Annotated in this window: 43 protein-coding genes, 2 tRNA genes and 1 other annotated feature (1 of these 46 running past the window's edge); of the genes, 18 read left to right on the top strand and 27 right to left on the bottom strand. The window is 51.1% G+C overall.

Translation table 11 applies throughout. The features are described 5' to 3' along the window. The 4 genes from IMQ56_RS22950 to IMQ56_RS11630 form a co-directional block, all read left to right on the top strand. Positions 1 to 183, top strand: a 183-nt coding sequence (locus IMQ56_RS22950) for a hypothetical protein (RefSeq protein WP_207116401.1), incomplete at its 5' end; no start/stop codon positions are given. Positions 184 to 473: 290 nt separating this feature from the next. Further along, positions 474 to 1,559 carry an efflux RND transporter periplasmic adaptor subunit gene (locus IMQ56_RS11640; protein WP_032104796.1) on the top strand — a complete coding sequence of 362 codons (1,086 nt, stop codon included), beginning with the start codon at positions 474 to 476 and terminating at the stop codon, positions 1,557 to 1,559. After that, entirely contained in the window at positions 1,559 to 4,621 is a 3,063-nt protein-coding gene (locus IMQ56_RS11635) for an efflux RND transporter permease subunit (RefSeq protein WP_196063834.1), read from the top strand. The genes IMQ56_RS11640 and IMQ56_RS11635 overlap by 1 nt, the downstream gene beginning before the upstream one ends. Positions 4,622 to 4,659: 38 nt before the next feature. Continuing rightward, complete coding sequence (locus IMQ56_RS11630; RefSeq protein ID WP_026080612.1) at positions 4,660 to 5,583, top strand: acyltransferase family protein; 924 nt, start codon at positions 4,660 to 4,662, stop codon at positions 5,581 to 5,583. Here IMQ56_RS11630 and pagP read toward each other — a convergent pair. Beyond that, the gene (gene pagP, locus IMQ56_RS11625) at positions 5,580 to 6,155 is read right to left on the bottom strand and encodes a lipid IV(A) palmitoyltransferase PagP (RefSeq protein ID WP_196063833.1); all 576 of its coding nucleotides are present in this window, start codon (positions 6,153 to 6,155) and stop codon (positions 5,580 to 5,582) included. The two genes, IMQ56_RS11630 and pagP, sit on opposite strands and share 4 nt — an antisense overlap. A gap of 256 nt (positions 6,156 to 6,411) precedes the next feature. On the opposite strand from pagP, the gene shiA reads away from it, so the two are divergent. After that, positions 6,412 to 7,728: a shikimate transporter gene (gene shiA / locus IMQ56_RS11620; RefSeq protein ID WP_196063832.1), complete on the top strand. Its 1,317-nt coding sequence runs from the start codon at positions 6,412 to 6,414 to the stop codon at positions 7,726 to 7,728. A gap of 76 nt (positions 7,729 to 7,804) precedes the next feature. Then, a complete protein-coding gene (locus tag IMQ56_RS11615; RefSeq protein ID WP_015572404.1) occupies positions 7,805 to 9,259 on the top strand; it encodes an AMP nucleosidase in 1,455 nt (484 codons plus the stop codon). A gap of 119 nt (positions 9,260 to 9,378) precedes the next feature. On the opposite strand, the gene IMQ56_RS11610 is transcribed toward IMQ56_RS11615, so the two are convergent. Both IMQ56_RS11610 and emmdR read right to left on the bottom strand, forming a co-directional pair. Beyond that, positions 9,379 to 9,454: transfer RNA gene (locus IMQ56_RS11610), tRNA-Asn, on the bottom strand. 103 nt (positions 9,455 to 9,557) lie between these two features. Continuing rightward, positions 9,558 to 10,976 (bottom strand): multidrug efflux MATE transporter EmmdR, encoded by a 1,419-nt coding sequence (gene emmdR, locus IMQ56_RS11605; RefSeq protein WP_023294986.1) that lies wholly within the window; start codon positions 10,974 to 10,976, stop codon positions 9,558 to 9,560. 226 nt (positions 10,977 to 11,202) lie between these two features. Here emmdR and IMQ56_RS11600 point away from each other — a divergent pair. Next, positions 11,203 to 11,278: transfer RNA gene (locus tag IMQ56_RS11600), tRNA-Asn, on the top strand. 146 nt (positions 11,279 to 11,424) lie between these two features. On the opposite strand, the gene IMQ56_RS11595 is transcribed toward IMQ56_RS11600, so the two are convergent. From IMQ56_RS11595 to dacD, 4 genes are all read right to left on the bottom strand, one after another. Then, positions 11,425 to 11,760 carry a DUF496 family protein gene (locus IMQ56_RS11595; RefSeq protein WP_000450410.1) on the bottom strand — a complete coding sequence of 112 codons (336 nt, stop codon included), beginning with the start codon at positions 11,758 to 11,760 and terminating at the stop codon, positions 11,425 to 11,427. A gap of 147 nt (positions 11,761 to 11,907) precedes the next feature. Then, complete coding sequence (locus IMQ56_RS11590) at positions 11,908 to 12,966, bottom strand: FUSC family protein (RefSeq protein ID WP_017693112.1); 1,059 nt, start codon at positions 12,964 to 12,966, stop codon at positions 11,908 to 11,910. Positions 12,967 to 13,057: 91 nt separating this feature from the next. Further along, positions 13,058 to 13,531: a DNA gyrase inhibitor SbmC gene (sbmC, locus tag IMQ56_RS11585; RefSeq protein WP_196063831.1), complete on the bottom strand. Its 474-nt coding sequence runs from the start codon at positions 13,529 to 13,531 to the stop codon at positions 13,058 to 13,060. 118 nt (positions 13,532 to 13,649) lie between these two features. Next, complete coding sequence (gene dacD / locus IMQ56_RS11580) at positions 13,650 to 14,822, bottom strand: serine-type D-Ala-D-Ala carboxypeptidase DacD (protein ID WP_196063835.1); 1,173 nt, start codon at positions 14,820 to 14,822, stop codon at positions 13,650 to 13,652. A 200-nt stretch (positions 14,823 to 15,022) separates the two neighbouring features. Between dacD and sbcB the strand changes: the two genes are divergently transcribed. Beyond that, a complete protein-coding gene (gene sbcB, locus IMQ56_RS11575; protein WP_169804637.1) occupies positions 15,023 to 16,450 on the top strand; it encodes an exodeoxyribonuclease I in 1,428 nt (475 codons plus the stop codon). Positions 16,451 to 16,571: 121 nt separating this feature from the next. Here sbcB and IMQ56_RS11570 read toward each other — a convergent pair whose 3' ends face one another. From IMQ56_RS11570 to IMQ56_RS11555, 4 genes are all read right to left on the bottom strand, one after another. Then, on the bottom strand, positions 16,572 to 17,930 hold the full coding sequence (locus IMQ56_RS11570) for an APC family permease (protein ID WP_006811203.1): 1,359 nt from the start codon (positions 17,928 to 17,930) through the stop codon (positions 16,572 to 16,574). Further along, positions 17,920 to 17,982, bottom strand: a complete 63-nt coding sequence (yoeI, locus tag IMQ56_RS11565; protein ID WP_099458931.1) for a membrane protein YoeI — start codon at positions 17,980 to 17,982, stop codon at positions 17,920 to 17,922. The genes IMQ56_RS11570 and yoeI overlap by 11 nt, the downstream gene beginning before the upstream one ends. Positions 17,983 to 18,201: 219 nt before the next feature. Further along, positions 18,202 to 19,131, bottom strand: coding sequence for a LysR substrate-binding domain-containing protein (locus IMQ56_RS11560; RefSeq protein ID WP_015572401.1), 930 nt, complete (start codon positions 19,129 to 19,131; stop codon positions 18,202 to 18,204). Between the two features lie 41 nt (positions 19,132 to 19,172). Then, positions 19,173 to 19,997, bottom strand: a complete 825-nt coding sequence (locus IMQ56_RS11555) for an SDR family oxidoreductase (protein WP_017383300.1) — start codon at positions 19,995 to 19,997, stop codon at positions 19,173 to 19,175. A gap of 172 nt (positions 19,998 to 20,169) precedes the next feature. Here IMQ56_RS11555 and hisL point away from each other — a divergent pair, with 172 nt between their 5' ends. The 9 genes from hisL (at position 20,170) to hisIE (ending at position 27,386) form a co-directional block, all read left to right on the top strand. Beyond that, on the top strand, positions 20,170 to 20,220 hold the full coding sequence (hisL, locus tag IMQ56_RS11550) for a his operon leader peptide (protein ID WP_099516347.1): 51 nt from the start codon (positions 20,170 to 20,172) through the stop codon (positions 20,218 to 20,220). After that, positions 20,196 to 20,319, top strand: a sequence feature (His leader region). Its footprint overlaps the gene before it by 25 nt. A 45-nt stretch (positions 20,320 to 20,364) precedes the next feature. Beyond that, positions 20,365 to 21,264 (top strand): ATP phosphoribosyltransferase, encoded by a 900-nt coding sequence (gene hisG, locus IMQ56_RS11545; protein WP_000886595.1) that lies wholly within the window; start codon positions 20,365 to 20,367, stop codon positions 21,262 to 21,264. Positions 21,265 to 21,269: 5 nt separating this feature from the next. Continuing rightward, on the top strand, positions 21,270 to 22,574 hold the full coding sequence (hisD, locus tag IMQ56_RS11540) for a histidinol dehydrogenase (protein ID WP_017693108.1): 1,305 nt from the start codon (positions 21,270 to 21,272) through the stop codon (positions 22,572 to 22,574). Continuing rightward, the gene (gene hisC / locus IMQ56_RS11535; RefSeq protein WP_196063830.1) at positions 22,571 to 23,632 is read left to right on the top strand and encodes a histidinol-phosphate transaminase; all 1,062 of its coding nucleotides are present in this window, start codon (positions 22,571 to 22,573) and stop codon (positions 23,630 to 23,632) included. Before hisD ends, hisC begins: the two co-directional genes overlap by 4 nt. Continuing rightward, the gene (gene hisB, locus IMQ56_RS11530) at positions 23,629 to 24,696 is read left to right on the top strand and encodes a bifunctional histidinol-phosphatase/imidazoleglycerol-phosphate dehydratase HisB (RefSeq protein ID WP_062938710.1); all 1,068 of its coding nucleotides are present in this window, start codon (positions 23,629 to 23,631) and stop codon (positions 24,694 to 24,696) included. Before hisC ends, hisB begins: the two co-directional genes overlap by 4 nt. After that, complete coding sequence (gene hisH / locus IMQ56_RS11525; RefSeq protein ID WP_015572396.1) at positions 24,696 to 25,286, top strand: imidazole glycerol phosphate synthase subunit HisH; 591 nt, start codon at positions 24,696 to 24,698, stop codon at positions 25,284 to 25,286. The genes hisB and hisH overlap by 1 nt, the downstream gene beginning before the upstream one ends. After that, complete coding sequence (hisA, locus tag IMQ56_RS11520) at positions 25,286 to 26,023, top strand: 1-(5-phosphoribosyl)-5-[(5-phosphoribosylamino)methylideneamino]imidazole-4-carboxamide isomerase (RefSeq protein WP_015572395.1); 738 nt, start codon at positions 25,286 to 25,288, stop codon at positions 26,021 to 26,023. Before hisH ends, hisA begins: the two co-directional genes overlap by 1 nt. After that, complete coding sequence (gene hisF, locus IMQ56_RS11515) at positions 26,005 to 26,781, top strand: imidazole glycerol phosphate synthase subunit HisF (RefSeq protein ID WP_003859481.1); 777 nt, start codon at positions 26,005 to 26,007, stop codon at positions 26,779 to 26,781. Before hisA ends, hisF begins: the two co-directional genes overlap by 19 nt. Then, the gene (gene hisIE, locus IMQ56_RS11510) at positions 26,775 to 27,386 is read left to right on the top strand and encodes a bifunctional phosphoribosyl-AMP cyclohydrolase/phosphoribosyl-ATP diphosphatase HisIE (protein WP_047716646.1); all 612 of its coding nucleotides are present in this window, start codon (positions 26,775 to 26,777) and stop codon (positions 27,384 to 27,386) included. The genes hisF and hisIE overlap by 7 nt, the downstream gene beginning before the upstream one ends. Before the next feature lie 39 nt (positions 27,387 to 27,425). On the opposite strand, the gene wzzB is transcribed toward hisIE, so the two are convergent. Next, positions 27,426 to 28,406: an LPS O-antigen chain length determinant protein WzzB gene (wzzB, locus tag IMQ56_RS11505; RefSeq protein WP_165730024.1), complete on the bottom strand. Its 981-nt coding sequence runs from the start codon at positions 28,404 to 28,406 to the stop codon at positions 27,426 to 27,428. A gap of 192 nt (positions 28,407 to 28,598) precedes the next feature. On the opposite strand from wzzB, the gene IMQ56_RS11500 reads away from it, so the two are divergent. Beyond that, positions 28,599 to 29,603 carry an NAD-dependent epimerase gene (locus IMQ56_RS11500; protein ID WP_033487306.1) on the top strand — a complete coding sequence of 335 codons (1,005 nt, stop codon included), beginning with the start codon at positions 28,599 to 28,601 and terminating at the stop codon, positions 29,601 to 29,603. A 49-nt stretch (positions 29,604 to 29,652) separates the two neighbouring features. On the opposite strand, the gene ugd is transcribed toward IMQ56_RS11500, so the two are convergent. The 15 genes from ugd to wcaL all read right to left on the bottom strand — a co-directional run. Then, on the bottom strand, positions 29,653 to 30,819 hold the full coding sequence (gene ugd, locus IMQ56_RS11495) for a UDP-glucose 6-dehydrogenase (RefSeq protein ID WP_017693100.1): 1,167 nt from the start codon (positions 30,817 to 30,819) through the stop codon (positions 29,653 to 29,655). Between the two features lie 239 nt (positions 30,820 to 31,058). Further along, positions 31,059 to 31,940: a glucose-1-phosphate thymidylyltransferase RfbA gene (rfbA, locus tag IMQ56_RS11490; protein WP_017693099.1), complete on the bottom strand. Its 882-nt coding sequence runs from the start codon at positions 31,938 to 31,940 to the stop codon at positions 31,059 to 31,061. Continuing rightward, entirely contained in the window at positions 31,941 to 33,026 is a 1,086-nt protein-coding gene (gene rfbB / locus IMQ56_RS11485) for a dTDP-glucose 4,6-dehydratase (RefSeq protein WP_023303972.1), read from the bottom strand. It lies immediately after the preceding gene. 89 nt (positions 33,027 to 33,115) lie between these two features. After that, the gene (gene gndA, locus IMQ56_RS11480; RefSeq protein ID WP_047716650.1) at positions 33,116 to 34,522 is read right to left on the bottom strand and encodes an NADP-dependent phosphogluconate dehydrogenase; all 1,407 of its coding nucleotides are present in this window, start codon (positions 34,520 to 34,522) and stop codon (positions 33,116 to 33,118) included. A 164-nt stretch (positions 34,523 to 34,686) separates the two neighbouring features. Then, entirely contained in the window at positions 34,687 to 36,057 is a 1,371-nt protein-coding gene (gene cpsG / locus IMQ56_RS11475) for a colanic acid biosynthesis phosphomannomutase CpsG (protein WP_100160496.1), read from the bottom strand. 14 nt (positions 36,058 to 36,071) lie between these two features. After that, entirely contained in the window at positions 36,072 to 37,469 is a 1,398-nt protein-coding gene (locus IMQ56_RS11470; protein ID WP_047716338.1) for a mannose-1-phosphate guanylyltransferase/mannose-6-phosphate isomerase, read from the bottom strand. Between the two features lie 8 nt (positions 37,470 to 37,477). After that, a complete protein-coding gene (locus IMQ56_RS11465; RefSeq protein ID WP_047716326.1) occupies positions 37,478 to 38,554 on the bottom strand; it encodes a glycosyltransferase family 4 protein in 1,077 nt (358 codons plus the stop codon). Next, positions 38,555 to 39,097, bottom strand: coding sequence for a hypothetical protein (locus IMQ56_RS11460; protein ID WP_047716328.1), 543 nt, complete (start codon positions 39,095 to 39,097; stop codon positions 38,555 to 38,557). Continuing rightward, on the bottom strand, positions 39,085 to 40,098 hold the full coding sequence (locus IMQ56_RS11455) for a hypothetical protein (protein WP_047716329.1): 1,014 nt from the start codon (positions 40,096 to 40,098) through the stop codon (positions 39,085 to 39,087). The genes IMQ56_RS11460 and IMQ56_RS11455 overlap by 13 nt, the downstream gene beginning before the upstream one ends. Positions 40,099 to 40,101: 3 nt before the next feature. Then, positions 40,102 to 41,517, bottom strand: a complete 1,416-nt coding sequence (locus IMQ56_RS11450; protein ID WP_047716331.1) for a hypothetical protein — start codon at positions 41,515 to 41,517, stop codon at positions 40,102 to 40,104. A gap of 128 nt (positions 41,518 to 41,645) precedes the next feature. Further along, a complete protein-coding gene (locus tag IMQ56_RS11445) occupies positions 41,646 to 42,845 on the bottom strand; it encodes an oligosaccharide flippase family protein (protein WP_072058570.1) in 1,200 nt (399 codons plus the stop codon). Between the two features lie 10 nt (positions 42,846 to 42,855). Then, the gene (locus IMQ56_RS11440) at positions 42,856 to 43,620 is read right to left on the bottom strand and encodes a glycosyltransferase family 2 protein (protein WP_196063829.1); all 765 of its coding nucleotides are present in this window, start codon (positions 43,618 to 43,620) and stop codon (positions 42,856 to 42,858) included. Positions 43,621 to 43,959: 339 nt separating this feature from the next. Then, positions 43,960 to 44,856 (bottom strand): GalU regulator GalF, encoded by an 897-nt coding sequence (gene galF, locus IMQ56_RS11435; RefSeq protein WP_017383282.1) that lies wholly within the window; start codon positions 44,854 to 44,856, stop codon positions 43,960 to 43,962. 174 nt (positions 44,857 to 45,030) lie between these two features. Then, the gene (gene wcaM, locus IMQ56_RS11430; protein ID WP_032654200.1) at positions 45,031 to 46,422 is read right to left on the bottom strand and encodes a colanic acid biosynthesis protein WcaM; all 1,392 of its coding nucleotides are present in this window, start codon (positions 46,420 to 46,422) and stop codon (positions 45,031 to 45,033) included. Positions 46,423 to 46,434: 12 nt separating this feature from the next. Then, positions 46,435 to 47,206, bottom strand: partial view of a colanic acid biosynthesis glycosyltransferase WcaL gene (gene wcaL, locus IMQ56_RS11425; protein ID WP_017383280.1) — the 3' portion only. Its footprint extends 449 nt past the window's final position; the window shows 772 of its 1,221 coding nt (coding positions 450-1,221); its start codon lies beyond the right edge, outside the window — the gene reads right to left on this strand; it ends in the stop codon at positions 46,435 to 46,437.

Genomic DNA, 47,206 nt, shown 5'->3' with positions numbered 1-47,206 from the left:
ATCAAGCATCCTTTTTATAACCAACACAACAGTGAGGGAATCAGGAGAGATCGCATCAACCCCATGGGTACAGGCGTGAATGCCTTTTACGGAAAAAAAGGAATGGATGCTATTAAACGTAGCACAGGAATATCAGGATGTTATTCAAAGGAGATACGCTATCGTAACGCTTGTTTCGCCTGAGTATGTCACGCCACTAATAATGGTTATTTAACATTTATTTATTCACCGACTATGCTCATAGTCAGGCATGCAACACGTTCATTCTCTTTATCCCGCGCCACCTTCAACCTCATGGAGGAATGCATGTACGGTTTAAGCCTGATTCGCCTTGGTTTGTTTATTGCGCTCGCCATTATCGCCAGCACAGCAATCGGTTTATTTACCTATGTGGTCGTCTCGGCCCTGGCAGAATAGCGCCACCCCAGCATTGATGACGAAATAAATAAAACAATTATTATCAGGGGAATACTGTGAAGCGCTACCTCTCTCTTCTGCCTGCTGTTTTATTGCTGCTGACGGCGTGCGATCCGAAACCCGACCGCGCCGCGCCCCTGCCGAAAATGGTAAAAGTCGCAGAGGTGGTCAAGGCCGGCAACGCGCAGCAGCGCGTGTTTCCCGCCCGTATTGAATCCGGCGACGCCACGGATCTCGCGTTCAAACGAGCCGGGCAGATTGAGACCCTGGACATTCGCCAGGGTGCCGTTGTCAAACAGGGGCAACGGCTCGCCAGCCTCAACGCCCGTGAAGCCCGGCAGCGCCTGAACGACAGGCAAACGGCGGCGACCCTGGCTCAGCGGCAATTCGACCGCTTCCAGACCCTGGCGGGACGCCAGGCCGTGTCGAAAGCCGAGATGGATGTCCAGCGCGCCAACCGCGATTCAGCAAACGCCGCGCTACAGATTGCGCGCGAAGAATTAAGCCAGATGACGCTCGTCGCCCCCTTTAGCGGGACAGCGGCCAGCGTCCATGTGCGAAATCATCAGGTCGTCTCCGCCGGCCAGCCCGTCGTCACTTTGACCCGTACCGATCTGCTGGACGTGGTGTTCAGCCTTCCAGAGAACCTGTTTAACACCTTCGATATTCGCAATGCGCAGTACAAACCGGTAGTGAGGATCAACGCCCTGCCCGGTCGCGAGTTTACCGCTGTGTACAAAGAGCACTCAGGCAGTAGCGACAGCAACACATTGACCTGGCAGGTGATTTTAACCATGCCCCGCCCGGATGATTTTCCCGTCGTGGGCGGCGTCAGCGGAACGGTCACCATCAATTTAACCAACCTTCCGGCGGGCGTGGGCAGTGAGGCGCTGGTAGTGCCGGTTGAAGCGGTCTTTAACCCGGATAACCGCCCGCGCAATGAGCCACATGTCTGGGTGGTGACGGGCGAAGGCGATACGTTGCACCTTGAAGATCGTAAGGTCAGCGTGGGGCAAGTCAGCGCTGAGGGGGTCGTCATCGTCGGTGGGCTTAAGGCCGGTGAACGCGTGGTGGCCGCAGGCGTTGGGGAGCTACATCCCAACCAGCCGGTACGTATCTGGACGCGTGAACGGGGACTGTAATGGATATCTCTCGTCAGTTTATCTGCAACCCGGTTCGCGTCTGGCTGACTATTTTGCTGCTGGGCGTAGGCGGCATTATTGCCCTGTTGAACATTGGCAGACTGGAAGATCCGGCGTTTACCATCAAAACGGCGGTGGTGATCACCCATTATCCGGGCGCGTCGGCGCAGCAGGTTGAGGAAGAGGTCACCCTGCCGCTGGAAAATGCGCTTCAGCAGTTACCTTATCTGGATAACGTCAGCTCCATCTCCTCCAGCGGCCTGTCGCAGATCACGGTCAATATAGCCTCGCGCTACCACTCAAATGCACTGCCGCAAATCTGGGATGAACTGCGTCGCCGGGTGGGAGATGCCGCCAGACAGTTTCCACCCGGCGTAGTGACCCCGTTTGTGAATGACGATTTTGGCGATGTGTTCGGCTTTTTCTTTGCCATTTCCGGAGATGAATTCAGCAATCCGGAACTGGTCCGGTATGCCGAGCAGCTGCGCCGGGAGTTGGTCCTCGTGCCAGGCGTGGGCAAAGTGGCCATCGGCGGAGCCCTCACTCAGCAGATTAACGTGGACATTTCTCTGAGCAAAATGGCCGCGCGCGGGATAACGCTGAACCAGCTTTCTGCCCAGCTCAGCAGGCTGAACGTGGTCTCCAGCGCGGGAGAGATCCCCTCCGGTACCGAGTCAATTCGTCTGCATCCTACCGGTGAATTCGAAAGTATTGACGAGTTGGCCGATCTCATCGTGACCCCGCCCGGCGTTGGGGCGGCTACCCGCTTACGGGATATTGCCACCCTGTCACGCGGGCTGGATGCGTCCCCTGCCAGCATCTACCATGCCAACGGCAGAAAAGCCGTCACCATGGGCGTCTCCTTTATCCCCGGCGTTAACGTGATCGACGTGGGACATGCCCTGGAGGCGAAGCTAGAGCAGATGTCAGCCGAGAAACCGGCAGGTATCCATATCGACCTGTTTTACGATCAGGCGGCGGAGGTCGGGCATTCCGTTAACGGATTTATCATTAACTTCCTGATGGCGCTGGCAATTGTCATCGGCGTGTTGTTGATCTTTATGGGCTTACGCAGCGGGATCATTATCGCCTTTTCCCTCGCCCTCAACGTGCTGGGCACGCTGCTGATCATGTATCTCTGGGGTATTGAACTACAGCGCATTTCACTGGGCGCGCTGATCATCGCCCTCAGCATGCTGGTCGACAATGCCATTGTTATTGTCGAAGGGGTACTGGTAGCCCGGCAGCAGGGCTCGTCCCTGATGAACGCCATTAGCGACATTATTCGCCGTTCTGCGCTGCCGCTGCTGGGTGCAACGGTCATCGCCATCCTGGCCTTTGCGCCCGTCGGGCTGTCACAGGATTCCACCGGCGAATACTGTAAGTCGCTGTTTCAGGTCCTGCTGATTTCGCTCATGCTGAGCTGGTTCTCAGCCCTCACCATTACGCCAGTGCTGATTAAGTGGTGGCTGTTTAAACGAGATGCTGCACCGCCAAAGGCCGACGAAACGGATCCCTATGACAAACGCATCTATCGGATCTATCAGGGTGTGCTCAACGCGCTGTTACGGCGTAAAGCGCCAACGCTGGTAGTGATGGCCGCACTGCTGGCCGCCGCCATCTGGGGCTTTGGCTCGGTGCGGCAGAACTTCTTCCCCTCCTCCAGTACGCCAATTTTCTTTGTCGACCTCTGGCTCCCTTACGGTACCGACATTAACTGGACCGAGAAGATGACCGGTGATATCGAGAAAACCATTAACGGCCAGCCAGGCGTGGAAACTACGGTCTCGACGATTGGTCAGGGAAGTATGCGATTTATTTTGACCTACAGCGGACAGCGGCAGTACAGCAACTATGCGCAAATTATGGTGAGAATGGACGACCAGCGTAACATCCCCGCCCTGACCCGCCACATGGATGAATACATCGCACGGAACTATCCGCAGGTTAACGCCAGCACGAAGCGGGTGATGTTTGGCCCCTCCGGCGACAGCGCCATTGAAATACGTATTAAAGGCCCCGATCCGGACAGGCTGCGTCTGATCGCCAGCCAGGTAGACAACATCCTTACGCGCGATCCGGCGACGGACAGCGTCAGGAACGACTGGCAAAATCGCAGCAAAGTGCTCCGCCCGCAGTACGTCACTGCGCTGGGACGTGAGCTTGGCGTGGATAAGCAGGACGTCGATAACGCACTGGAGATGAATTTCTCCGGCAGTCGGGCAGGACTGTACAGAGAAGGCAGCGACCTGTTGCCCGTGGTGGTGCGCCCGCCGGAAAGCGAGCGGCTGGACGCCAATCACCTGAATAACGTTCTGGTCTGGAGCCAGACCCGGCAGCAGTATATTCCGCTGAGCAACGTCATCAGCGGCTTCGCGCTGGAGTGGGAAGATCCGCTGATCCTGCGCCGTGACCGCTCCCGCGTGCTGACCGTGCAGACCGACCCTGACCCGCTAAGCCAGCAAACCTCCGGCGATATTCTCGCCCGCGTGAAGCCGCAAATTGATGCCCTGCCCCTGCCCCACGGCTACAGCATTGAGTGGGGCGGTGACGCGGAGAACTCCAGCGAAGCGCAGCAGGGGTTATTTACCACGCTGCCGCTCGGCTATCTGGTGATGTTTGTGATCACGGTGCTGATGTTCAGTTCGGTGAAAAACGCCGTCGCCATCTGGCTGACCGTGCCGCTGGCGCTGATCGGCGTGACGCCGGGGTTTTTAATTACCGGCATCCCTTTTGGCTTTATGGCGTTGATTGGCCTGCTGAGCCTGAGCGGGATGCTGATCCGCAACGGCATTGTGCTGGTGGAAGAGATAGAACAGCAGAAAGCGCAGCAGGATCAGCACAGTGCGATCGTTTACGCCGCCACGTCGCGCCTGCGTCCCATCCTCCTCACCGCCTTTACGACCGTACTCGGCCTCGCCCCTCTGCTGCTGGATGTGTTCTTCCAGAGCATGGCCGTTGTGATTATGTTTGGGCTTGGGTTTGCTACAATCCTGACGCTGCTGGTACTCCCCGTAATTTACGCGTGTTTCCATCGTAAGGACAAAACTGAACAACAATGAATGCGACAGGGCTGAATATCATCAAGACGCTGGGGTGTATGACGGCGGTTACCTTTTTCACCATCTACAACACCTGGGATCATTACGATTATGACTATCACTGGATCCTCGGTTTTTTAACCTTCATTTCGACCATCGCCACGCCGTTATTTTTTGTGGTGGCAGGGTATCTGGACGGGCAATCCCGACACGGCACGCGCTGGCAGCTGGATAAGATCAAAAGCCTGGTGATCGTCTTTCTGTTCTGGGTAACGATTTACTACCTGTGGGAGCCCTATCAGCGCGGATATCTGATCCAACCCTGGTTCGTGTTCGCGTTTATCGTGATTTACACGTTTCACCCGGTGGTGGAGTGGCTCAGCCAGCGACGAACGCTCTTTTGCGGGGTGATTGCCGCCCTGCTGCTTTTCTCATACGGGTACGATTTACTGTCAGCCCTCTATCCTGATGCCCATGTCCTTTCATTGTCGCCGCAGTATCGCCTGTGGACGTGGCTGCTGTTTTATCTGACGGGGCAGCTCTTTTGCGATCCGCAGATCGCGGCGTGGATCGGCCGCAAAAATGTGGTCAGGGCAGCGGTGATTGCCATACCGTTTATTTATCTCTTCACGTGGTTTTACGAGCGGCACTTCTTTTTTGCGCTATTTAAAGCAGACAGAAACGCCTTTATCCTCACCGGATCGCAAATCTACATTCTGATTATTGCCCTGGTGATTGCGGCCAACGGCGTGCGGTTTCGCCGCAATGCGGAGTTTAAAGAGTCCGTGCTGGCCGCCATTAGCAAAACCATGACCGGGGTCTATATTATGCACTACTCGGTGTTTCACCTGCTGACCGCGCTCATTCCGGTGACGTCCCTGAGCACCAAACTTGCTCTGATTGTGCTTACGTTTGTTACGTCGGTCCTGTTTTCGCTGCTGATCCTGTCCAACGCAGTGGCCAAAAAAGTGATCACCCTCTAAAAGCCCAGGCGCAGCCAGGCAAACAGCACGTTGCCGTTGTTGTAGGTCCCGGGAATATAGGTGAACTGGACGGTGACGCGCTTATATCCGGCAGAGAAAAGCGGGAAGATAAACGGCAGCGGGACATAGTTGGCAAAGTCGTCGCGTGCCGTGATCCCCGCAGCGGCCCCCAGCCCCAGACGGAAATCTTTTGCGTTATCCAGATACCAGCCCTTCTCCCAGCCGTAGCCCATCGCAGGCTGCCATTCGTTATGTGAATCTTTGAACATCATGGCAAAGAGCGCGCTCCAGTTGCCCTCGTCGTTGTAGCGGGACACGCCCAGCCCCCCGCCCCACGGCATTTCGTTGTAGTTGTCGGTTTTCTCTTTGTCATACATGAATCGAGCATGCCAGCTCAGAAACGGAAGGTAGAGATCGTAACGATCCGGCTGTTCCCAGGTTCGCGCAATATCGTCCGTTACTGCATCCCACCAGCGGTGAATACGCTGTTCGCCATAGACTTTCGGCTCCGCATGCAGCGGAGATACGACTAAAAACAGGACTACCCACAGTGCAGGAAAGAGGCGTTGCATCGTTATACCCTCAGCTTACGTCACGCAGCGATCGTTATTACTGTAAACCATTCAGCCCTAACCGGAGCCAAACAGGCTGATTTATGTTGTCGCCCGATAAGATGAAATTTATTTATTCTGCGCTTTCAGGAAAGATAAAAACGTTTTCTCAGGCCGCCTGTCGCGGTAGTCTCATACATTCCGTCAATATGACGGCCGTGATGTGAGTGACCTTTTCTTATACCAATAATTAAAAATCAGTACAGACAGGACAACTATGGACTCCACCCTTATCTCCGCTCGCCGCAACGAGGAGACACCTTCGCTTAACCGCGCCCGCCGCGCCGCTTTAGGTAGCTTCGCAGGCGCCGTCGTCGACTGGTATGACTTTCTGCTCTACGGTATTACCGCTGCGCTGGTCTTTAACCGTGAATTCTTTCCCCAGATCAGCCCCGCCATGGGCACGCTTGCTGCATTTGCCACCTTCGGCGTCGGTTTTCTGTTTCGTCCTCTGGGCGGGATAATTTTCGGCCACTTCGGTGACCGCCTTGGCCGGAAACGTATGCTGATGCTCACCGTCTGGATGATGGGCATTGCCACCGCGCTGATCGGAATTTTGCCCTCCTTTGCCTCGATTGGCTGGTGGGCTCCGGTGTTGCTGGTGACGCTGCGCGCTATTCAGGGCTTTGCCGTCGGCGGTGAATGGGGCGGCGCGGCATTGCTGTCCGTGGAAAGCGCGCCGAAGAACAAGAAAGCGTTTTACAGCAGCGGCGTGCAGGTGGGTTATGGCGTGGGTCTGCTGCTCTCCACGGGCCTGGTGTCGCTAATAAGCCAGCTCACTACAGACGAGCAGTTCCTGAGCTGGGGCTGGCGTATTCCGTTTATCTTCAGCATTGTGCTGGTCGTGGTGGCCCTGTGGATCCGTAACGGCATGGAAGAGTCGGCTGAGTTTGAGCGGCAGCAGCGCGAAAAACCGGTCGCGAAAAAACGGCTGCCGGTGATGGAAGCGCTGGTGCAGCACCCTGGCGCTTTTCTGAAAATCATTGCCCTGCGCCTGTGCGAACTGCTGACGATGTATATCGTCACCGCCTTTGCCCTGAACTACTCCACGCAAAACCTCGGCCTGCCGCGGGAATTGTTCCTGAATATTGGCCTGGTGGTGGGCGGGATCAGCTGCCTGACCATCCCCTGCTTCGCCTGGCTGGCGGATCGCTTTGGCCGTCTACGGGTGTATATCACCGGGGCGCTCATCGGCACACTCAGCGCCTGGCCGTTCTTTATGGCGCTGGAGGCACAGTCGGTCTTCTGGATTGTCTTCTTCGCGATCATGCTTGCGAACATCGCTCACGATATGGTGGTCTGCGTGCAGCAGCCAATGTTCACCGAGCTGTTTGGCGCAAGCTACCGCTACAGCGGCGCGGGCGTGGGGTATCAGGTGGCGAGCGTGGTCGGCGGCGGGTTTACGCCGTTTATCGCCGCCGCGCTGGTGACGTTCTCAGGCGGTAACTGGCATAGCGTGGCGATTTATCTGCTGGCGGGTTGCCTGCTTTCTGCCGCCACCGCCCTGTTGATGAAGGAAACCGTGCACAGCTGATCTCCTCACTTTTGTTTCACAGGCGTGTGACATACTATCGGGTAAAGCCGCACACCTGTGGAACAAGGAGACAGACATGAATAATAAGGGCTCCAGCCTGACCCCGGCTCAGGCGCTGGAAAAACTCGACGCGCTGTATGAACAGTCCGTCAATGCACTGCGCAGCGCCATCAGTGACTATATCGAAACAGGGAAACTTCCCGATGAAAAGGCCAGAACCCAGGGCCTTTTTGTTTATCCATCGCTCTCTGTCACCTGGGACGGCAGCGCCAGCAGCAATCCGAAAACCCGCGCCTATGCGCGTTTCACCCACTCCGGCTGTTACAGCACGACCATCACGCGACCTGCGCTGTTCCGCCCCTACCTGGAAGAGCAGCTTACCCTGCTGTATCAGGATTACGGCGCGCATATCAGCGTTGAACCGTCCCTGCACGAGATCCCTTACCCGTACGTGATAGACGGTTCAGCGCTGACGCTGGATCGCTCCATGAGCGCGGGGCTGACCCGCCACTTCCCGACCACTGAGCTGTCGCAGATTGGCGATGAGACGGCGGACGGGATCTATCACCCGGCAGAGTTTTCACCGCTGTCGCACTTTGATGCCCGCCGTGTCGATTTCTCGCTGGCACGCCTGCGCCACTACACCGGCACCCCAGCCGAACATTTCCAGCCGTTCGTGTTGTTTACCAATTACACCCGCTATGTGGACGAATTTGTCCGCTGGGGCTGTAGCCAGATCCTCGATCCGGACAGCCCTTACATCGCCCTCTCCTGCGCGGGCGGGATATGGATCACCGCCGAAACCGAAGCACCGGAAGAGGCCATCTCCGACCTGGCGTGGAAAAAGCACCAGATGCCAGCCTGGCACCTGATCACCGCCGACGGTCAGGGCATTACGCTGATTAACATCGGCGTTGGCCCGTCGAATGCGAAAACCATCTGCGACCATCTGGCGGTACTGCGCCCGGACGTCTGGCTGATGATCGGCCACTGCGGCGGCCTGCGTGAAAGTCAGCTGATTGGCGATTACGTCCTCGCCCACGCTTATTTGCGTGACGACCATGTCCTTGACGCGGTTCTGCCGCCGGATATTCCTATCCCGAGTATCGCGGAAGTGCAGCGCGCCCTGTACGACGCCACCAAAGAGGTGAGCGGCATGCCGGGTGAAGAGGTGAAGCAGCGCCTGCGTACCGGTACGGTCGTCACCACCGACGATCGTAACTGGGAGCTGCGCTATTCCGCCTCCGCCCTGCGTTTCAATCTCAGCCGTGCGGTCGCAATCGATATGGAAAGCGCCACCATTGCCGCGCAGGGCTATCGCTTCCGCGTCCCTTACGGCACGCTGCTGTGCGTGTCCGATAAACCGCTGCACGGCGAGATCAAACTGCCGGGCCAGGCGAACCGTTTTTACGAAGGGGCGATCTCAGAGCATCTTCAGATTGGCATTCGCGCCATCGATTTACTGCGTGCAGAGGGCGACAAACTGCATTCCCGCAAGCTGCGCACCTTCAATGAGCCACCGTTCCGCTGATAACAAGGACCCACTCACCCGGCCTGGGATTCCGTAGGTCGGGTAAGCGGAGCGCCACCCGACAATTTCACGAACGCAGAAAAGCAAAAAGCCTGCTTTAAAAGCAGGCTTTTTAAATTTGGCTCCTCTGACTGGACTCGAACCAGTGACATACGGATTAACAGTCCGCCGTTCTACCGACTGAACTACAGAGGAATCGTGTGAACGGGGCGCATATTATCGATGCGCTCTGAGGATGTCAAAGGGTGAATGCAGATTTTCAATCGTTTGCCGATTTATTCTCCACTTCGCACATTTGTCAGGCACTTGCCGTTTCCGAAACCTCCTGCTCCGGTTTTTTTCGCGGATATTTCCACAGCCAGCGCCCGCTCACCATGCGCCAGTAGAACAGCGCCCCGCGCACGGCCCAGTCAAGGAACATCCCCAGCCAGACGCCGACAACGCCCATACCCAACATTACCCCCAGCGTGTAGCCCGCCACAACGCGACAGCCCCACATGCCGAGCATGGAGACCCACATCGCAAACCGGGCATCGCGCGCCCCTTTCAGCCCGGCAGGAAGTACCCAGGACGCGGCCCAAATTGGCATAAACGCCGCGTTGAGCCAAATGAGCACCTTCACGACCTCTTTCACGTCATTTTCATGCGTATAGAACGAGGCCATCAGCCCGGCAAAAGGCGCAGTTCCCCACGCAATCGCCGTCAGTCCAATAGTTGAAAGCCAGAAGACGTGCCGAAGTTGCCGTTCCGCCTGCCCTATCTGCCCCTTTCCGAGACGTCTGCCGGTAATGATCGTCGACGCCGACCCCAGCGCGTTTCCAGGCAGGTTAATGAGCGAGGCGATGGAGAAGGCAATAAAGTTGCCGGCGATGACGTCTGTTCCCATCCCGGCAACAAACATCTGCGTCAGCAGTTTCCCACCGTTAAACAACACGGATTCGATGCTGGCCGGAATCCCGATCCCCATCACTTCCCAGATAATGGCGAAGTTAAGCGGACGGAAATAGCTTTTCAGCGTCAGGCGCAGCGATGGCGTAATTCCCGCCATCAGTACGCCAATTATCGCCGCCGCACCAATATAGCGGGAAATGGTCAGGCCTAAACCCGCGCCGACAAAGCCCAGCCCCTCCCAGGAAAAGACGCCGTAAATCAAAACGCTGCTGATAATGATATTCAGGATGTTCATGCCGCCGTTAATCAGCAGCGGAATTTTGGTATTTCCTGCTCCACGAAGCGCACCGCTACCAATCAGCGCGATGGCAGCTGCCGGATAACTCAGCACCGTCATTTCCAGGTAGGTGAGAGCCAGATCCTTCACCTCGCTGGTCGCTTCTCCCGCGACAATGTCGATGATTTCTTTGCCGTAATAATGGATAACCGCCGCAAGGATGATCGAAAAGAGGGTCATGATCATTAGCGACTGTCTGGCCGCTTCGCGGGCACGCTTCGGATCGAGCTTGCCCAGGCTAAACGCCACCACCACCGTCGTACCGAGATCGATAGCGGCAAAGAAGGACATCACCACCATGTTGAAACTGTCCGCCAGCCCTACCCCGGCCATGGCTTCTTTACCGAGCCAGCTCACCAGAAAAGTGCTCAGCACCCCCATTAGCAGGACGCAGGTATTCTCCAGGAAAATAGGCACGGCAAGGGGGGTGATTTCACGCCAGAACAGAACTCGATAGCTCTTACGTTTTGCATACCAGGGCGTGCGCATAATCGCCTGGCGTAGGGGTGCGGTGACGTTCAAAATGGACCTTAGAGAGAAAGTTGAAACTCCATTTCAAATGATGGGGCAGAAACGCGTATCCTGCAAAGTATTTTCCATAAAATTATGTTTGGATTTACAACAAAATGACGACAGAATCATCAATCAAACGCTTTTGCCTGAGATCAGGTTTGACAAAAGTTTTTTCGCCGCTAAGATAAGCCTCCACAACGATTCCTCTGTAGTTCAGTCGGTAGAACGGCGGACTGTTAATCCGTATGTCACTGGTTCGAGTCCAGTCAGAGGAGCCAAATTTAAAAAGCCTGCTTTTAGAGCAGGCTTTTTGCTTTTCTGCGTTCGTGAAATTGTCGGGTGGCGGCTTCGCCTTACCCGACCTACGTAATAACAGTCCTGTAGGCCCGGTAAGCGCAGCGCCACCGGGCAACAGAGTGTGCGATTACTCGCCTTTAGCGTCGACGTTTTTGATTTCGCCCATCACTTTCAGCTTCTTGGAGATGTCGCGACGCTCTTTGGACAGCTCAGCGTTTTTGATGATGTAGTCATCAACGCGATCTTCATAATCGCTCTTCATGCTGGCGATGATGCCCTGAATAGCTTCAACGCTCATGCCAGGCTTGATGTAGTCGCTCAGGTTGTCCAGCAGCAGGACACGTTTCTGGTTGTCACGGATCTTCTTCTCTACGTCCTGGATTTCGCGCTGTAGCTTGTTTTTGCGGCGGAACAGGCGGACGAACTCCAGAACATCCTGGAACGAAGGCTTGGTAGTTTCCATTTTTATACCCCTGATAATGTGAGATTCGGATTCGTTAAAGCAACCGTTTTAACAGACAGCGGCTGCGAATGACAATGAGTATATCGTTTAAAACCATCATAACCCTAATTGTTGCTGAATCGAAGCAGCAGGCATCACATACGCTTTTTATTTGCGCAGCGCCCGGCAAATCAGCTGCGATAACAACTCCAGCTGTCGCGCCAGCTCCATACTCAGCCAGACATAACCATGGATGGGCGTTTCCGCCACATTGTCGCCCTGGCGCTCATTCATCAGCTGTTTAAGCTCGGCGACGATTTCGTTCAGCCGCTCGCTGTTCGCCCGTATCGGCTGTGGGTTACCTTCGTAGAGCGCATGGGCGATGGTCAGCAGGGTTTGTTGCGTCATCTGCTGCGTCTCTTTTAGCGTATGCGCGTTGAGCATCAGAAGATGGCTGGGGCGTGAGGCCCAGTGGGCATTGATTTGCAGTTCAAGCATACAGACCAGATTACGGCTGACCGTCTGAATAGCTTCAAAAATGGCTTTCTGGATATGGGTTTCTTTGCTTGCCGGGGTAATCAACCCGCGCATTTTGACCACATCATTGAGGATTTTTTGCAGGTGCTTTTCCAGACGCGGGCGCTCAATCAGATTCGGCGAAAACCCGGCCTGGTAGACCCGGTTAAATGCCGTGACGTAGTTTGCCATCTGAATGCGCCAGTGCAGGAAGGCGCGCTGCGGCCAGATGCCGGTAAACAGCATGGCGAGCAACGAGCCAAGGATCACGTCCCCGCTTCGCCACAATGCGGTGGTCATATCGCCCGCCGGTGCGCCGACCACAACCGCGAGCGTAATGCCAATCAGCAGCGCCTGATACGGTTTCTTGCCAAGGGCAAGCCATCCACAAAGAAACATCGCCACCGCGCACCACAGCAACATGACCGGAAACGAGATCAGCTCCAGCTTCAGGGCGATAAGCCCAAGCGCTGAGCCTAAAACGGTGCCGCCTATGCGTTCGAAAGCGCGCGGGACCACGTTCCCCCAGAATGAGATCGGCCCCATCACCACCACCAGCGTGATCAGCGGCCACGTCCCTTCCGGGATATCCAGCAGACGAACCAGTACGAAGGTCAACACAAACGCCAGCGCAATGCGGCAACCGTGCACCACGCGATAATGTTTGTATAACCGAATTTCAAAAGGGGTTAATGACTTGTCGGGGCGCACACCCGTCTCCAGCTCTACGGCAAACCACAATTGTACTGTGTTTTCAGCCGGGTGGATCGCGCCCGGCTGAAAAACCCTGCATTCCGCAGGATTATCCCACTTTATGCTCTACCCGTACAAACATCTCAATATCCCAGTAGCCGTCAGCATTGCCATCGTTCAGATAGCGTTCGAAGCAGGGTTTTGCCGCGATCTGGAATTTGTTGTCTTCCAGCAGGGAGTTGAAGAACTGATACCATGGAGTGGCGAAATCATGATTTTCGACGCGCGCGGCGGCAATAGCATACTCTCCGGCAGCAATTTCGGTCATCATTATCCCTTCGCTGTTTTCAGGAATAGTGAAATCGTCCGCTACCGTTACGGCGGTAACGCAGCGGAGCTTTTCTGCCGGCACGTCATCCGGATTGTCATAATAAACGGCCACCCACTCCTGCGGCTGAATATGACGCCCGTCTACCCACATGACCAGCTGTTCGAATCCCTGCTTGACCGTCTTTTCCCACGGCCCCACGAGATGAAAGCCAGCGATCGTACGTTTCTGTTGCTGCCTGATGCTGTAGTCCATGCTGCCTCCGTTTATTACTGTATATATATACACTGTAAAGCAGAATCGAGATTATCGGCAAACCAGGAGTGTTTATTATGTGAGCAGACTCGCAACACTGCCAGTCTGCCCAAAAAGGTCAGAGTTTATGATGCAGATAATCGCCAATACGGGAGAAAAGGCCGCCCTTTTCAACGCTTTCCAGCGTAACCAATGGCCAGTGCGCTACCACCTTGTCACGATCGTACAGCTGGATCTCCCCTACCCGCTGATGCGCGGCGATCGGCGCTTCCAGCTCTTTTTTATCCATCACGTATTTCGCCTTGATGTTCGGCACTTCCGATTTGGGTAATGCCAGCCAGAAGTCCTGATCCGTGCCCAGCGCGATCTGCTCTTTATCGCCGTACCAGATGCGCTCGGTTCCCACTTTTTTACCGTTATGCAGGATCTGCACCGTATCAAAATTTTGCTGTCCCCAGTGCAGCAGCTTGCGCGCCTGATCTTCACGTCCTTTCGGGCTGTCTGCCCCCATCACCACAGCAATCAGTCGACGCTGACCGTCCACCGCGGAGGCAATCAGGTTAAAGCCCGCGCCCGAGGTGTGACCCGTTTTCAGGCCATCCACGTTCATGGTCTTATCCCACAGCAGGCCGTTGCGGTTCTGCTGGGTGATGCCGTTCCAGGTCAGGCTCTTTTCGCTGTACATGTGATAGAACTCAGGCTCGCCGTGAATGATGGCCCGGGAAAGCACGGCGAGATCGTAAGCGGAGCTGTGCTGACCCGGTGCATCCAGCCCGTGTACGGTTTCGAAGTGGGTATCGCGCAGGTTCAGCTTTTCAACGTAGTCATTCATCATCCTGACGAACTGCGGCTGACCGCCCGCCACGTGATCCGCCAGCGCCACGCAGGCGTCATTGCCGGAATCAACAATCAGGCCGCGGCTGAGATCGCGCACGGAAACCCGATCGCCCTCCTTCAGAAACATCAGCGACGAACCGTCAAAGACCGGATTGCCTTTTGCCCATGCGTCACGTCCGACCGTCACAATGTCATCGGGGCTGATGCGGTGGCTATCAATGGCACGATCGACAACGTACCCCGTCATCAGTTTGGTCAGGCTCGCCGGATTACGCTGCTGATGTTCGTTGCCCGCCGTTAAGATTTGACCCGTGGTGTAATCCATCAATATCCAGGAGCCAGCCTGGATGGCAGGCGGCTGAGGTGAAAAATCCAGCGGCTCGGCAGCCAGCGCGGATGAAATACTCGAAGCGAGTAAAGAAACAGCAATAAACAGACGGCGTTTCAACGGTATATCCTCAGGTCAGTAAAAATCGATGACCTTTTTACGGGAGTTCTGATGTCGTTACCTGCCTTAATTGCAAAAAAATGTGACAGCACGCAGATTTTTTCGGAACAAATCTCGCAAATTTCTTGCCTGACGGTGCTTTTTATTCGGACTGCTCACCCCAATCGTTTACCATAGAGACGTCAATTTTTAACAGGATGAGATTACTGGTGTCTGACTCTGCCGCGCGCCCGACTTTTTTGTTCCACGATTACGAAACCTTTGGCACCCATCCGGCGCTGGACCGACCGGCGCAGTTTGCGGCTATCCGTACCGATGACGAATTTAACGTCATCGGCGAACCCGAGGTGTTTTACTGTAAGCCCGCCGATGACTATCTGCCGCAGCCGGGCGCGGTAATGGTGACGGGCATCACGCCTCAGGAAGCGCGGGATAAAGGCGTTAGCGAAGCAGAATTTGCCCGTCGCATCCACGACCTGTTCACGGTGCCCAATACCTGCGTGGTGGGTTACAACAACATCCGTTTTGACGATGAAGTGACGCGCAATATCTTCTACCGCAACTTCTACGATCCGTATGCCTGGAGCTGGCAGAACCGTAATTCACGCTGGGATTTGCTGGATATCATGCGCGCCTGCTATGCGCTGCGCCCGGAGGGGATTAACTGGCCGGAGAACGACGACGGCTTGCCGAGCTTCAGGCTCGAGCACCTGACGCGGGCCAACGGCATTGAGCACAGCAACGCCCACGACGCGATGGCAGACGTTTACGCGACCATCGCTATGGCGAAACTTGTAAAAACCGCGCAGCCGCGCCTGTTTGAGTATCTGTTGAGCCATCGCAGCAAGCAAAAGCTGATGACGCTAATTGACGTGCCGCAGATGAAACCGCTGGTGCATATTTCAGGGATGTTCGGTGCGTGGCGCGGGAATACAAGCTGGGTGGCGCCGCTTGCCTGGCATCCGGACAACCGTAACGCCGTCATCATGGTGGATCTCGCCGGAGATATCTCCCCGCTGCTTGAGCTCAACAGCGACACCTTACGTGAACGGCTCTATACGCCGAAAGAGGCGCTGGGTGACCTGCCAGCCGTACCGGTAAAACTGGTGCACATCAATAAGTGCCCGGTGCTGGCGCAGGCCAACACGCTGCGCCCGGAAGACGCCGACCGGCTGGGGATTAACCGTCAGCACTGCCTCGATAACCTGAAAGTGCTGCGCGACAACCCGCAGGTGCGCGAGAAAGTTGTCGCCATTTTTGCCGAAGCAGAGCCGTTCGTGCCGTCTGAGAATGTGGATGCGCAGCTTTATAACGGCTTCTTCAGCGACGCCGATCGCGCGGCGATGAATATCGTGCTGCAAACCGACCCGCGTAACCTGCCCGCGCTGGATATCACCTTCGCAGATAAGCGCATTGAGAAGCTGATGTTTAATTATCGCGCGCGTAACTATCCCGGCACGCTGGATGAAGCAGAGCAGGAACGCTGGTTACAGCATCGGCGCAACGTGTTTACGCCGGAGTTTCTTAATAGCTACGCCCAGGAGCTGGAGATGCTTTACGGTCAGTATGAAGGGAATGCTGAGAAGCAGGCGCTGCTGAAAGCGCTGTTCCAGTATGCGCAAGAGATTGTCTGAATAGCGGGTACAAAAAAGCCGGAGGCGATGTCTCCGGCTTTTTTTTGCCGGGTGGCGCTAACGCTTACCCGGCCTACGAAACTGTAGGTCGGGTTGAGCAAAGCCGCCACCCGACACAGTCTTACGCGACGTCTTCGTACTGAGGAACCGGGTTGCGGAAGCTTCTGGTCACGCAAGCCAGGTAAATCAGACCGATTGCACCCCAGATCAGACCCAGAACCATTGAGCTCTCTTCCAGGTTGATCCACAGGGCGCCCACCGTCAGGGCACCACACACTGGCAGCACCAGATAGTTGATGTGGTCCTTCAGCGTCTTGTTGCGCTTCTCACGGATCCAGAACTGCGAAATCACGGAGAGGTTAACGAAGGTGAACGCCACCAGCGCACCAAAGTTAATCAGCGCCGTGGCCGTTACCAGGTCGAATTTAATCGCCAGCAGGGCAATAGCGCCCACCAGCAGCACGTTCCACGCCGGGGTACGCCATTTAGGATGCACGTAACCGAAGAAGCGGGTTGGGAACACACCGTCACGGCCCATCACGTACATCAGACGAGAGACGCCCGCGTGCGCTGCCATACCGGAAGCCAGTACGGTGACGCTGGAGAAGATCAGCACGCCCCACTGGAAGGTTTTACCCGCCACGTACAGCATAATTTCAGGCTGTGATGCATCCGGATCTTTAAAGCGAGAGATATCCGGGAAGTACAGCTGTAAGAAGTAAGACGCACCAATGAAGATCAGGCCGCCAATCAGCGCGGTCAGGAAAATCGCTTTCGGGATCACGCGCTCAGCGTCTTTGGTCTCTTCAGACAGAGAAGAGATACCGTCGAAGCCCAGGAACGAGAAGCACAGGATAGTCGCACCGGTGATCATCGGCACTACGTGCGCGCCTTCAGACCAGAACGGACGGGTGCTGGTCAGCGTACCTGCGCCTTCCCCGTGGGAAACGCCGTAGATGATCAGCCCAACGATAACCGCAACAATCCCCATCTGAAGGATCACAATCAGGGTGTTGAAGTTAGCCACGGTCTTGATGCTGCGCAGGTTAGAGATGGTCATAAAGGCCACCAGCGCCACAACGAAGATCCACGACGGCACGGAAGGCACCAGCGCTTCGAAGTAAATTTTTGCCAGCAGAATGTTGATCATCGGCATGAACAGGTAGTCCAGCAGTGATGACCAGCCCACCATAAAGCCAACCGCCGGGCTAATGGATTTCTGAGCATAGGTGTACGCAGAGCCTGCGGACGGGAAACGGCGAACCAGTTTACCGTAGCTCAGCGCTGTAAAGAGGATGGCGACCAGCGCAAAGGCGTACGCCGTTGCAACGTGACCGTCAGTAAGGCCTGATACGATACCGAATGTATCGAACAGCGTCATCGGTTGCATATAGGCAAGGCCCATCATAACAACCGGAATCAACGTAAGCGTTTTACGTAATTCCACGCGAGAGGTGTTTGGAGTTGCGTTATGCGACATAGTTATTCTCCTTTACGGTGATAACCGCCACGTAAGCGAAAAATTGCCCCATTTCTTTCTTCCTCAGCGACAACAACTGTCGGATTTTAGTAAATATCTATCCGGTACGAAGCCCGGCCTCTTGGTTTTTAGTTTCGTTTCGTACATGCAAAAAAAAATAACCGACGCCTTTTATATCGTCGATTATTCATTTGTTTGCAGCGGCGGCATTTTGCCCTATTCCAGATACAAAAGGCAATACATTGAGAAACCTGCCCATAAATTAATTTTACTAACTGATTGATTTCCCATCATCTGCCTGAGCGTAAACTGTGGCGATAGCACTATTTGCTAAAATTTCGTCTCGCCACCAGGCGCTGGCAAGCCCGGCGGTCTGTTCATTCCAGCCCACCCATACCGATTCGTTACTGCTCTGCGCTAAAACTTGTTTTTCCACCAGCGCTCCGCTGTCAATAAACCGCTGCGCTAAATAACGGGGAAGGTAACCGCACCCCAGGCCGCTTATTTGCAGCTCCAGCTTGGTTTTAAAATCAAAAACGGTGATGGCCTCCTGCTCATCCAGCAGCTGCGATGAAATGCCGCATTCGGGGCGAGAACTGTCTCCAACCACAATGGCGCGATAGTTTTTAATGACGCGTCGGGTAACAGGCTCCGGTTCATTCGCCAGCGGGTGATGAGGCGCAACGGCAAAAACCTGCTCCAGAACACCCAGCCGCGCAAAACCAAATTCGCTCAACTGGGGAGGCTCATGCAGCGCCCCAACGATGATATCCGCCCTGCCCTGCGTCAGGGCCTCCCAGGAACCGCCCAGCACGCCATTGATAAAAACCAGCCGGGTGACGCTGTGGCGCTGATAGAACGCCTCAATAAGCGGGGTAAGCAGGGAGAAAGGGAAAGTATCATCAACCCCAATCACCAGCTCATTTTCCCAGCCCTGGTGAAGTTTGACGGCCTGTTTTTCCAGCTCGCGAACCGTATGCAGCACGTCACGCCCTTTTTCCAGCAGCATCTGCCCTGTACGGGTGAAACGCGCGCGATGCCCGGTGCGGTCAAGGATTTGGATATTCAGATCGCTCTCGAGCTTTTGCACGGTGTAGCTCAGAGCCGAAGGGGTTTTATAGAGCTTCGCCGAGGCGGCGGCAAAGCTCCCCTCTTTTTCCAGCGCATCCAGAATAACAAGAACATCCAGCAGCGGTTTCATCTTCGCCCCCTTGCGGTGTGCGATTGTCTCCGCCGGCGCAATTATTCCATGGGCATAACCAGCGGATCGGGATACTGATATTCAAATCCCAGTTCATGGCAAATACGATTGCCATCAATAATTTTGCCTTTGCGTTCCCCCTGCGCCTCGCTGAATACCGGCGGCGCCAGACCCAGCTGGCGCGCCATCAGCGGATAAAAGGTACTGCGCGGCGGATGCGAGGGCGCACATATATTATAGATGTGCCCCCCTTTCGGAGCCTGCAAAAGCAGTTCTATTGCGCCAATAACATCCTCAAGATGCACAAGATTAACCCCGTGCTGGCCATCCGGCGCGGATTTACCGGCAAAGAAGCGCCCCGGATGACGCCCCGGCCCCACCAGTCCGGCCAGGCGTAAGATATCCACCTGCGTGCCAGGCAGATTGTGCAGCCAGTCTTCCAGCTCTTTCAGTACCCGGCCGCTGGCGGTCACCGGACGGCGCTCGGTGTTTTCTTTCGCCGTACCGTCGATATCGCCATAGACGGAGGTGGAGCTGGTGAAAATGATACGCGGGATATGGTGCGCCAGGGCGCTGTCGACAATCTCCTGCACCGCCTGCAAGTAAAAAGACTCACCCGGGCCGCTGCGCCGCGCCGGTAAGGTAATGACCAGCGCGTCCACATTCATCAGTTCATCCAGTTCGTCGGTATCGCAGATAAGCTCGGGTTCGAGACGCAGCTCGACACCATCAATGCCGCACATGCGTGCCGCTTCAACCCCATCTCGGGTGGTCTTACTCCCTGTCACCTGCCAGCCTTTCGCGGCTAATGACATCGCCAGTGGCATTCCTAACCACCCTAACCCGACAATCGCGACCTTTTTCATTACATTCTCCGCTTAACGATGCCTGTTATAAGGCTACGCCAGCCTGGTGGAACGCACAATTCATACCATCAATATGAAATGAATTAATGATCAAAAAAAGCCCTTGCTTTATGGCGTACAACTGGTTTAGGTTAAAAGACATCAAATGCATAAGCATTCAACGAGAATTTATATGACACGCGTTCCTTTTAAAAACCACCATCATCACCATCATCCTGACTAGTCTTTCAGGCGATGTGTGCTGGAAGACGTTTGGATCTTCCAGTGGTGCATGAACGCATGAAAAAGCCCCCGGAAGATCTTCTTCCGGGGGCTTTTTTTTGGACCGCATTCAGACAGGTTAAAACAGGTTAACGAGGAACACAGAATGTTAGATAACTCACGTTTACGCATAGCTATTCAAAAATCAGGCCGTTTAAGCGACGATTCACGCGAACTGCTGGCCCGCTGCGGGATTAAAATCAACCTGCACACCCAGCGCCTGATCGCCCTGGCTGAAAATATGCCGATCGACATTCTGCGCGTACGTGATGACGATATCCCGGGCCTGGTGATGGATGGCGTCGTTGATCTCGGCATCATCGGCGAAAACGTACTGGAAGAAGAGTTGTTAACCCGCCGCGCGCAGGGCGAAGATCCGCGCTACTTTACCCTGCGTCGTCTGGACTTTGGCGGCTGCCGCCTGTCGCTGGCCACGCCGGTCGATGAAGCCTGGGACGGCCCGGCCGCGCTGAACGGCAAACGTATCGCCACCTCTTACCCTCACCTGCTGAAGCGTTACCTCGATCAAAAAGGCGTGCAGTTTAAATCCTGTCTGCTGAATGGCTCTGTTGAAGTGGCGCCGCGTGCGGGCCTGGCCGATGCCATCTGTGACCTCGTCTCCACCGGCGCCACGCTCGAAGCGAACGGCCTGCGCGAAGTGGAGGTGATCTACCGCTCCAAAGCGTGCCTTATCCAGCGCGACGGCGAGATGGCCGACGCCAAACAGCAGCTCATCGACAAACTGCTGACCCGCATTCAGGGCGTGATTCAGGCGCGTGAATCCAAATACATCATGATGCATGCGCCGACCGAGCGCCTGGACGAAGTGATTGCCCTGCTGCCGGGCGCTGAGCGTCCAACCATTCTGCCGCTGGCGGGCGACCAGCAGCGCGTGGCGATGCACATGGTCAGCAGCGAAACCCTGTTCTGGGAAACCATGGAAAAACTGAAGGCGCTGGGCGCAAGTTCCATTCTGGTGCTGCCAATTGAGAAGATGATGGAGTAACGACCATGAGCTTTAACACAATCATCGACTGGAATACCTGTAGCGACGCGCAACAGCGCGAGCTGCTGATGCGCCCGGCAATTTCCGCCTCGGAGAGCATCACCCGCACTGTGGCGGAGATCCTTGATAACGTCAAAGCCCGCGGGGACGACGCGCTGCGCGAGTACAGCGCGAAGTTTGATAAAACTGAGGTCGACGCGTTACAGGTTACCGAGCAGGAAATCATTGATGCCAGCAATCGTCTGGGTGATGACATCAAACAGGCGATGGCCGTCGCGGTGAAAAATATTGATACCTTCCACACCGCGCAGAAATTGCAGGCGGTGGATGTGGAAACCCTGCCCGGCGTACGCTGCCAGCAGGTGACACGCCCGGTGGCGTCCGTTGGCCTCTATATTCCCGGCGGCTCTGCCCCGCTGTTTTCGACCGTCCTGATGCTGGCCACCCCGGCACGTATTGCCGGTTGTCAGAAGGTGGTGCTCTGCTCTCCGCCACCGATCGCCGACGAGATCCTGTATGCGGCGAAGCTGTGCGGCGTGCAGGCGATCTATAAAGTGGGCGGTGCGCAGGCGATTTCCGCCCTGGCGTTCGGGACGGGATCCATTCCGAAGGTCGACAAAATCTTTGGCCCGGGCAATGCCTACGTGACCGAAGCGAAGCGCCAGGTCAGCCAGCGTCTGGACGGCGCGGCGATTGATATGCCTGCCGGTCCGTCTGAAGTGCTGGTGATTGCCGACAGCGGCGCTACACCGGATTTCGTGGCCTCTGACCTGCTCTCGCAGGCCGAGCACGGCCCTGACTCGCAGGTGATTTTACTGACGCCAGATGCCGACATGGCAAAACGCGTGGGCGACGCCGTTGAGCGTCAGCTGGCTGACCTGCCGCGTGCGGAAACGGCGCGTCAGGCGCTATCCGCCAGCCGCCTGATTGTGGCCCGCGATCTTGACCAGTGCATCGCCATCTCCAACCAGTACGGTCCTGAGCACCTGATTATTCAGACCCGCAACGCGCGCGAACTGGTCGACAGCATAACCAGCGCAGGCTCGGTGTTCCTCGGGGACTGGTCACCGGAATCCGCCGGGGATTACGCCTCCGGCACCAACCACGTGCTGCCTACGTATGGCTATACCTCAACCTGCTCCAGCCTGGGGCTGGCGGATTTCCAGAAGCGCATGACCGTGCAGGAACTCTCCCGCGAGGGATTTGCCTCGCTGGCGTCGACCATTGAAACCCTGGCCGCCGCCGAGCGCCTGACTGCCCACAAAAATGCCGTGACGCTGCGCGTTGCCGCCCTGAAGGAGCAAGCATGAACATCGAAGAATTAGCCCGCGAAAATGTCCGTCGCCTGACGCCCTATCAGTCTGCGCGTCGTCTGGGCGGCAACGGCGACGTCTGGCTGAATGCCAACGAATATCCCACGGCGGTGGCCTTTGAGCTTTCGCAGCAGACGCTGAACCGCTACCCGGAGTGTCAGCCGAAAGCGGTGATCGAGAACTATGCGCAGTATGCAGGCGTGAAGCCTGAGCAGGTGCTGGTCAGCCGTGGGGCTGATGAAGGGATTGAGCTGCTGATCCGCGCCTTCTGTGAGCCGGGTAAAGACGCGGTGATCTACTGCCAGCCCACCTACGGGATGTACAGCGTGAGCGCCGAAACCTTTGCCGTGGCCTGCCGCAACGTGCAGGCGCTCGACAACTGGCAGCTGGATTTGCAGGGCATCGCCGATAACCTCGACGGCGTGAAGGTGGTGTTTGTCTGTAGCCCGAACAACCCCACCGGGCAGATTATTCATCCGCAGGATATCCGCACCCTGCTGGAGATGACGCGCGGCAAGGCCCTGGTCGTCGCTGATGAAGCCTATATTGAGTTCTGCCCGCAGGCGACGCTGGCAGGCTGGCTTGAGGAGTATCCGCATCTCGTTGTGCTGCGTACCCTTTCCAAAGCCTTCGCCCTCGCCGGCCTTCGCTGTGGATTTACGCTGGCGAATAAAGCGGTTATCGACCTGCTGCTGAAAGTGATTGCCCCGTATCCGCTCTCGACGCCGGTTGCCGATATTGCGGCACAGGCGCTGGCTCCGCAGGGCATCAGCGCGATGCGCGAGCGTGTGGCGCTGATCCTGGAAGAGCGTCAGTATCTTGTTGATGCCCTTAAAACGATTCCGTGCGTGGAGCAGGTGTTCGACTCGGAAACCAACTACATCCTGGTGCGCTTCACCGCCTCAAGCGCGATATTTAAATCGTTGTGGGATCAGGGCATTATCTTACGAGACCAGAATAAACAACCTACCCTGAGCGGCTGCCTGCGTATTACCGTCGGCACCCGTGCAGAGAGCCAGCGCGTGATTGACGCCCTGAAAGCGGAGAAAGTATGAGTCAGAAGTATCTCTTTATCGATCGTGACGGCACCATCATCTCGGAGCCACCCAGCGATTTTCAGGTCGATCGTTTCGACAAGCTGGCGTTTGAACCCGACGTGATCCCGGTGCTGCTGAAGCTTCAGAAAGCAGGCTATAAGCTGGTGATGATCACCAACCAGGACGGTCTGGGCACCGACAGCTTCCCGCAGGTAGACTTTGACGGCCCGCACAACCTGATGATGCAGGTGCTGACCTCGCAGGGCATCGCCTTCGACGAAGTGCTGATCTGCCCGCATATGCCTGCCGACGAGTGCGACTGCCGCAAGCCAAAAGTGAAGCTTGTTGAACGTTATCTGGCGGAAGAGGCGCTGGATAAAGCCAACAGCTATGTGATCGGCGATCGCGTCACGGATATCACGCTGGCGGACAACATGGGCATTGCGGGTCTGCGCTATAACCGCGACACGCTAAACTGGGCGATGATTGGCGAGCAGCTCACCCGACGCGACCGCTATTCCCACGTTGAACGCAACACCAAAGAGACGCAGATCGACGTGAAGGTCTGGCTGGACCGCGAAGGCGGCAGCAAGATCCACACCGGCGTCGGTTTCTTTGACCACATGCTGGATCAAATCGCCACGCACGGCGGCTTCCGCATGGAAATCGCGGTGAAGGGCGACCTGTATATCGACGATCACCACACCGTGGAAGATACCGGCCTGGCGCTGGGCGAAGCCCTGAAGCTGGCGCTCGGCGACAAGCGCGGTATCAACCGCTTCGGCTTTGTTCTGCCGATGGACGAGTGCCTGGCGCGCTGCGCGATGGATATCTCCGGGCGTCCGCACCTGGAATACAAAGCCGACTTTACCTACCAGCGGGTGGGCGATCTCAGCACCGAGATGGTGGAACACTTCTTCCGCTCGCTTTCTTACACCATGGGCCTGACGCTGCACCTGAAAACCAAAGGCAAAAACGATCACCATCGCGTCGAGAGCCTGTTCAAAGCCTTTGGCCGTACCCTGCGCCAGGCGATCCGCGTGGAAGGTGACGCCCTGCCCTCGTCGAAAGGAGTGCTGTAATGAACGTGGTGATTCTGGACACCGGATGCGCCAATCTGAACTCCGTACAGTCGGCGATTATGCGCCACGGCTACGAGCCGGTGGTGAGCCGCGACCCTGACGTGGTGCTGCGTGCGGATAAACTCTTTCTGCCGGGCGTTGGCACCGCCCAGGCGGCGATGGATCAGATCCATGAGCGCGAGCTGGTAGATCTCATCAAAGCCTGTACTCAGCCGGTGCTGGGCATTTGCCTCGGCATGCAGCTGCTTGGCCGCCGCAGCGAAGAGAGCAACGGCGTTGATCTGCTGGGCATTATTGAAGAAGACGTGCCGAAAATGACCGACCACGGCCTGCCGCTGCCGCACATGGGCTGGAACCGCGTTTATCCGAAGGCGGGCAACAGGCTGTTCCAGGGTATTGAAGACGGCGCGTACTTCTATTTCGTCCACAGCTACGCCATGCCCGTGAATGCCTACACCATCGCCCAGTGCAATTACGGCGAGGCGTTCACCGCCGCCGTGCAGAAAGATAACTTTTACGGCGTGCAGTTTCACCCGGAACGCTCCGGCGCCGCCGGTGCGCAACTGCTGAAAAATTTCCTGGAGATGTGATGATAATTCCCGCTTTAGATTTAATTGACGGCACGGTTGTTCGTCTCCACCAGGGCGATTACGGGCAGCAGCGCGACTACGGCAACGATCCGCTGCCGCGGTTACAGGCTTACGCAGCGGAGGGCGCTGAGGTGTTGCACCTGGTCGATCTGACCGGCGCGAAAGATCCGGCCAAACGCCAGATCCCGCTGCTTAAAACACTGGTGGCTGGCGTGGACGTCCCGGTGCAGGTGGGCGGTGGCGTGCGTACGGAAGCCGATGTTGCCGCCTTACTGGACGCCGGCGTGGCTCGCGTGGTAGTCGGTTCGACCGCTGTGAAAGATCCTGAGAGTGTCAAGGGCTGGTTCCGCCGCTTCGGTGCGGATGCGCTGGTGCTGGCGCTGGATGTGCGCATTGACGCGCAGGGTAACAAGCAGGTCGCGGTCAGCGGCTGGCAGGAAAACTCCGGCGTAACGCTGGAAGAGCTGGTCGGGATGTATCTCCCCGTAGGGCTGAAGCACGTCCTGTGCACGGATATTTCACGCGATGGTACGCTCGCAGGCTCTAACGTCTCGCTGTATGAAGAGGTTTGCGCCCGTTATCCGCAGGTGGCGTTTCAGTCCTCTGGCGGTATCGGCGACCTGGCGGATATCGCCGCTCTGCGCGGAACCGGTGTACGTGGCGTGATCGTGGGTCGCGCGCTGCTTGAAGGCAAATTTACGGTGAAGGAGGCGATTCAATGCTGGCAAAACGGATAATTCCCTGCCTGGACGTGCGTGATGGTCAGGTTGTAAAAGGCGTGCAGTTCCGCAACCACGAGATCATTGGCGACATCGTTCCCCTGGCTAAACGCTATGCCGAAGAAGGCGCAGACGAACTTGTATTTTACGATATCACCGCCTCCAGCGATGGCCGCGTGGTGGACAAAAGCTGGGTGGCGCGCGTGGCAGAGGTGATTGATATTCCCTTCTGCGTGGCGGGCGGGATTAAATCTGCTGACGATGCGGCGAAAATTCTCTCTTTCGGTGCGGACAAAATTTCCATTAACTCCCCTGCGCTCGCCGACCCGGAGCTGATTACGCGTCTGGCGGACCGCTTTGGCGTGCAGTGCATTGTCGTGGGGATCGACACCTGGTTTGATACCGCGACGGGCAAATATCACGTTAACCAGTACACCGGCGATGAAAGCCGCACGCGCGTCACCCAATGGGAAACGCTGGACTGGGTGCAGGAAGTACAAAAACGCGGCGCGGGTGAGATCGTGCTGAACATGATGAACCAGGACGGCGTACGCAACGGTTACGACCTCGAGCAGCTGAAAAAAGTGCGCGCGGTCTGCCAGGTTCCGCTGATTGCCTCCGGCGGCGCGGGCACCATGGAACACTTCCTGGAAGCCTTCCGCGATGCGAACGTAGACGGCGCGCTGGCCGCTTCCGTGTTCCACAAACAGATTATCAATATTGGTGAGTTAAAAACGTACCTGGCCGACCAGGGCGTGGAGATCAGGGTATGTTAACAGAGCAACAACAGGCGCAGCTGGACTGGGAAAAAACTGACGGATTACTGCCGGTGGTTGTACAGCATGCCGTTTCAGGCGAAGTGCTGATGTTGGGATACATGAACCAGGAGGCACTGGTAAAAACGATCGACAGCGGCAAGGTGACGTTTTTCTCGCGCACCAAACAGCGCCTGTGGACGAAAGGGGAAACCTCGGGTCACTTCCTGAATGTGGTCAGCATTACGCCAGACTGCGATAACGACACTCTGCTGGTGCTGGTCAACCCGATCGGGCCGACCTGTCACAAAGGCACCAGCAGCTGCTTCGGCGAGGCGAGCCACCAGTGGCTGTTCCTCTATCAGCTGGAACAGCTGCTGGCAGAGCGTAAATCAGCGGATCCCGAGAGCTCGTACACGGCGAAGCTGTACGCCAGCGGCACCAAGCGTATTGCGCAGAAGGTGGGTGAGGAAGGCGTTGAAACGGCGCTGGCGGCCACCGTGCATGACCGTGAGGAGCTGACGAACGAAGCGTCGGATTTGATGTATCACCTGCTGGTGCTGCTTCAGGATCAGAAGCTGGATTTAACGACGGTGATTGAGAATTTGCGGAAACGACATAAATAAAAAAAGACCGGGGAGACCCGGTCTTTTTTTGTGTGTAAATCAGGCGCGTGGCTTGTAGTTTCTCAGCGCGTTACGGCCAAGGACGACAGCAGAACCGATGATCCCGCCGAGAAGAACGGCAAGGATGAGGGTGAGGGCCTTTTTAGGGCTGTCACGCTTGATTGGCAGATCTGGTTTCATTACGTAACGATAGACATGTAACGTGTCTGGGTTAACGTTGAGGTTCTCAATGTCCAGTAAGTTCTTTTTGGTCTGATAATAAGAGCCAGGGAAGACCAGCGGACGGGAGGCCTCATTATCAACCATTGATTTGAGCGCTACAGTGCCCAGCAGGAACATGGTTTCCTGAGTGACATCCTGTGTTTGCTGGAGCTGCGGTGTGCTAATTTTCGCTGCTTCCGCGTTCTTAAGCGCCTCAGAAATTTGCTTGATACGCAGATCTTTTTGCTCCTGTGCCACTTTCTCCTGGTTCAGAAGAGAGTCGTTTAGGGTTGTGATCTGTTGCTTGAGGTTGTCTCTGAGGTCAAGCGTCAGTTCTTTAGCGGTTTGTTCGTCGACCTGCTGGATGTACTGAGCAAGCTGTTTTTGTGCCGCTTCAGCCGATTCGCCCTGATAGGTCACCGTTAAGGGTAATCCCTGCCCTTTAACAGTCGGTTCAATCGTCAGTTTCTCAGGCTCTTCTTGATTATCAAGCGCTTGTGCTAATGCTGAGAAAGATGAATTGAAACGTCCAATGGCACGAGTTTGAATGTCCAACATCGCAGGAGCTGCGCCGCCATAGAGGATATTCAAAGCATTGGAATAGGTGGCGATCTGTGCCGCATCAGGCTGGGCTATGATAGCAGATGACGTCCATTTCTCTTTGGCTACAGTAATATAAATAACGGCGAGAACGATAAAAGCAGCAACGAATGCTCCTATTACCCACTTACCACGCCACAGCTGTAGCACTAAATCCAGTAAATCAATTTGCTCCGGGTCATTGTTGCGTGTGACCAGGTTGTCGTTGTTGTGCGTCATACAATCCCTAACAGATGAAAAAGGGCAAAAACAATCTTGTTTCCATAGTGTATCTGTTGCTGGCGATTTTTCTATAAGAATCCGATGAGTTATATCGGAAAGATGGGTTATGTAAGTGAAGTGCGACGCGCTATCATAGTTGGATTCTGATGTCCTGGGACATCAACAAGAACACTGTGAATGAGGGAAGCTATGAAATTTCTGGTAACGGGCGCGGCGGGCTTTATCGGTTCTCATGTCAGCAAGCGCCTGCTTGATGCAGGGCATGAAGTTGTTGGGCTTGATAATCTGAATGATTACTATGATCCTAACCTCAAGCTCGCTCGCCTCGAACTGCTCAAATCCGAGAGTTTCACCTTCCACAAGCTGGACTTAGCGGACCGCGAGGGCATGGCCGCGCTCTTCGCCAATGAAAAATTTGACCGCGTGATCCATCTTGCCGCCCAGGCGGGCGTGCGTTACTCGCTGGAAAACCCGCATGCCTACGCAGATGCTAACCTGGTAGGTCACCTGAACGTGCTGGAAGGCTGTCGCCACAACAAGGTTCAGCATCTCCTGTATGCGTCATCAAGTTCTGTTTACGGCCTCAACCGTAAGATGCCGTTTTCTACTGACGACTCCGTAGACCATCCGGTATCCCTGTATGCCGCAACCAAAAAAGCCAATGAGCTGATGTCGCATACCTATTCGCATCTGTATAACCTGCCGACCACTGGCCTGCGCTTCTTTACCGTCTATGGCCCGTGGGGACGCCCGGACATGGCGCTGTTTAAATTCACCAAAGCCATGATTGAAGGCAACAGCATCGACGTATACAACTACGGCAAGATGAAGCGCGACTTCACCTATATTGATGATATTGCGGAGGCGATTATTCGCCTACAAGACGTCATTCCTCAGGCCGATACCGACTGGACAGTCGAAACCGGTTCGCCAGCAACCAGTTCTGCCCCGTATCGCGTGTATAACATCGGTAACAGTTCACCTGTCGAACTGATGGATTACATTACCGCACTTGAAGAGGCGCTGGGCAAGGAAGCGGTAAAAAATATGATGCCGATCCAGCCGGGTGACGTGCTGGAGACCAGTGCGGACACCAAAGCGCTATATGACGTTATTGGGTTTAAACCACAAACCTCAGTCAAAGAAGGCGTGAAAAACTTCGTCGACTGGTACCGCAACTTCTATAACGTTTAAAAACAAAAAACCCGGCAGAGCGCCGGGTTTTTTTATATCACGATATTAATCAGTCGCTGCCGAACAAATCGCGGGTATAGACTTTATCTTTCACGTCCGCCAGCTCTTCGGCCATACGGTTGGAGATAATTACGTCCGCTTCTTTTTTGAATGCATCCAGATCGCGGATCACACGCGAATGGAAGAACTCGTCTTCCTGCATGGCCGGTTCATAAATAATCACCTGAACGCCCTTCGCCTTAATACGCTTCATGATCCCCTGAATGGAAGAAGCGCGGAAGTTATCGGAACCGCTCTTCATGATCAGACGATATACACCCACCACTTTCGGCTGACGCGCCAGAATGGAATCTGAGATGAAGTCCTTACGCGTGCGGTTGGCATCCACAATGGCGGAAATCAGGTTGTTCGGCACTGCCTGATAGTTTGCCAGCAGCTGCTTGGTGTCTTTTGGCAGGCAGTAACCACCGTAACCGAAGGACGGATTGTTGTAATGGTTACCGATACGCGGGTCAAGACACACGCCCTCGATGATCTGACGGGTGTTCAGACCTAAGCTTTCGGCATAGCTGTCAAGTTCGTTGAAGTAAGCCACACGCATCGCCAGATAGGTATTGGCGAAAAGCTTAATGGCCTCAGCTTCTGTGGAATCGGTGAACAGCACCGGAATGTCTTTTTTGATTGCGCCTTCCTGAAGCAGTGCAGCAAAACGCTCCGCACGCTCGGAACGCTCGCCAATCACGATACGGGATGGGTGCAGGTTATCGTATAACGCCCTGCCCTCGCGGAGAAATTCCGGCGAGAAGAAGACATTATCAATACCCAACTCTTCTTTAATCGATTTGGTGAAACCCACTGGAATTGTCGACTTGATGATCATCACTGCGTTCGGGTTGATTGCCGTAACGTCTTTAATCACCGCTTCAACGGTAGAGGTATTGAAGTAGTTGGTTTTAGGATCGTAGTCGGTTGGCGTGGCGATGATGACGAAATCCGCATCGCGGTAAGCATCTTCTTTGTCCGTGGTAGCGCGGAAGTTCAGCGGTTTGGTCGCGAGGTATTCTTCAATCTCTTTATCGACGATCGGGGACTTCTTCTGGTTAAGCAGGTCCACTTTTGCCTGCACGATATCCAGCGCAACCACTTCATGGTTTTGTGCAATCAGAATACCGTTTGAGAGACCAACATAGCCTGTTCCGGAGATAGTTATTTTCATTTGTTTGACTTCTACACGTTTGAGTTTTTGATAGCCCTATAGTGGCCACCACAATGATTAACTAGGAGTTTTTTAGCGCTAATACTCATTCACTGTCAAGGTTTCAGGATTTTTGAAAAATGTTTTTGCTCAACAAAAAGACCTGTCGTTGCAATAAGCAAAGTACCTGTTTTACAGCAACAATAAGACGTTAAAGGGCACTCGACAGTAAGCAGAGGAAAACTGCTTACTTCGTCAAATCAGACTAATCCCTTGGTCAGATTCAGCAGATACTGACCATACCCGGTCTTTTTCAACGGTTCAGCGAGTACCCGAAGTTGTTCGGCATCAATAAAACCTCGTCGGAACGCAATCTCTTCAGGACATGAAACTTTTAGCCCCTGTCGCTCTTCAATTGTGGCGATAAAATTGCTGGCTTCGATCATACTCTGATGCGTTCCGGTATCAAGCCAGGCATAACCGCGTCTCATCATCGCGACAGACAATCGTCCCTGCTGCATATAGATGCGGTTGATGTCGGTAATTTCGAGTTCACCTCGCTCAGACGGCGTTAAACTTTTGGCCATCTCAATCACATCGTTGTCGTAAAAATAAAGACCGGTTATTGCGTAATTACTCTTGGGTTGCTGAGGCTTCTCCTCAAGGCCAATTGCAGTACCGTCTTTATCAAACTCAACGACGCCATAGCGTTCCGGGTCGCTGACATGATAGGCAAATACGGTCGCCCCCTCTTGCTGGCTTGCTGCGCCTTCAAGCAGTCTGGGGAGATCGTGCCCATAGAAAATATTATCGCCTAATACCAGCGCACAATTATCCTCACCGATAAACTCTTCACCCAGAATAAAAGCTTGTGCCAGTCCATCAGGACTTGGTTGCACTTTGTACTGGATATGCAATCCCCACTGGCTACCATTCCCGAGCAGTTGTTCAAAACGGGGAGTGTCCTGAGGCGTGCTGATAATCAGAATATCCCGTATACCTGCCAGCATAAGCGTAGAGAGCGGATAATAGATCATTGGCTTATCGTAAATTGGCAACAATTGCTTACTTACGGCCATTGTCACGGGATAAAGACGTGTACCCGATCCGCCAGCTAATATAATCCCTTTACGTTTCGTCATTTACTTACGCTCCCCATAATTCTGCTCAATCCAGCTCTTATAGGCACCGCTTTTCACATTCGATACCCATTCCTGGTTATTCAAATACCATTCAACCGTTTTACGGATGCCGCTTTCAAAGGTTTCCAGGGGAGTCCATCCGAGCTCGTCGCTAATTTTATGAGCATCAATTGCATAACGTCTGTCGTGACCTGGTCGGTCCGCGACATAAGTAATTTGTGCGCGATAGGATGTTTCTTTCGGTACCATGTCATCGAGCAGATCACAAATGGTCTGAACGACTTCAATATTTTTCTTCTCGTTATGGCCGCCAATATTATAGGTTTCGCCCGGCTTCCCCCTGGTCAGAACCGTATACAGTGCACGCGCATGATCTTCAACGTATAACCAGTCACGGATCTGATCGCCCTTTCCGTAAATCGGCAATGGTTTATTATCCAGCGCATTAAGGATAACAAGAGGGATCAGCTTTTCAGGAAAGTGGTATGGGCCATAATTATTCGAACAATTCGTCACAATCCCGGGTAAACCATAGGTGCGTATCCAGGCACGAACTAAATGGTCGCTGGACGCTTTTGACGCTGAGTAAGGGCTACTTGGCTGGTACGCTGTTTTCTCGGTAAACAGCGGTAACGGGGTGGAGTCATAATGTTCATCGGGATGAGGCAGATCGCCGTAAACCTCATCAGTTGAAATATGATGGAAACGGAAAGTAGATTTTGCTGCCTCATCCAGTGAAGACCAGTAAGCACGACTTGTTTCTAACAGGATATACGTGCCAACAATATTGGTTTCAATAAACGCAGCGGGACCGGTGATAGAACGGTCGACATGGCTCTCGGCAGCCAGGTGCATTACCGCATCAGGCTGATGGGTAGCAAAAATACGCGCCATTGCCTCTTTATCACATATATCGGCATGCTCAAAAACATAGCGTTCGCTATCGCTTACTTCACGCAAGGATTCCAGATTACCGGCATAGGTCAATTTATCAACGTTAACAACGCTATCCCGAGTATTGCTAATAATATGTCGGATAACCGCGGAACCGATAAAACCGGCACCGCCAGTAACTAGAATTTTCACGCAATCAATTCCATTAAACAGTAGGTGGATCGGGCAAGATAAAAAAGCCCGGTATCGCTACCGGGCTTGATGGCATGGCTAACCGTATATTAATCCAGCCATTCAGTGTGGAACACACCTTCTTTATCCGTACGCTTATAGGTATGCGCACCGAAGTAGTCACGCTGTGCCTGAATCAGGTTAGCTGGCAGAACGGCAGAACGATAGCTGTCGTAGTATGCCACCGCAGCGGAGAAGGTCGGAACCGGGATACCATTCTGCACGGCGTACGCAACAACATCACGCAGCGCCTGCTGATATTCGTCAGCAATTTGTTTGAAATAAGGTGCCAGCAGAAGGTTTGCGATACCCGCGTTTTCAGCATAGGCATCGGTGATTTTTTGCAGGAACTGAGCGCGAATGATACAGCCGGCACGGAAGATCTTCGCAATTTCACCGTAGTTCAGATCCCAGTTGTTCTCGTCAGATGCCGCGCGCAGCTGAGAGAAGCCCTGCGCGTAAGAGACGATTTTACCCAGATACAGCGCGCGACGGACTTTCTCAACGAATTCCGCTTTATCACCAGCGGGTTTGGCCTGCGGGCCAGACAGCACTTTAGATGCTGCAACGCGCTGTTCTTTCAGAGAAGAGATATAACGTGCGAAGACGGATTCGGTGATCAGAGACAGAGGCTCACCCAGATCCAGAGAGCTCTGGCTGGTCCATTTACCGGTACCTTTGTTCGCAGCTTCATCCAGAATCACATCAACCAGATATTTACCCTCTTCATCTTTCTTGGTGAAGATATCTTTGGTGATGTCGATCAGGTAGCTGTTCAGCTCGCCTTTGTTCCACTCGGTGAAGGTCTCTGCGAGCTCCTCGTTGGAGAGGTTCAGGCCGCCTTTCAGCAGAGAGTAGGCTTCAGCAATCAGCTGCATGTCGCCATATTCAATACCGTTGTGAACCATTTTCACGTAATGACCAGCGCCATCAGGACCGATATAGGTTACGCACGGCTCACCGTCTTCCGCAACCGCAGCGATTTTGGTCAGAATTGGCGCAACCAGTTCATACGCTTCTTTCTGACCGCCAGGCATGATGGATGGACCTTTCAGAGCACCCTCTTCACCGCCGGATACGCCGGTTCCAATAAAGTTGAAGCCTTCAGCAGACAGTTCACGGTTACGACGAATGGTGTCGTGGAAGAAGGTGTTGCCGCCATCGATAATGATGTCGCCTTTATCCAGATACGGTTTCAGTGAATCGATAGCTGCATCGGTACCTGCGCCCGCTTTCACCATTAACAGGATACGACGAGGTGTTTCCAGAGACTCAACGAACTCTTTAACCGTATAGAAAGGAACCAGTTTTTTGCCTGGATTCTCAGCGATGACTTCTTCGGTCTTATCACGGGAGCGGTTGAAAACGGAGACGGTATAACCACGGCTTTCGATGTTGAGCGCCAGGTTGCGCCCCATCACTGCCATACCGACAACGCCGATCTGTTGCTTGGACATTACATACTCCTGTCAGGTGTGGTCGCCGCGACTAGTGCGCGGCTTGAAATGTGTATCTGATGTTAACTCAGGATCGGATGATAAGAATAGCGTTTGCTGACCTATGTCACACCGATTGCATAATCCTGGTACATTTAAACCGCCAAAAATGCAGGCTTTAACAATCACTTTCTTAGCAGCGCAAGAATTTCCTCTGTTTTTTCTTCCATGAGTGGCACATCAGCCCGGGACTCAACGTTCAGGCGCACCACCGGCTCGGTGTTGGAAGAGCGCAGGTTGAAGCGCCACTGCGGGAACGCCATGCTGATGCCGTCGGTACGGTCAATCTCCAGCGCATGAATGGCAAAGTGCTGTTCCACGCGGGCAATGGCCTCAGCGGGCTGTGCCAGTTTGCTGTTGATCTCCCCGCTCGCCGGGAACGCCGCCATGCGGTCGCGCACCAGTTCGCCAAGGCTCTGCCCTTTCAGGCACAGCAGCTCGGTCACCAGCAGCCACGGGATCATCCCGCTGTCGCAGTAGGCAAAATCACGGAAATAGTGGTGGGCGCTCATCTCGCCGCCGTAGATGGCGTCTTCCTCACGCATACGCTCTTTGATAAACGCGTGGCCGGTTTTCGACATCACCGGCTCGCCGCCCGCGGCCTTCACCACGTCGACGGTGTTCCAGGAAAGACGCGGATCGTGAATGATTTTCGCCCCCGGGTTTTTCTCGAGGAACGCTTCCGCCAGCAGGCCAACGATGTAGTAGCCTTCGATAAACTGCCCATTCTCGTCGAACAGGAAGCAGCGGTCGAAGTCGCCGTCAAAGGCGATACCCATATCGGCGCCGTGCTCAATCACCGCGTTGCGGGTATCGTCGCGGCACTCCGGCAGCAGCGGGTTAGGAATACCGTTCGGGAAGTTGCCGTCTGGCGTGTTGTGCACTTTGACGAAGGTCACCGGCACGTTCAGCGCCTTAAAGCGGGCTTCAAGTGCGTCTACAACCGGGCCTGCCGCGCCGTTGCCGGAGTTAATCACCAGCTTCAGCGGTTTGAGGTTCGCCACGTTGATGTAGCCCAGCAGGTGGTCGATGTACTCTTTTTGCAGGTTGATCTGCTTATAGCTGCCGCGCTTCGCTTCGTTCACCGACGGGAAGTCGTTGGCCTCGGCCAGACGTTGCACGTCGCGCAGGCCGGTGTCGCCGCTGATAGGACGCGCGCCCTTGCGCACCAGCTTCATGCCGTTGTAGTCCATCGGGTTATGGCTGGCCGTCACTTCTATACCGCCGTCCACGCCCAGGTGGAATGTGGCAAAATAGATCTCTTCGGTACCGGAAAGGCCAATGTCCAGCACATCGACGCCCGCGTCCTGTAGCCCTTTCGCCAGCGCCAGCTTCAGGGATTCGCTGGTCAGACGCACGTCGCCGCCCAGCACGATAGTTTGTGGTTTCAGGTATTCGCCGTACGCGCGGCCGATGCGCCACGCAATGTCTTCGTTCAGCTCTTCGCCCAGCTTGCCGCGAATATCGTAGGCTTTAAAACAGGTTAGTGTACTCATGATTTTCTCTAGCTTTACATTCTAATAACATCTGTTGAATCAATGTACTCACCGATTTGAGTTTCGATAAACTCAACAGGTAACACACCTGGGTTGTGGATTGAATGCTCGCTTCCGATAGGAATGTAGACAGTTTGATTTTCTGTAATGATTTTTTCATCACCATTAATTATTACAACAGCAGTTCCTGATAAGACTGTCCATTGTTCGTTACGATGATAGTGTTTTTGTAACGAAATCGTTTTTCCTGATTCAACCGTGACAAAATTAATTTTATATTTCCTGGAGTCAACTAAGCATAACGTTGTCCCCCACGGTAAATAACGAATATTGTGGCGTTTATATTCGTATCGATTATTTCTCTTTAGATATTCAACTGTATCTTTTACTTTCTGGACATCATCGCGGTGTGATACGAGAACCGAGTCTCTAGTAGCTACAATTATTAGATCTTTTAAACCGATAGCCGATGTAAAAATCCCATCACTTTTTATGTAACAATTAACAGAGTCAACTGTGTGAACATCACCTGATGTGAAATTATTTGAAGAATCTTTAGGAGATATATCCCACAATGCTCCCCAAGCGCCCACATCGCTCCATTGCGAGTCAAATTGGAGAACCTTCACATGGGAACTTTTTTCCATAACCGCATAATCGACTGACTCACTGAGACAAGAATCAAAAATATCTTTATTAATTCTTGTAAAGTCCATGTCTCTTGTAGCATCCGCAATGGCTAAAACGCACACGTCATGTATATCGGGCCTAAATCGTTTTATCTCACTCAAATAGGCACTTGGTTTAAACATAAACATGCCGCTATTCCACAAATACATTCCTTCTGAAATATACTCAATGGCTTTATCTTTGTTAGGCTTCTCAACAAATTCGTTAACGACGAAAAAGCCATCAGATATTTCATCGCCTTTTTTTATATAACCATATCCGGTTTCAGGATGAGATGGAGTAATGCCAAAAGTTATTAACGTTTCATTGTCAACAGAAAGCAATGCTTTTTCAATTAGATTTGAAAAATACTGGCCGTCTTTGATATAATGATCCGCTGCAAGAACGAGCATCACGCAATCATCATCATTCAAAGAAAGTGCTGCTAATGTTATAGCTGGGGCCGTATTCTTGCTACATGGTTCAAGGATGATATTATTATTTAGCAAATCCATTTCTTTCAGTTGTTGTGCAACTAAGAAACGATGCTCTTCATTACAGATAACAATAGGGTTTTCGAAACCAACGCCACTGACTCTGATTAAAGTTTGCTGTAATAATGATAATGTATCATTTAAAAGAGGCAAAAACTGTTTAGGGTGCTCTTCTCGTGACATAGGCCATAGACGACTACCTACACCACCGGCTATGATCACAGGAACAACTTTAGGTTTATTATTCATATTAACACTCATATTCTTGAACCAAAGATATTATTTAAAACAGAAGCAGGAAAAGCCCAATTATATTTTTCCTTGCTCGATACAATCCTTTCCTTAATAATTTCATGGTTAACAGATAAATAATCAAGACTTTTTTCCAAGCTTATCAAATCATTATATTTAAATGATAGTTCTTTTAAATCACATTCTTTGAGAAACTCGTAGGGATCACCACAATTGGTAGCTAATATAATAGTATTATAATTTAGCGCAGTGTACATTACTCCTGATTGTGATGCAGCCTTGTAAGGAAGAATGAGGGCAATATTAGAAGACAAAAGTTTTTCAACCTCATCCAGATTTAAATATCCATCAATTACCTTAACTCCATTATGATAGAGTTTTTGTGCGAGTGCTTTTTTATTCTCATCAAATTTACCATAGACTTCTAGACTAAACCCTTTCTTTTTGAAAAGAGGTAGGGCATCTAATAGAAAATCAACACCTTTGTAATCCTTTATATTCCCCCAAAAAACAATACGTCTCGGGGGAGATGAAAAAATTTTGCAATGGAAATGCTCGTTATTTATTGGCATAACCCCATGATTTAATACGAAACATTTCTGTTTTGCAAAACCATATATATCTAAAAAATCATTTCTTGTATAATTACTTACAAATAACAATTTATTAGCCATGTGTGCCAAAATCTTAATATTACGATATGCTTTCCTAGGCTTATTATGTGGAACGCTGTTATGAAATGTGACTATCAGCTTTGATCTTACATAGAAAAAAAATATTACTTCCAAAAATGTTACCAATGACCACTGTAAATTAATAGCTTTATATTTTTGTGATGACAAAGCAACTTTCATTAGTAGTTTTATATAATTAATCAATCCGCGAAATTTGTTTACACCAGAAACTTGAAATTCATGCACGGTGACGTTTGGTAACAACCTAAGCTTCTCTACATAGTCATAGTTGAATTTAGTAGAGGAGCAATAAAAATCAACTTTATAAAAAGAAGATAAGCTTTTTACATAAAAATAATCATATGGTAAAGCATATGAAGCAGGATCAATTATGGCAATTTTACCCATTTAATGAAAGGTCCTTTTATAACTTACGTTAACAATTTGGTTGATACCTCTGTTCTTTATAAATTTAGCCGGATTACCGGCAAATAATGTGTTTTCATATACTGTCTTAGTTAAAACTGAACCAGCTCCCAGCACACCGAACTTTTCTATTTTGCATCCAGGTAACAACAAAGAAAAAGAGCCCACGATACTATCATCACTAATTATAACGGCTTTCGATATGGTGGAATAGTTTTCATCATGGATATTGTGATACTGCGTTAGAACTTTTACTCCTAAAGTAATATCAACATTAGAACCTATTTCTAAGCCACCACGACAGTCAAGAAATGAACCCCACTGGATATTAGTCCCTGCCTTAACTTTTAATTTCCACGGACTAAAAAACTTTACCCCCATATGTATATTTACTCCGCGATCAATATTCGCACAATAAAGGAATCTTAAGATAAACCATCTAAATTTATAGGAAGGGAAATAACATAAAATGTGATTCCATAGCCCCACATAAATATACATTAAGCTCTTGACTATTTTTGACATAATAATTCCTTCTGTAGCAACTTAAATCCAACAGAATTGAATGCTTCTCGATTTATTCTTTCCTTTCCGTTTCGATTGTTTATTTCATTAATAAATTCATTTCGAATATAATGTTCCCAATCATCAACTATGACTATCTTGGATTCAAATTTTTCTTTAAGGCTTTTAGAGAAAAGACAATTACTCATAAATATTTTAGCATCTGTTTGCAGTGCCTCAAAGAGTACCCCGCTTACCCGATAATCAAACTTTTGAGGAATGAAAATAGCGTCAGCATCTAACATATTTTCATCATAATTATAAAAAAACTCTTGAGTAGAAACATTTTTAAATTTTGAAAGCTTACCTTTGGTTCGTAAAATAAATTTATTGCCCAAAGTATCAAAACTTGCACAAATTTTATGTTTCAAGTTTTCTTCAACAAATGACGGCATGAATACATTTGTAACCCTACCTAGATCATTTGATTTTATTTCATTGGTATTAGCAATAATTAATCGTATAGGATGTGGTATGTATATACTTTTTTTATGAAATTTTTCAGTTATATATTTGCTAATATATGGCATCAATCCAACGTGAGTTATTTTATATGTCGGAATAGCCCTATATAATAACTCCTTAGCAAAAGAGTTGGGTACAGTATTATGTTCAAATAAAACAATTTCTAAGTTATTCCTAAATTTCCTTAAATTTAAAAAAGCTGCTGTAGAGAATAACTCATATGATAGAAAGATTAATTTATCATATTTGTGATCAATCGCATATTTATATATAGCATTGATTATTTTAAGTTGGTTTAGCTTATATTTATATTTATTCCCTTTTGTAAGAAGAGAATCCTTAAACGCGATACCTTGCATGGACATATCTTTTAACATGGATTCAGAAAGGTATAAATCAATGCTAATATTTTGATCGTTATTAAACCATTTTATTATATTCAAGTTAAAGTTTAAGTGGCCTTTTTCACACAATGGATCAGCGATCAATATCTTCATTAATTATATCCTAATGAGAGTTTTAGTTCTTACTAATAAGAGTACGAGAAGAAATGAAAATAAAAAATTATGTACAGGTTGCCAAAACATATTTACGCAAAATATTGAATATAGGAAACAGAACAAATAGATCCTAAATTCATTACTATATATCGATTTTGTTTTTAATACTCTACGCATAAGCCTAAAAGAACGACTCATCATCTTAATAATGATACTTAAATAATAAGTTAAAAATATTAACCCCCCTTTCAAGAACAGGAAGTTAGTAAAAGAATGAGGTCTAACGAATTTATTGGTCGCAAGTTCATTAATGCTATAATCTGATACACCAAGAATGATAGGATATCCGGTTAGTGAAAAATCGAAGTAGCCACCAAAACCCATTCCTATAAAAATAGGATATATATGTTCAACGCTATAACCAACTATGTTCTGCAATTCATATAATCGAACTAAAACAGATCCTGAAGACTGTTTATCACCTGACATTAGTTTTGAGAAGAAATCGAACTTATATAGTAAGAAATCAAAACTTTGTGGGGAGTAAATAGCTAAAGCGAATATGGCAAATGATGTAATAACTACAAGCATCATGAGCGCTAATAGAGCATTTTTTCTAAGCCCTCGGTCGTTTAAAAAGACAATAAGATAAAAAATGGCCATCACGCATAGAAAAACGAAGGCGATATCTTCGCGTTTCATTGAAATCGCAGCCAGTAACGCAACACCAGTCATTAATAATCGTTTGAAGAGACTGCGGATAGTCATTGCAAATACGAACATCAACGGATAAGCAATATATGCCTGAGTGGCATATTCCAGATTTGGCCTTCCACTTATAAAATCGTTAGCGAAGAAGAACAGCGTTCTCAACCCGATAACTAAGATAGAAAAAAGTAATATATTATAGATCTTATCAATTATATTTTCATTATTGCATATGAGTATTGCCGCTAACGCACCTATTCCCCAAATAATAAACATACGGAAATCCGAAATTATGTACCGTATATCTGGAGTTCTTCCTATTAGACAGGATACTGTTGTTGCCAATAACAATACTGCAAAGATAAAGTATAACCCTTTAAAAAAGGATAAGGTGTCCTTGCTTTCAAGTTTCGTTTTTTGATAAAGCAGTTTACATATCGAAATAAAGCCAATGAAAATTATAGCAATAACTGACAGCCCTAAGCCTGCAAATTGAACTGAATGAAAGCTAAAGAATTGTTCAACTTCTTGGTTATTACTACTTACCACTTGTTCTACGAAAGTACGCGAAAACTGTGGTGTGATTAATGATAATAATACGAAGAGCTTAACAGATAATTCTAAACTAAATAAAGAAGATAAAATTATAACCGTAAGCATTAAATAAGAAATAAACAAGCCATAGGCCGTATCAGCCAAGTATTGCACATAGAAACCTGAGAGCAAAGCGACCAAGACGACTACTAAATAATAGTTCAAATTTTTATTATTATTTTGTTCGCTCTGGGGATAATAATTTATCACTGACAATTTTGTTCACTCCGATTTATTCGGTGTTAAGAAAAAGCTTGCTTTCTTCGCTTACAATAAATCCATTGCAGCACCCATCCACCAACTCTAGACATCAGGAAAGCAATAGCACCAATAATAAAACCTACGTACTTATAAAGTAAGACAAAGGTAATAATAAAGAACAATAATTGAGCGATTTTTAAAATTAAGAAAAAGGACTGATCTCGGTGATTGATAAAAGCTTCCCATACACCAAATACGAGTGTTCCAGCGTATGCTATAGTTAAGATAATAAAAATATAAATTTCTTCAGTGGAAACATATTTTACTATCAAATCTTTAGTTAAAAATGCGAGGACTAATAAGATTAATAAACCGAGACAGGTAACACCAAATAATTTGAACGTAATATTTTTTACAGAATTAATATCAAGTTCACTAGCAGATAGACCACGGATAAATACTGTATTAATTGCCCCGGCTAGTAATGGTGCAGCAAAAAAGATCATCGAAATCCTAGCATACTCACCTGCTAAGGCATCGGAAAAGAAATGCGAAATGAAGATAACATCAGCTCGCATGCATACAATTGCAAAAATATTTGCTGCATACAACTTCCATGCCATTCCGGTTAGATTTTTAGAAATACCAGACTTTGAATAATTAATTCCCTTAGTTTTGTTAAAACTCATGTACATCGCCATTATGCTAGAAAAAATCATTACGGCATATATATAATTTGGTTCATATTTTTCATTAAAAAATAAAACCGCAAGGCAGACACCAAAAATTCCTAAGCTACGCAAAAATGGGAGATAGAAAACGACTCGGGAACTTCCTCCCCAATCATCCACTATTTGTAATTTAATAGAGTTGAATTTTAAAATAATACCTATAATACTACATATGATAAAAGAAATTGCTATGAGTGGTGAAAAAAAATAGAAGCCCAAAACAATTACAATAAATATCACAACAGCAAAATTGAATTGATATCTTTTGACTAAATCCGTGATGGTAAATGATTGGCCCTGTTTCGACAAAGATATAACCAAAGCATTTGGTAGACCTAAATCTAATAAAACATACATTATTCCCAACATATAATAGTATTTAGTAAACAATCCATAATCGTTTACATCATAAACACGACTTAACCACATCAATGAAAGGAATGTTAGAACAGAGGCCGAAAGATTACTCGATATAATCTTAGCAATAGCAGTATATGTAGCTTTATTCACTTAATCCTCTTCAACGTGAAATTGCACGCCAAGCATAATTTACGAAATACCACATTGACATAACAAGATTAATTTTCTCTAGGTTACGATATATAGACCATTGTCTTATTGCTTTTTTTAATTTATTTCTTGATATTGAACCAGCAACTATTCTATATGACGTCAATACTTTGGGATATAAAACAGCATTGACATTATATTTCTTTAGCAATTGTAACCATAGCGCATAATCCTGACCCGTTCTTATTAATGGCATTCTGATATTGTCAAACGCATCATTTTTTAACATGACAGTAGAACAGCCAAGTGTTACTTTTTTAGCTAACAAATCTTTATAGCTTACAAACAAACATGTTTTTCTGGCGTCAATATTCTTATGTAATAATTCACCATGTTCTGTTATTAACGTATATGCAGTGAAGCAAAAATTGCAGTCATGGGTTTTCATAAAATGCAACTGGTCATTTAATTTACATGGTTCCCATTTGTCATCGCTATCGATGAAAGCTAAATATTCACCTGACGCATGTGAGATAGAATTATTCCTAGAAACTGCGGCACCACTGTTTTCTTCGTTCTGAAATATCTTTACCTTAGGATTTGACAAACTAATTTTTTTAAGAATTTCCCACGTTCTATCGGATGAACAGTCGTCAGTAACAAGCCATTCCCAATTATCATATGTTTGACTACATATAGAGTTGTATGTTTCCTCTATAAATAATTCAGAGTTATAGGATGGAGTGATAATTGAGATTAAATCAGTGCCAGCCACTTTTATGAATTCCCTAAATTGAATTAATGAAATAAGAATGCTACCGCCCCTGGCTTAACAGCTACCAGCGCGCTGAGCAAAAAATGTATTGTCCATTTGCTGTTGTCTGAATCTGAACCGACTCTGTCACTGGACAACGGCAAGTTAATCTTAATTGTCGTCTTAATCGACAGCAGAAACAAGCACAAATCGTTACAAATCAGTGATGATGCAAAGTAGATAACAGATGTTATCAAAATAGTTAATAATAAAAAGCGACAGACATCATTTTCGTTATTTTGTTACATAACGAAATGGTGACTATCGCTCATTAAGCCCTTTTATACCACAGAAGAAGTATCAGTCGTTAGCCAGCAACTTCTCAATCCGGCTTCTGAACTTCGCCCCTTCCTTCAGGTTACGCAGGCCATAGTTCACAAACGCCTGCATATACCCCATTTTCTTACCGCAGTCATAGCTGTCGCCGGTCATCAGCATCGCATCAACGGACTGCTTCTTCGCCAGCTCAGCAATCGCATCGGTCAGCTGGATACGGTCCCAGGCGCCAGGCTCGGTTTTTTCCAGCTCAGCCCAGATATCCGCATTAAGCACATAACGACCGACTGCCATCAGGTCGGAGTCCAGGGTCTGCGGCTGATCGGGTTTCTCGATAAACTCAACAATCCGGCTCACCTGCCCTTCCGTCTCCAGCGGCTCTTTAGTCTGAATAACCGAGTACTCAGAGAGATCGCCCTTCATACGTTTCGCCAGCACCTGGCTACGGCCCGTTTCGTTGAAGCGCGCGACCATTGCCGCCAGGTTATAACGCAGCGGATCGGCAGAGGCGGTATCAATAATGATATCGGGCAGAACGACGATGAACGGGTTATCACCCACCACCGGGCGCGCGCACAGAATGGAGTGGCCCAGGCCCAGCGGCTGCGCCTGACGCACGTTCATGATGGTCACGCCAGGAGGACAGATAGACTGAACTTCTGCCAGAAGCTGACGCTTAACACGCTGCTCAAGCAGCGCTTCGAGTTCATAAGAGGTGTCGAAGTGGTTCTCAACGGCATTTTTCGAAGAGTGCGTCACCAGAACGATTTCTTTGATCCCCGCAGCAACAATCTCGTCGACGATGTACTGAATCATCGGCTTGTCAACGATCGGCAGCATCTCTTTAGGAATGGCCTTTGTGGCGGGCAACATGTGCATGCCCAAGCCCGCTACCGGTATGACTGCTTTCAAATTAATCATTATTTCTTCCACCTTAAAATGGTTGACGAATTATAGCTTTTAAACCTGTTTTCGCCAGCATGTTTTGCCGTAAATATGAAGTAATCCTAGGTCACCCCACCACAAATTACAGTAGTTGTAATCTGAATAGATCGCGATTCCGTACCAGGAATAGTCGCAAAATAGGCTGTAGGATTACCTGTGCGGCAGCGCAAAATTCAACCGTTCCGTATTCACCACGTGTTGATCGACCCGATCAATATCCACCGAACTCTGCCCCTTTTCATTAACCGCTTTTATGTTCGCGAGCGACAACAGCGTCTCGTTTTTGGCCATAAACTTCCCACGCACGTCTTTGCGCAAGTCGAAGTTCATCTTAAGCGCTGGTCCCGTCGCTGACTCCTGCATCACGTTGATATTACGCAAGAAAAGGTGCTGTGGCTTGTTGTGCAGCTCAAGCGTTGCCCGCTGCATGTTGACGTTGGTGATGGCAACAAACGAGGTGGCATTGCCGGAAGAAATCTGTATCCCGCGCAGCTTATAGGCAAGCTGTCGGTTATCCAGGCGAATATCGTTAAGTTTGAAGTTTTGCGGTATCGACAGATAATCGCCCTTGATCACGCCATACCCGATTAACATTCCGGCGCTGTTCACCATATCGATATTATCAATAACGAAATTATCACAGCCATAAATAGCTACCGTCGCGTTATCAATTCCGGCCTTTTTACTGAAGTCGGGAGTAATATTGCTGGCCTTGATATTACGGATCACAAAGTGTTTACCGTTTTCAACATGGACCAACTGCCGACAGTTGCTGCCGGTGATATTTGCCACCACGAAGTTTTTAACGGTCTGCTGTTCCGGATAGTCATTGTCGTACGTGCTGCCAGCCAGCCCAATGCCTATCCCCCAGTTGATCTTGCCGTTTGTGCAGTTGATGTTATCGATCACGTGGTCAGAGATCAGGATATTGCGGTCGTTAATCGCCACGTTCCACTCAATCGCGTCACCCTGCAAATGGCTGAATTTACTGTTGGTTATGCGCGCACCGTCCACCTGATTATGAAAACCCTGGCGCAGAATGGCGTAGTTGGCCTGGCTCACGGCAATGCGATCGATAAGCAGGTTACGCATCACTCTCGGCTTTTTACCGCCGATGTAGATCTGGGTGACGGGGCCGAAGCCGCTCATCGCCAGCCCTTTAATGACACAGTCGGAGCCACGCACGTCCAGCGTAATGTTATGCGTGCGCCCCTCTCCTTCCCCAATGACCTTACAGCCTTCCTGGAGCACAAACCGCCCGCGGCCGTTGCCCTTCAGCGCACCGCGGATCAGCAGGGTTTTGCCATCAGGAATGAAAATGCCGGTATTGATGTTTTCACACGTTAACCCGGCGGGAACAACAACGGTATCGCCCTCGGTAAATGCCTGCTTAAAGGCGGCGATCCAGTCGTTATTGTTGTAGCGATCGACAGAAACCGTCTTCCCGGTTGCCGCCCGCACAGCGCGGGGCGACAGCAGTGGCATGGCAGCCAGGACGGATAAAGAAGAGACAAATCGGCGTCGGGTAATCTTTTTCAGCATACAACCTCAGCGTTACAGCGTTTGCAGCAGGCTCGCTAACTGGCGATTAATCACCTGCTGATTGAATTCTGCTTCAACTTTTTGCCGCGCATTTTGCAGCACAGGGATCAGCGTCTGCTGATCGATATCGCTGAACGCGGCCAGACGATCCGCCAGCGCCAGCGCATTGTTTTCAGGGACCAGCCAGCCGGAATGCTCAGAGGTGATCAGCTCCGGGATCCCGCTGTGCAGGGTCGAGACCACCGGAATGCCGACCGCCATCGCCTCCATCAGCGCCACGGGAATACCTTCCATATCGCCGTCGGCGCCGGTTACGGAAGGCAGCAGGAACACATCCGCGTCATCAAGCATGGCTTTCACTTCGTGGCTCGGCTTGAAGCCCGGCATCTCGACCACGTCTTCCAGCTGATACTGTTCAATCAGCGTGCGCAGGCGACGCTCCCACGGCCCGATACCCAGGATGCGGTAGTGGAAGTCCACTCCGCGCGCCTTCAGCTGACGACAGGCTTCGATGGCTACGTGTAGCCCTTTCTTTTCGGTCAGGCGGGCAACAGAGATAATTTGCAGCGGCTTGCCCGGCACCTTGACCGGTCGCTGGGTGAAGCGTTCCATGTCCACGCCCATGCGTGAAACGGTGATTTTCTCGCTCGGGCACCCCATGGTTTTCAGGCGTCCGGCCCACAGGTTGCTTATCGGCAGCATCATGTCGCCGCGGCGAAACAGCTGCTGATATTCCGGCGTGTAGTGGTTCAGTACTTCCCGGCTGGAGATGTCGATACCGTGG

The sequence above is a fragment of the Enterobacter sp. Res13-Sevr-PEC09-46 genome, assembly GCF_015672585.1.
Classification (GTDB): Bacteria; Pseudomonadota; Gammaproteobacteria; order Enterobacterales; family Enterobacteriaceae; genus Enterobacter; species Enterobacter hormaechei_C.
Note: the sequence above shows the minus strand (reverse complement) of the source record. Positions and strands in the feature narration are given on the sequence as shown.

Excerpts from the sequence above, each read along its gene's own strand:
- IMQ56_RS11635 (WP_196063834.1), top strand. The coding sequence starts at position 1,559 with ATGGATATCTCTCGTCAGTTTATCTGCAACCCGGTTCGCGTCTGGCTG.
- IMQ56_RS11630 (WP_026080612.1), top strand. The coding sequence starts at position 4,660 with ATGACGGCGGTTACCTTTTTCACCATCTACAACACCTGGGATCATTAC.
- pagP (WP_196063833.1), bottom strand. The coding sequence starts at position 6,155 with ATGCAACGCCTCTTTCCTGCACTGTGGGTAGTCCTGTTTTTAGTCGTA.
- shiA (WP_196063832.1), top strand. The coding sequence starts at position 6,412 with ATGGACTCCACCCTTATCTCCGCTCGCCGCAACGAGGAGACACCTTCG.
- IMQ56_RS11615 (WP_015572404.1), top strand. The coding sequence starts at position 7,805 with ATGAATAATAAGGGCTCCAGCCTGACCCCGGCTCAGGCGCTGGAAAAA.
- emmdR (WP_023294986.1), bottom strand. The coding sequence starts at position 10,976 with ATGCGCACGCCCTGGTATGCAAAACGTAAGAGCTATCGAGTTCTGTTC.
- IMQ56_RS11595 (WP_000450410.1), bottom strand. The coding sequence starts at position 11,760 with ATGGAAACTACCAAGCCTTCGTTCCAGGATGTTCTGGAGTTCGTCCGC.
- sbmC (WP_196063831.1), bottom strand. The coding sequence starts at position 13,531 with ATGGACTACAGCATCAGGCAGCAACAGAAACGTACGATCGCTGGCTTT.
- IMQ56_RS11570 (WP_006811203.1), bottom strand. The coding sequence starts at position 17,930 with ATGTCGCATAACGCAACTCCAAACACCTCTCGCGTGGAATTACGTAAA.
- IMQ56_RS11560 (WP_015572401.1), bottom strand. The coding sequence starts at position 19,131 with ATGAAACCGCTGCTGGATGTTCTTGTTATTCTGGATGCGCTGGAAAAA.
- IMQ56_RS11555 (WP_017383300.1), bottom strand. The coding sequence starts at position 19,997 with ATGAAAAAGGTCGCGATTGTCGGGTTAGGGTGGTTAGGAATGCCACTG.
- hisG (WP_000886595.1), top strand. The coding sequence starts at position 20,365 with ATGTTAGATAACTCACGTTTACGCATAGCTATTCAAAAATCAGGCCGT.
- hisD (WP_017693108.1), top strand. The coding sequence starts at position 21,270 with ATGAGCTTTAACACAATCATCGACTGGAATACCTGTAGCGACGCGCAA.
- hisC (WP_196063830.1), top strand. The coding sequence starts at position 22,571 with ATGAACATCGAAGAATTAGCCCGCGAAAATGTCCGTCGCCTGACGCCC.
- hisB (WP_062938710.1), top strand. The coding sequence starts at position 23,629 with ATGAGTCAGAAGTATCTCTTTATCGATCGTGACGGCACCATCATCTCG.
- hisH (WP_015572396.1), top strand. The coding sequence starts at position 24,696 with ATGAACGTGGTGATTCTGGACACCGGATGCGCCAATCTGAACTCCGTA.
- hisA (WP_015572395.1), top strand. The coding sequence starts at position 25,286 with ATGATAATTCCCGCTTTAGATTTAATTGACGGCACGGTTGTTCGTCTC.
- hisF (WP_003859481.1), top strand. The coding sequence starts at position 26,005 with ATGCTGGCAAAACGGATAATTCCCTGCCTGGACGTGCGTGATGGTCAG.
- hisIE (WP_047716646.1), top strand. The coding sequence starts at position 26,775 with ATGTTAACAGAGCAACAACAGGCGCAGCTGGACTGGGAAAAAACTGAC.
- wzzB (WP_165730024.1), bottom strand. The coding sequence starts at position 28,406 with ATGACGCACAACAACGACAACCTGGTCACACGCAACAATGACCCGGAG.
- IMQ56_RS11500 (WP_033487306.1), top strand. The coding sequence starts at position 28,599 with ATGAAATTTCTGGTAACGGGCGCGGCGGGCTTTATCGGTTCTCATGTC.
- ugd (WP_017693100.1), bottom strand. The coding sequence starts at position 30,819 with ATGAAAATAACTATCTCCGGAACAGGCTATGTTGGTCTCTCAAACGGT.
- rfbA (WP_017693099.1), bottom strand. The coding sequence starts at position 31,940 with ATGACGAAACGTAAAGGGATTATATTAGCTGGCGGATCGGGTACACGT.
- gndA (WP_047716650.1), bottom strand. The coding sequence starts at position 34,522 with ATGTCCAAGCAACAGATCGGCGTTGTCGGTATGGCAGTGATGGGGCGC.
- cpsG (WP_100160496.1), bottom strand. The coding sequence starts at position 36,057 with ATGAGTACACTAACCTGTTTTAAAGCCTACGATATTCGCGGCAAGCTG.
- IMQ56_RS11470 (WP_047716338.1), bottom strand. The coding sequence starts at position 37,469 with ATGAATAATAAACCTAAAGTTGTTCCTGTGATCATAGCCGGTGGTGTA.
- IMQ56_RS11465 (WP_047716326.1), bottom strand. The coding sequence starts at position 38,554 with ATGGGTAAAATTGCCATAATTGATCCTGCTTCATATGCTTTACCATAT.
- IMQ56_RS11460 (WP_047716328.1), bottom strand. The coding sequence starts at position 39,097 with ATGTCAAAAATAGTCAAGAGCTTAATGTATATTTATGTGGGGCTATGG.
- IMQ56_RS11455 (WP_047716329.1), bottom strand. The coding sequence starts at position 40,098 with ATGAAGATATTGATCGCTGATCCATTGTGTGAAAAAGGCCACTTAAAC.
- galF (WP_017383282.1), bottom strand. The coding sequence starts at position 44,856 with ATGATTAATTTGAAAGCAGTCATACCGGTAGCGGGCTTGGGCATGCAC.
- wcaM (WP_032654200.1), bottom strand. The coding sequence starts at position 46,422 with ATGCTGAAAAAGATTACCCGACGCCGATTTGTCTCTTCTTTATCCGTC.